General features: G+C 63.0%; 66 protein-coding genes (2 of these 66 cut by a window edge). 26 read left to right on the plus strand and 40 right to left on the minus strand.

All coding sequences use genetic code 11. The annotated features are described in order from the left end of the window. The 4 genes in view from HYPDE_RS04315 to HYPDE_RS04330 are tightly spaced (at most 3 nt apart) and all read left to right on the plus strand, a layout consistent with a single transcriptional unit that may run on beyond the window. On the plus strand, positions 1-2 hold a 2-nt sliver of the coding sequence (locus tag HYPDE_RS04315; protein ID WP_015597152.1) for a hypothetical protein. 283 nt of this gene lie to the left of the window's left edge; a 2-nt sliver of its 285-nt coding sequence is all that appears in the window; the start codon falls outside the window, past its left edge; its stop codon straddles the left edge of the window (only 2 of its three bases are visible, at positions 1-2). A 3-nt stretch (positions 3-5) separates the two neighbouring features. Further along, entirely contained in the window at positions 6-2,195 is a 2,190-nt protein-coding gene (locus tag HYPDE_RS04320; protein ID WP_015597153.1) for a protein-disulfide reductase DsbD family protein, read from the plus strand. After that, positions 2,192-2,806 carry a class I SAM-dependent methyltransferase gene (locus tag HYPDE_RS04325; RefSeq protein WP_015597154.1) on the plus strand — a complete coding sequence of 205 codons (615 nt, stop codon included), beginning with the start codon at positions 2,192-2,194 and terminating at the stop codon, positions 2,804-2,806. Before HYPDE_RS04320 ends, HYPDE_RS04325 begins: the two co-directional genes overlap by 4 nt. Further along, positions 2,803-3,501, plus strand: coding sequence for an SCO family protein (locus tag HYPDE_RS04330; protein ID WP_015597155.1), 699 nt, complete (start codon positions 2,803-2,805; stop codon positions 3,499-3,501). The genes HYPDE_RS04325 and HYPDE_RS04330 overlap by 4 nt, the downstream gene beginning before the upstream one ends. A gap of 138 nt (positions 3,502-3,639) precedes the next feature. Here HYPDE_RS04330 and HYPDE_RS04335 read toward each other — a convergent pair whose 3' ends face one another. Genes HYPDE_RS04335 through HYPDE_RS04355 form a run of 5 tightly spaced genes read right to left on the minus strand, consistent with a single transcriptional unit; the run spans position 3,640 to position 7,766 of the window. Continuing rightward, positions 3,640-4,308, minus strand: coding sequence for a DUF4396 domain-containing protein (locus tag HYPDE_RS04335; RefSeq protein ID WP_015597156.1), 669 nt, complete (start codon positions 4,306-4,308; stop codon positions 3,640-3,642). Then, positions 4,293-4,682 (minus strand): 4a-hydroxytetrahydrobiopterin dehydratase, encoded by a 390-nt coding sequence (locus tag HYPDE_RS04340; protein ID WP_015597157.1) that lies wholly within the window; start codon positions 4,680-4,682, stop codon positions 4,293-4,295. The genes HYPDE_RS04335 and HYPDE_RS04340 overlap by 16 nt, the downstream gene beginning before the upstream one ends. A gap of 10 nt (positions 4,683-4,692) precedes the next feature. Continuing rightward, on the minus strand, positions 4,693-5,103 hold the full coding sequence (cueR, locus tag HYPDE_RS04345) for a Cu(I)-responsive transcriptional regulator (RefSeq protein ID WP_041319978.1): 411 nt from the start codon (positions 5,101-5,103) through the stop codon (positions 4,693-4,695). Between the two features lie 4 nt (positions 5,104-5,107). After that, positions 5,108-7,516 (minus strand): heavy metal translocating P-type ATPase, encoded by a 2,409-nt coding sequence (locus tag HYPDE_RS04350; protein WP_015597159.1) that lies wholly within the window; start codon positions 7,514-7,516, stop codon positions 5,108-5,110. Continuing rightward, positions 7,488-7,766, minus strand: a complete 279-nt coding sequence (locus HYPDE_RS04355; protein WP_015597160.1) for a heavy-metal-associated domain-containing protein — start codon at positions 7,764-7,766, stop codon at positions 7,488-7,490. Before HYPDE_RS04355 ends, HYPDE_RS04350 begins: the two co-directional genes overlap by 29 nt. 169 nt (positions 7,767-7,935) lie before the next feature. On the opposite strand from HYPDE_RS04355, the gene HYPDE_RS04360 reads away from it, so the two are divergent. From HYPDE_RS04360 to HYPDE_RS04375, 4 genes are read left to right on the plus strand one after another with little or no spacing between them, the layout of a single operon-like run. Continuing rightward, on the plus strand, positions 7,936-8,463 hold the full coding sequence (locus HYPDE_RS04360) for a MerR family DNA-binding protein (protein ID WP_015597161.1): 528 nt from the start codon (positions 7,936-7,938) through the stop codon (positions 8,461-8,463). Next, the gene (locus HYPDE_RS04365) at positions 8,460-8,684 is read left to right on the plus strand and encodes a heavy-metal-associated domain-containing protein (RefSeq protein ID WP_015597162.1); all 225 of its coding nucleotides are present in this window, start codon (positions 8,460-8,462) and stop codon (positions 8,682-8,684) included. Before HYPDE_RS04360 ends, HYPDE_RS04365 begins: the two co-directional genes overlap by 4 nt. An 11-nt stretch (positions 8,685-8,695) precedes the next feature. Beyond that, a complete protein-coding gene (locus tag HYPDE_RS04370; RefSeq protein WP_015597163.1) occupies positions 8,696-9,445 on the plus strand; it encodes a cytochrome c biogenesis CcdA family protein in 750 nt (249 codons plus the stop codon). A gap of 14 nt (positions 9,446-9,459) precedes the next feature. Then, positions 9,460-11,910: a heavy metal translocating P-type ATPase gene (locus tag HYPDE_RS04375; protein WP_041320850.1), complete on the plus strand. Its 2,451-nt coding sequence runs from the start codon at positions 9,460-9,462 to the stop codon at positions 11,908-11,910. 61 nt (positions 11,911-11,971) lie between these two features. On the opposite strand, the gene HYPDE_RS04380 is transcribed toward HYPDE_RS04375, so the two are convergent. Beyond that, a complete protein-coding gene (locus tag HYPDE_RS04380) occupies positions 11,972-12,607 on the minus strand; it encodes a class I SAM-dependent methyltransferase (RefSeq protein ID WP_015597165.1) in 636 nt (211 codons plus the stop codon). Between the two features lie 461 nt (positions 12,608-13,068). Here HYPDE_RS04380 and HYPDE_RS04385 point away from each other — a divergent pair, with 461 nt between their 5' ends. The 4 genes from HYPDE_RS04385 (at position 13,069) to HYPDE_RS04400 (ending at position 17,103) form a co-directional block, all read left to right on the plus strand. Next, entirely contained in the window at positions 13,069-13,524 is a 456-nt protein-coding gene (locus HYPDE_RS04385) for a DUF6789 family protein (protein ID WP_244437778.1), read from the plus strand. A 63-nt stretch (positions 13,525-13,587) separates the two neighbouring features. After that, a complete protein-coding gene (locus HYPDE_RS04390; protein WP_015597167.1) occupies positions 13,588-14,937 on the plus strand; it encodes a dihydrolipoyl dehydrogenase family protein in 1,350 nt (449 codons plus the stop codon). Between the two features lie 11 nt (positions 14,938-14,948). Beyond that, entirely contained in the window at positions 14,949-16,277 is a 1,329-nt protein-coding gene (locus tag HYPDE_RS04395) for a radical SAM protein (RefSeq protein WP_244437779.1), read from the plus strand. Between the two features lie 4 nt (positions 16,278-16,281). Next, positions 16,282-17,103, plus strand: a complete 822-nt coding sequence (locus HYPDE_RS04400) for a DUF547 domain-containing protein (protein ID WP_015597169.1) — start codon at positions 16,282-16,284, stop codon at positions 17,101-17,103. Between the two features lie 29 nt (positions 17,104-17,132). Here the strand turns inward: HYPDE_RS04400 and HYPDE_RS04405 are convergent, their stop codons facing one another. The 10 genes from HYPDE_RS04405 to HYPDE_RS04450 all read right to left on the minus strand — a co-directional run bounded on the left by HYPDE_RS04405 (position 17,133) and on the right by HYPDE_RS04450 (position 23,058). After that, the gene (locus HYPDE_RS04405) at positions 17,133-17,741 is read right to left on the minus strand and encodes a carboxymuconolactone decarboxylase family protein (RefSeq protein ID WP_041319980.1); all 609 of its coding nucleotides are present in this window, start codon (positions 17,739-17,741) and stop codon (positions 17,133-17,135) included. A 36-nt stretch (positions 17,742-17,777) separates the two neighbouring features. After that, complete coding sequence (locus HYPDE_RS04410) at positions 17,778-18,233, minus strand: DoxX family membrane protein (protein ID WP_015597171.1); 456 nt, start codon at positions 18,231-18,233, stop codon at positions 17,778-17,780. Further along, on the minus strand, positions 18,230-18,511 hold the full coding sequence (gene nrtS / locus HYPDE_RS04415; protein ID WP_144061197.1) for a nitrate/nitrite transporter NrtS: 282 nt from the start codon (positions 18,509-18,511) through the stop codon (positions 18,230-18,232). Before nrtS ends, HYPDE_RS04410 begins: the two co-directional genes overlap by 4 nt. An 8-nt stretch (positions 18,512-18,519) precedes the next feature. Then, positions 18,520-19,062, minus strand: a complete 543-nt coding sequence (locus tag HYPDE_RS04420; protein ID WP_041319982.1) for a carboxymuconolactone decarboxylase family protein — start codon at positions 19,060-19,062, stop codon at positions 18,520-18,522. Positions 19,063-19,140: 78 nt separating this feature from the next. Beyond that, on the minus strand, positions 19,141-19,827 hold the full coding sequence (locus HYPDE_RS04425; RefSeq protein ID WP_015597174.1) for a haloacid dehalogenase type II: 687 nt from the start codon (positions 19,825-19,827) through the stop codon (positions 19,141-19,143). Positions 19,828-19,872: 45 nt separating this feature from the next. Next, positions 19,873-20,382 carry a peroxiredoxin-like family protein gene (locus tag HYPDE_RS04430; protein WP_015597175.1) on the minus strand — a complete coding sequence of 170 codons (510 nt, stop codon included), beginning with the start codon at positions 20,380-20,382 and terminating at the stop codon, positions 19,873-19,875. Positions 20,383-20,408: 26 nt separating this feature from the next. Continuing rightward, positions 20,409-20,936, minus strand: a complete 528-nt coding sequence (locus HYPDE_RS04435) for a DoxX family protein (RefSeq protein ID WP_015597176.1) — start codon at positions 20,934-20,936, stop codon at positions 20,409-20,411. Further along, positions 20,933-21,739: an HvfC/BufC N-terminal domain-containing protein gene (locus HYPDE_RS04440; RefSeq protein ID WP_015597177.1), complete on the minus strand. Its 807-nt coding sequence runs from the start codon at positions 21,737-21,739 to the stop codon at positions 20,933-20,935. Before HYPDE_RS04440 ends, HYPDE_RS04435 begins: the two co-directional genes overlap by 4 nt. Continuing rightward, the gene (gene bufB / locus HYPDE_RS04445) at positions 21,723-22,607 is read right to left on the minus strand and encodes an MNIO family bufferin maturase (protein ID WP_041319984.1); all 885 of its coding nucleotides are present in this window, start codon (positions 22,605-22,607) and stop codon (positions 21,723-21,725) included. Before bufB ends, HYPDE_RS04440 begins: the two co-directional genes overlap by 17 nt. Positions 22,608-22,710: 103 nt before the next feature. Next, a complete protein-coding gene (locus HYPDE_RS04450) occupies positions 22,711-23,058 on the minus strand; it encodes a BufA1 family periplasmic bufferin-type metallophore (protein WP_015597179.1) in 348 nt (115 codons plus the stop codon). A 269-nt stretch (positions 23,059-23,327) separates the two neighbouring features. Here HYPDE_RS04450 and HYPDE_RS04455 point away from each other — a divergent pair, with 269 nt between their 5' ends. The 5 genes from HYPDE_RS04455 to HYPDE_RS04475 all read left to right on the plus strand — a co-directional run bounded on the left by HYPDE_RS04455 (position 23,328) and on the right by HYPDE_RS04475 (position 26,551). Beyond that, the gene (locus tag HYPDE_RS04455) at positions 23,328-23,984 is read left to right on the plus strand and encodes a sigma-70 family RNA polymerase sigma factor (protein WP_041320854.1); all 657 of its coding nucleotides are present in this window, start codon (positions 23,328-23,330) and stop codon (positions 23,982-23,984) included. Then, the gene (locus HYPDE_RS04460) at positions 23,981-24,652 is read left to right on the plus strand and encodes an NrsF family protein (RefSeq protein ID WP_015597181.1); all 672 of its coding nucleotides are present in this window, start codon (positions 23,981-23,983) and stop codon (positions 24,650-24,652) included. The genes HYPDE_RS04455 and HYPDE_RS04460 overlap by 4 nt, the downstream gene beginning before the upstream one ends. A gap of 200 nt (positions 24,653-24,852) precedes the next feature. Further along, positions 24,853-25,320 carry a TlpA disulfide reductase family protein gene (locus tag HYPDE_RS04465; RefSeq protein WP_201764379.1) on the plus strand — a complete coding sequence of 156 codons (468 nt, stop codon included), beginning with the start codon at positions 24,853-24,855 and terminating at the stop codon, positions 25,318-25,320. Positions 25,321-25,354: 34 nt separating this feature from the next. After that, positions 25,355-26,227 carry an S-methyl-5'-thioadenosine phosphorylase gene (locus tag HYPDE_RS04470; protein ID WP_144061198.1) on the plus strand — a complete coding sequence of 291 codons (873 nt, stop codon included), beginning with the start codon at positions 25,355-25,357 and terminating at the stop codon, positions 26,225-26,227. Between the two features lie 36 nt (positions 26,228-26,263). Beyond that, a complete protein-coding gene (locus HYPDE_RS04475) occupies positions 26,264-26,551 on the plus strand; it encodes a DUF427 domain-containing protein (protein WP_015597184.1) in 288 nt (95 codons plus the stop codon). A gap of 19 nt (positions 26,552-26,570) precedes the next feature. Here HYPDE_RS04475 and HYPDE_RS04480 read toward each other — a convergent pair whose 3' ends face one another. The 8 genes from HYPDE_RS04480 to HYPDE_RS04515 are packed head-to-tail and all read right to left on the minus strand — an operon-like array spanning position 26,571 to position 33,832. Then, the gene (locus tag HYPDE_RS04480) at positions 26,571-27,149 is read right to left on the minus strand and encodes a carboxymuconolactone decarboxylase family protein (RefSeq protein WP_015597185.1); all 579 of its coding nucleotides are present in this window, start codon (positions 27,147-27,149) and stop codon (positions 26,571-26,573) included. Beyond that, complete coding sequence (locus HYPDE_RS04485) at positions 27,130-27,738, minus strand: TIGR04282 family arsenosugar biosynthesis glycosyltransferase (protein ID WP_015597186.1); 609 nt, start codon at positions 27,736-27,738, stop codon at positions 27,130-27,132. Before HYPDE_RS04485 ends, HYPDE_RS04480 begins: the two co-directional genes overlap by 20 nt. A 2-nt stretch (positions 27,739-27,740) precedes the next feature. Then, on the minus strand, positions 27,741-28,439 hold the full coding sequence (locus HYPDE_RS04490) for a TIGR04283 family arsenosugar biosynthesis glycosyltransferase (RefSeq protein ID WP_015597187.1): 699 nt from the start codon (positions 28,437-28,439) through the stop codon (positions 27,741-27,743). Between the two features lie 3 nt (positions 28,440-28,442). Beyond that, entirely contained in the window at positions 28,443-29,864 is a 1,422-nt protein-coding gene (locus tag HYPDE_RS04495) for a dihydrolipoyl dehydrogenase family protein (RefSeq protein ID WP_015597188.1), read from the minus strand. Positions 29,865-29,867: 3 nt separating this feature from the next. Beyond that, on the minus strand, positions 29,868-30,560 hold the full coding sequence (locus HYPDE_RS04500) for a TVP38/TMEM64 family protein (protein WP_041319987.1): 693 nt from the start codon (positions 30,558-30,560) through the stop codon (positions 29,868-29,870). Between the two features lie 59 nt (positions 30,561-30,619). After that, positions 30,620-31,690 (minus strand): inorganic phosphate transporter, encoded by a 1,071-nt coding sequence (locus tag HYPDE_RS04505; protein ID WP_015597190.1) that lies wholly within the window; start codon positions 31,688-31,690, stop codon positions 30,620-30,622. Positions 31,691-31,703: 13 nt separating this feature from the next. Continuing rightward, positions 31,704-32,753: a methyltransferase domain-containing protein gene (locus HYPDE_RS04510; RefSeq protein WP_015597191.1), complete on the minus strand. Its 1,050-nt coding sequence runs from the start codon at positions 32,751-32,753 to the stop codon at positions 31,704-31,706. Positions 32,754-32,797: 44 nt separating this feature from the next. Further along, complete coding sequence (locus HYPDE_RS04515) at positions 32,798-33,832, minus strand: radical SAM protein (RefSeq protein WP_144061199.1); 1,035 nt, start codon at positions 33,830-33,832, stop codon at positions 32,798-32,800. A 524-nt stretch (positions 33,833-34,356) separates the two neighbouring features. Between HYPDE_RS04515 and HYPDE_RS04525 the strand changes: the two genes are divergently transcribed. The 3 genes from HYPDE_RS04525 (at position 34,357) to HYPDE_RS04535 (ending at position 36,871) form a co-directional block, all read left to right on the plus strand. Continuing rightward, positions 34,357-35,082, plus strand: coding sequence for a helix-turn-helix transcriptional regulator (locus HYPDE_RS04525; protein ID WP_041320861.1), 726 nt, complete (start codon positions 34,357-34,359; stop codon positions 35,080-35,082). 95 nt (positions 35,083-35,177) lie between these two features. Next, positions 35,178-35,840 carry an acyl-homoserine-lactone synthase gene (locus tag HYPDE_RS04530; RefSeq protein ID WP_015597195.1) on the plus strand — a complete coding sequence of 221 codons (663 nt, stop codon included), beginning with the start codon at positions 35,178-35,180 and terminating at the stop codon, positions 35,838-35,840. 143 nt (positions 35,841-35,983) lie between these two features. Beyond that, positions 35,984-36,871 (plus strand): LysR family transcriptional regulator, encoded by an 888-nt coding sequence (locus HYPDE_RS04535; protein ID WP_041319991.1) that lies wholly within the window; start codon positions 35,984-35,986, stop codon positions 36,869-36,871. Here HYPDE_RS04535 and HYPDE_RS04540 read toward each other — a convergent pair. The 13 genes from HYPDE_RS04540 to HYPDE_RS04600 form a co-directional block, all read right to left on the minus strand. Beyond that, on the minus strand, positions 36,854-37,123 hold the full coding sequence (locus HYPDE_RS04540) for a DUF2274 domain-containing protein (protein ID WP_041320864.1): 270 nt from the start codon (positions 37,121-37,123) through the stop codon (positions 36,854-36,856). The genes HYPDE_RS04535 and HYPDE_RS04540 overlap by 18 nt on opposite strands. Before the next feature lie 10 nt (positions 37,124-37,133). Then, positions 37,134-38,303 carry a TrbI/VirB10 family protein gene (locus HYPDE_RS04545; RefSeq protein ID WP_015597198.1) on the minus strand — a complete coding sequence of 390 codons (1,170 nt, stop codon included), beginning with the start codon at positions 38,301-38,303 and terminating at the stop codon, positions 37,134-37,136. Then, entirely contained in the window at positions 38,300-39,286 is a 987-nt protein-coding gene (trbG, locus tag HYPDE_RS04550; protein WP_015597199.1) for a P-type conjugative transfer protein TrbG, read from the minus strand. Before trbG ends, HYPDE_RS04545 begins: the two co-directional genes overlap by 4 nt. Next, positions 39,286-39,966, minus strand: coding sequence for a conjugal transfer protein TrbF (trbF, locus tag HYPDE_RS04555; protein ID WP_015597200.1), 681 nt, complete (start codon positions 39,964-39,966; stop codon positions 39,286-39,288). The genes trbG and trbF overlap by 1 nt, the downstream gene beginning before the upstream one ends. Positions 39,967-39,969: 3 nt before the next feature. Next, positions 39,970-41,235 (minus strand): P-type conjugative transfer protein TrbL, encoded by a 1,266-nt coding sequence (gene trbL / locus HYPDE_RS04560; RefSeq protein WP_015597201.1) that lies wholly within the window; start codon positions 41,233-41,235, stop codon positions 39,970-39,972. 5 nt (positions 41,236-41,240) lie between these two features. After that, a complete protein-coding gene (gene trbK-alt / locus HYPDE_RS04565; RefSeq protein WP_015597202.1) occupies positions 41,241-41,558 on the minus strand; it encodes a putative entry exclusion protein TrbK-alt in 318 nt (105 codons plus the stop codon). Then, on the minus strand, positions 41,558-42,301 hold the full coding sequence (trbJ, locus tag HYPDE_RS04570; protein ID WP_015597203.1) for a P-type conjugative transfer protein TrbJ: 744 nt from the start codon (positions 42,299-42,301) through the stop codon (positions 41,558-41,560). Before trbJ ends, trbK-alt begins: the two co-directional genes overlap by 1 nt. Beyond that, complete coding sequence (trbE, locus tag HYPDE_RS04575; RefSeq protein WP_015597204.1) at positions 42,298-44,730, minus strand: conjugal transfer protein TrbE; 2,433 nt, start codon at positions 44,728-44,730, stop codon at positions 42,298-42,300. Before trbE ends, trbJ begins: the two co-directional genes overlap by 4 nt. Before the next feature lie 10 nt (positions 44,731-44,740). After that, positions 44,741-45,010 carry a VirB3 family type IV secretion system protein gene (locus HYPDE_RS04580; protein WP_015597205.1) on the minus strand — a complete coding sequence of 90 codons (270 nt, stop codon included), beginning with the start codon at positions 45,008-45,010 and terminating at the stop codon, positions 44,741-44,743. Next, positions 45,010-45,333, minus strand: coding sequence for a TrbC/VirB2 family protein (locus tag HYPDE_RS04585; RefSeq protein ID WP_015597206.1), 324 nt, complete (start codon positions 45,331-45,333; stop codon positions 45,010-45,012). The genes HYPDE_RS04580 and HYPDE_RS04585 overlap by 1 nt, the downstream gene beginning before the upstream one ends. After that, positions 45,333-46,250: a P-type conjugative transfer ATPase TrbB gene (gene trbB, locus HYPDE_RS04590; RefSeq protein WP_041319994.1), complete on the minus strand. Its 918-nt coding sequence runs from the start codon at positions 46,248-46,250 to the stop codon at positions 45,333-45,335. The genes HYPDE_RS04585 and trbB overlap by 1 nt, the downstream gene beginning before the upstream one ends. A 358-nt stretch (positions 46,251-46,608) precedes the next feature. Beyond that, the gene (locus tag HYPDE_RS04595) at positions 46,609-46,968 is read right to left on the minus strand and encodes a hypothetical protein (RefSeq protein WP_015597208.1); all 360 of its coding nucleotides are present in this window, start codon (positions 46,966-46,968) and stop codon (positions 46,609-46,611) included. Positions 46,969-46,999: 31 nt separating this feature from the next. Then, positions 47,000-47,410, minus strand: coding sequence for a hypothetical protein (locus HYPDE_RS04600; protein ID WP_015597209.1), 411 nt, complete (start codon positions 47,408-47,410; stop codon positions 47,000-47,002). A gap of 54 nt (positions 47,411-47,464) precedes the next feature. On the opposite strand from HYPDE_RS04600, the gene HYPDE_RS04605 reads away from it, so the two are divergent. Then, entirely contained in the window at positions 47,465-47,878 is a 414-nt protein-coding gene (locus tag HYPDE_RS04605; RefSeq protein WP_015597210.1) for a MerR family transcriptional regulator, read from the plus strand. After that, complete coding sequence (locus HYPDE_RS04610; RefSeq protein WP_015597211.1) at positions 47,875-48,099, plus strand: hypothetical protein; 225 nt, start codon at positions 47,875-47,877, stop codon at positions 48,097-48,099. The genes HYPDE_RS04605 and HYPDE_RS04610 overlap by 4 nt, the downstream gene beginning before the upstream one ends. Before the next feature lie 138 nt (positions 48,100-48,237). Here HYPDE_RS04610 and HYPDE_RS04615 read toward each other — a convergent pair whose 3' ends face one another. The 3 genes from HYPDE_RS04615 to HYPDE_RS04625 all read right to left on the minus strand — a co-directional run bounded on the left by HYPDE_RS04615 (position 48,238) and on the right by HYPDE_RS04625 (position 51,245). Beyond that, positions 48,238-48,672, minus strand: coding sequence for a hypothetical protein (locus tag HYPDE_RS04615; protein ID WP_041319997.1), 435 nt, complete (start codon positions 48,670-48,672; stop codon positions 48,238-48,240). Between the two features lie 5 nt (positions 48,673-48,677). Continuing rightward, positions 48,678-50,663: a conjugal transfer protein TraG gene (locus HYPDE_RS04620; protein ID WP_015597213.1), complete on the minus strand. Its 1,986-nt coding sequence runs from the start codon at positions 50,661-50,663 to the stop codon at positions 48,678-48,680. A gap of 117 nt (positions 50,664-50,780) precedes the next feature. Then, complete coding sequence (locus HYPDE_RS04625) at positions 50,781-51,245, minus strand: MerR family transcriptional regulator (RefSeq protein WP_015597214.1); 465 nt, start codon at positions 51,243-51,245, stop codon at positions 50,781-50,783. A gap of 83 nt (positions 51,246-51,328) precedes the next feature. Here HYPDE_RS04625 and HYPDE_RS04630 point away from each other — a divergent pair, with 83 nt between their 5' ends. The 4 genes from HYPDE_RS04630 to merBA form a co-directional block, all read left to right on the plus strand. Beyond that, positions 51,329-51,745 carry a mercuric transporter MerT family protein gene (locus tag HYPDE_RS04630; RefSeq protein WP_015597215.1) on the plus strand — a complete coding sequence of 139 codons (417 nt, stop codon included), beginning with the start codon at positions 51,329-51,331 and terminating at the stop codon, positions 51,743-51,745. Between the two features lie 99 nt (positions 51,746-51,844). Next, positions 51,845-52,153, plus strand: a complete 309-nt coding sequence (locus HYPDE_RS04635; RefSeq protein WP_015597216.1) for a heavy-metal-associated domain-containing protein — start codon at positions 51,845-51,847, stop codon at positions 52,151-52,153. A gap of 31 nt (positions 52,154-52,184) precedes the next feature. Continuing rightward, positions 52,185-52,442: a hypothetical protein gene (locus HYPDE_RS04640; RefSeq protein WP_144061200.1), complete on the plus strand. Its 258-nt coding sequence runs from the start codon at positions 52,185-52,187 to the stop codon at positions 52,440-52,442. Next, on the plus strand, positions 52,439-53,180 hold the 5' portion of the coding sequence (gene merBA / locus HYPDE_RS04645; RefSeq protein ID WP_015597218.1) for a bifunctional organomercurial lyase/mercury(II) reductase MerBA. 1,562 nt of this gene lie beyond the right edge of the window; 742 of the gene's 2,304 nt are visible here — the first part of the coding sequence; its start codon is at positions 52,439-52,441; its stop codon lies off the right edge, out of view. The genes HYPDE_RS04640 and merBA overlap by 4 nt, the downstream gene beginning before the upstream one ends.

A 53,180-nucleotide genomic window follows, 5' to 3' on the forward strand; every position in this document is an offset into this window, starting at 1 on the left:
GAACCATGAACGATCCGGCCGGCGAGCAAATGCGGCGAGAGCCCTTTAAGCGCTACAAGGCTATCCTCGCTCGCGTCCATGTCCTCCGTGTGGGCTGTCTCGCCATCATATCGTTTTTGTCGGGTTTAGGCTGGCCGGCGTGGGCCGCGACCAGCAACTGGGCCAGCGAGCAGCACGGCGCGGCGCGCCTGATCTCGGCGGTCGAAGCAACCGGATCGAGCACGCAGGTTGACGTCGGCCTGCAGCTCCGGCTGACGTCCGGTTGGCATACCTATTGGCGGAGTCCGGGCGACGCCGGCATTCCGCCGGCGATCGACTGGAAGGGTTCGGAAAACTTCGCCGGTGCCGAGATCGCTTGGCCGGCGCCAAAGCGCCTGCCATCCCTCGGCGGGCTGGAGACCGTCGGCTACGAAGACGGTGTCGTGTTGCCGATCGTGGTCCGCCTCGCACATCCAGGTGCGCCGCTGCGCCTTCATGCCGAAGTGGATTACGCGTCCTGCAAGGACATCTGCATTCCGTATCACGCCAGTCTCGATCTTGCGTTGCCGGCCGGCCTTGCGCGTCCGGGACCGGAAGCGCCGCTTCTCGCGGAAGCGCGCGCGCTGGTGCCAGGCGATTTGTTGGCCGCGCAATTCGAGCTGCTGGGCGCCGCGGTCGAGGCAAGATCTGGAAGCGCCATTCTTGCAGTCAGGCTGGCGAGCACCACGCCCTTTGCCTCGCCCGACGTGTTTGTCGAGGGCCTGCAGAAGGGCGCCCCCGGACGTCCGGACACAACCCTATCTGATGCCGGGAGAACGGCAACATTGCGCGTACCGATCGCCGGCGAACCTGCCGCGGCAATCGCAGGGCAGAATCTCAAAGTGACCATCGTCGACGGCGCGCGCACCGCCGAGACGGAGATCACGCCAGTGCTGGGCAGCCTGCCGCCTCTTCAGGCCGATGCGAGCCGCATCGCCATCTTCGGCCTCGCGTTGCTCGGCGGGCTGATGCTCAACCTCATGCCCTGCGTTCTGCCGGTGCTCTCGCTGAAACTGCTGGCGCTCGCCGGCTACGCCGGCGCGGAGCGGCGCGCGGCACGTATTGGCCTGCTGGCGACTGCGGCAGGCGTGATTGTCTCCTTCGCGATTCTGGCAGCGGCGCTGATCGCGTTGAAAGCCGCCGGCAGCGCGATCGGCTGGGGCATTCAGTTTCAGCAGCCTTGGTTCCTCGCCGGCATGGCGCTGGTCACGACCTTGTTTGCGGCGAGCCTCTGGGGCTGGGCACCGATCTTTCTTCCGACTGGCGTCGCCAACGCCATCGGATCGGTTCGCGGACACGGTCGCGTCTCCAATGCATTCCTGATGGGCGCATTCGCAACGCTGCTGGCGGCCTCCTGCTCAGCCCCCTTCGTCGGCACTGCGATCGGCTTCGCGCTGGCGCGTGGCCCGATCGACATCGCACTGGTGTTCGGCGCGCTCGGTTTCGGTATGGCAGCGCCCTTCCTCGCTATTGCCGCTCTCCCCGGATTGATCGCTTACCTTCCGCGCTCAGGACGCTGGATGATCTGGCTGGAGCGCGTCCTTGGCGTGGCTTTGATCGGCACAACTGCGTGGTTGCTCTCCGTGCTGGCGCTCGAAGCGGGGACGGAACTGGCGCTCGTCACAGGCGCCTTGCTGGCACTCTTGTTGGCCGCGCTTGCCTGGCGGCAGCAACGTTTGACTGCCGGGCTTGCAAAGCGCTCGCTCGGCGTGGCCGCGGTGGGTCTGGCCGCGCTTGCCGTGCTCGTTCCTTCTCTGCGCGGCGAGGCCGCTTTGACGAAGGTAACGTCTTCAAAAGGCGAAGCCGGACAATGGCAGCCCTTCGATGAAGCAGCGGTCCATGAAAGCGTTGCCGCGGGAAACACTGTTCTTGTCGATATCACGGCGGCGTGGTGCCTGACCTGCAAGGCGAACGAGCTCGCAGTGTTCGACCGGTCGCCGGTTGCCGAAAAGCTCCGCGATCCGCGCGTCGTTGCGATGCGGGCGGATTGGACGCGCGCGGATCCGGCGATAACTGCGTATCTCCAAAGCTTCGGCCGCTATGGCGTGCCGCTCGATGTGGTCTATGGGCCGGAAGCTCCGCACGGCATTCCGCTCCCTGAGCTGCTGACTTCCGGCGCGGTCATGGAGGCGCTAGCGCGCGCGAGCGCTGGCGGCAAAGAGGAAGCACACGAATGAGCTTCTATCAGCGCTACATCATCCCGCGCCTCACGCATCTGGCGATGCGTCAGAAGCAGCTCTTGCCGTTCCGGCAGCGCGTGATCGGCGCAGCCGAAGGACGGGTACTGGAAATCGGCATCGGCTCGGGACTGAACTTTCCTTTGTATGGCGGAACGGTTACCTCCTTGATCGGGCTGGAGCCGTCATGCGAGTTGTTGAACATGGCGCGCCCCCGTGCCGAGGCCGCCGCGGCGCCGATCACATTGCTCGATGGATCGGCCGAAACGATCCCACTGGACAGCGGCAGCATCGATACGGTCGTCACGACATGGACATTATGCACGATTCCGAATGCGGCTCAGGCGCTCGGCGAAATGCGTCGCGTGTTGCGACCGGGCGGCGCGCTCCTCTTCGTTGAGCACGGTCGCGCACCAGAGCCTAGCGTTGCGGGCTGGCAGGACCGGTTCGATCCGCTGTGGTCGCGCCTCGCGGGCGGCTGTCATCTGAACCGCAAAATGGACGATCTGATCGGTGCTAACGGGTTTCGGATTGAAGCAATGGAGAACGCTCGCATCCCCGGTCCGCGAACACACACGTATCTCTATCAAGGGCGCGCGAGACCCGCATGAGAGCGCTGCGGCTCATACGTTGGATCGCCTTTGTTGGCATAGCGCTGTTGCTGGTGGCGATCGCCGTGTTCGAAATTGCGCCTGGTGTGCGCGAGGCCGTCTTGCCGCCTTCGGGCGGAACTGCTTCCGCGTCCAACGAGGATACCGTGAGTGTACCTGCGGGCGTCCCGATCGGCGGTCCGTTCCAACTCACCGACGACAAAGGGCACCCCATCACCGATGCCGACTATCGCGGACGCTGGATGCTCGTCTTCTTTGGTTACACGAACTGCCCCGATGAGTGCCCGCTGACGCTTCAGAAGATGGCGATAACGCTGCAAGATCTGGGACCGTTAGCGGATCGCATTGCGCCGCTCTTCATCACGATTGATCCCGGGCGCGACACGCCCGAACGGCTCGCGGGCTACCTCGAGAATTTTAACGCGCGCATCACCGGGCTGACCGGAAGCAATGAGCAAATCGCCACGGTCGCCAAGACGTATCGGGTCTACTACGAACCGGGCCGAAACGAGGAATCAGGTGTGGATCTCGTCAGCCATTCGACCTTTCTCTACCTCATGGATCCGACGGGAAAGCTAAATGCGCTTTTTTCCCAGGACGTCACGCCCGAGAGGCTGACCGCTGCCTTGCGCACGCGGCTGTCATCGCCGCAGCAAGCGATGCGGGCCAATTCGGAAGGGAAAGTCGCGCGATGATGCACGACATGGGAAGCATGATGTGGGGCATGGGCTTCGTTTGGCTGATCGTCATCATCGTGCTCGTGCTGGCTGCTGCGGCGCTGGTGAAGTATCTCTTCTTCCGATAAGGCACCACAGATGCGAGGCTCGCGCCGCCTACATCCCGCTCTTCACGCCCCAGCGGACGAGCAGCCAGTTCGCCGGATAGGTCGTCAGGAACCCAAGCACCATACCGATCTGCATCATGAACCAGAACACGATGCTCGATGCGTCAGGCCTATGCGATGGCATTAGGAGGAACCAGATAACCGCCATCCAGGCGAACATGCCGACCTCGAAAGCAGTCAGCGATAAGGTGTCCGCCTTAACCGCGTCGATGATCGCTTCGCCCGGCGCGACCTGGCGCATCGCCCGGATCGGGAAGTATTGAAAGGCGATACCGAATAAGTATGCGAAGCCGAACTCGACAACGTATTCTGAATAAAGCCGTTGGCCCAAAAGAACCCAGCCCGTGGCGAGCACGATCGGCGCGCCGATGATGTCACCGATCACGCAACCGCTGCCGCAATGTGTGGCCGACAGAAAGATGCTTTTCCAGTGGGGCTGGCGGCCCTCCATCTTCGGTGCACCGACCGCCATCGGACGACCCATAGCGGTGTATAACCACCAGGCGACGACTGGAAAGTACAGCCCCGTCACCGGCCAAACGATATTCATGATGGCCATGCGCTGGGGATAACGCATTATGTCGATTGCGATCACAGCCGCAGTGACGAGACCGAGGGTGATCGAGAGCCAAGACAGAATTGTCAACCACTGCGGCATGCTGCGCCTTCAATCGTTCGATGCAATAACCGATTTCCGATGCTTGTGATCCGGTCGATCTTCGCTGCCATGATGAAGTCGTTCTCGTGGAGGCCTTTGATCTTCTTGGTGCGCAGCGACACGGTCGCGTAACCCCACCCGAAGCTGACGTCCGGGTGGTGGCCCTCGTTCTCGGCGAGCCCGCCGACCTGCTGCACGAATGTGAGGGCCTCCCGGAAGTTGCCGAAACGGAAAGTCCGCTCGATCCGATGTGCATCGTCCAGCAACGCCCATTCCGGCGCCTGAGCGAGCAGTTCCTCGGCCTCCTGCTGCGTCAAAGGCGGCATCCCGCCGCGGCAGGGCATGCAGCTCTTTGTTAGGAGAGTTTCCGCCATGTTGGCTCCGTCAGTGTATAGGGGTTTCGAGTTCCTCGAGGATCGGACATTCGGGTCGCTGGTTGCCCTGACAACGTTCGGCGAGATCGGCAATCGTGTTCCGGATCGCCTTAAGTTCGGCAATCTTGTGGTCGAGTTCGGCGACATGCGCGAGCGCGAGCCGTTTCACGTCTTTGCTGGCGCGGCGGCGATCGCGGTAGAGCGCGAGCAGTTTCGCGACCTCCTTAAGTGAGAAGCCCAAGCTCCGCGCGCGCTGGATGAAGCGGAGCGTCTGGATGTCCTTTTCGTCATAGGCGCGATACCGGTTCTCCATCCGCTCCGCTGGGGCGATGAGGCCGATCTCTTCGTAATAGCGGATGGTTTTTGGCGGCACGCCCGACTGGGATGCCGCCTCACCGATCGACATGATGCCGTTGCTCATTGCTTCAAACCCTTCCGGGTGCTGCCGCAGGCCGCCAGCGCCGCAGCAGCAGCGCGTTCGTCACGACGCTGACCGAGGACAGCGCCATCGCTGCGCCGGCGATCACCGGGCTCAACACGCCCAACGCAGCCGCCGGCATGCCGATCACGTTGTAGATGAACGCCCAAAACAGACCCTGACGGATCTTGTTGTAGGTCGCCCGGCTCACCGCGATCGCATCGCCGATTAACAGCGGATCGCCGCGCATAAGGGTGATCCCCGCCGTCTGCATTGCGACATCAGCGCCGGTGCCCATCGCGATGCCGATATCGGCCGCGGCCAGCGCCGGCGCATCGTTGACGCCATCTCCTACCATCCCGACATGACGGCCCGCGGCCTGGAGCCGCTGCACCTCCGCCGCCTTCTCCGCGGGCAAGACGCCGGCCAGCACCCGTTTGATGCCGAGTTGCGCGGCGACCGCGGCAGCGGTGCGCTCGTTGTCGCCGGTCAGCAGCACGATCTCAATGCCGATCTCATGCAGATGCCGTACTGCGGCTGCGGCAGTGGGCTTCAGCGGATCGGCAACTGCGATGAGGCCGAGGAGGGACGCGGCCGTGTCGAGCGCTGCGACCCACATGACCGTGCGCCCCTGCTCTTCAAGACGCGCAGCCTGAGCTTCCATCTCGTCAGTGCGAACGCCGTTCTCCTGCATGAGGCGTCGGTTGCCGATCGCGATCTGGCGGCCGTCAACCAGCGCCGTCAGACCCTTGCCGGCATGGCTCTGAAACTCTGCGAGCACTGGAAGCGCAATGCCTTCGGCTTTTGCCAAGACAGCGCGCGCGAGTGGATGTTCGCTGCCTTTCTGAGCCGCGGCGGCAATCGTCAACAGCTCCGCTTCACTGACGTTTTTCGGGAAGATATCGGTAACCGCCGGCTTGCCTTCCGTCACGGTTCCAGTCTTGTCGAGGATCACCGTGTCGAGCCGATGAGCCCGTTCGAGCGCCTCGGCATCGCGGATCAGGATGCCCGCCTTGGCGGCGGCGCCGGTGCCAACCATCAGCGCCGTTGGGGTCGCCAGCCCAAGCGAGCACGGACAAGCGATCACCATCACAGCGACCGCTGCGATGACGCCTGCCGTAAAGTTGCCAGCGAGCAGCCACCAGGCGAGGAAAGCCACCAGCGCAATGCCCACGACCACGGGCACAAAGATCGCAGCGACGCGGTCAACCAAGCGCTGCACTGGCGGCTTCTTCGCCTGGGCGTTTTCGACCAGTGCGATGATGCGCGACAACATCGATTGCGCGCCGACTGCCGTCGTCTCGATGCGCAAGAGGCCACTGCCATTGATCGAACCGCCGGTGGCCGGATCGCCGGGGTTCTTCCCGACAGGCAGGCTCTCGCCCGTCAGCAGGCTTTCGTCTACTTCGCTGCGGCCGTCGATGACGATGCCGTCCACCGGTAGTTTTTCTCCGGGGCGGACAACGACAACGTCGCCAACCGCAACCGCGGCGACCGGCACCTCGATCTCGGCTCCGTTGCGCTCGACGCGAGCTCTGTCCGGGCGCAGCGACATGAGTGCCTGGATCGCCGCAGTGGTCGAGCGCTTGGCGCGTGCTTCGAGCCATTTGCCGACCATGATCAGCGCGATCACCACCGCAGCAGCCTCGAAGTAGAGATGCGTGCCGTGCGGCCCGGCGAACATGAGATAGACGCTGTAGAAATATGCCGCGGACGTACCGAGCGAGACCAACAGGTCCATGTTGCCCGTGAAGGTACGCAACGCTTTCCAGGCGGCGATATAGAAGCGCGCGCCAATGATGAACTGCACCGGCGTCGCCAAAGCAAGCTGCAGCCAGGCCGGCTGCATGATCCCAAACATCGGCAGGAGCAGCGGTGCGCTCAGCGCGATAGCAGCCCCGATGCGCCAAGTCTCACGCCTAAAGCGGCGCTCTTCGGTCGTGATGATTTGCTTGTCGCGTTCGACATCGCCGGTGAGCAACTCCGCGCCGTAGCCGGCCCGCTCGACGGCGGCGATCAGATCGGCCGCCTTCAGAATGCCGGCGATGCCCTCGACGGACGCCTTCTCGCTCGCGAGGTTGACCTCGGCACGGGTGACGCCAGGAACGGACAAGAGCGCGTTCTCGACGCGGCCGCTACACGTCGCACACGTCATGCCGGAGACGGCGATCTCCCGCGTCTCGCGCGGCACGTCGTAGCCGGCGCGCGCTATCGCCTCCCCGAGCTTCGAGGGATCAAGACGCGCCGGATCAAAGTTCACGTCGGCTTGTTCGGCCGTCAGGTTGACCGTTGCTTCCACGCCGGGAAGGGAGCGGAGTGCCTTTTCAACTCGTCCAGCGCACGTCGCACAGGTCATGCCTTCAATCGGCAAGACCACCCGCGTGCGCTCAGCAGCAGCCGCTGCGAGCGCGCTCATTTCGCCCTCCGGTCGATTCATCCTTCGCGATCTGCGCCCCGTAGCCGGCGGCTTTGACGGCCTCGATCAGGTCCTCCGGCCGCGCTGTGCCTCTCACCACGGCGCGGCCGCCGGGAAAATCGACGCTGGCGTGCTCGACACCGGGAACCCGTGAGAGAACCCGCGTCAGCGTGTTGGCGCACCCGCTGCAGGTCATTCCCGAAATCGACAACGTGCTGTCTCCGGGACTCTTTGTTTCCAATCCAGCCATGAATTCATACTCCTTCCAGTAAACTGGAACCTATGTAGGGTTTCCAGCCGCTGGAAGGTCAAGACCCGGAGAACGATCATGGGCCACAAGGGAAGAAGTGAGCAGATTAAGCCGATTTCCCGTTGACTCCGTACTATAGTACGGACCCTACATTCAAACAGAGGTGCGAATGATGAAGCCGTTGACCATCGGGGAGATTGCGCGGCAAGCGGCCGTCGGGATCGAGACGGTCCGCTTCTATGAGCGCCGCGGCCTGATCGAGCAGCCGCCGAAGCCGAACGGTGCCGGTTTCCGTACTTACCCGCAGGAGACCGTAAAGCGTCTTCGCTTCATTCAGCAGGCGCAGGATATCGGATTCTCGCTGCGCGAAATCCATGAGCTTTTGGCGCTCAAAACCGATCCGGAAAGCGACTGTGGCGACGTAAAGGGTCGCGCGGTTGCGAAGCTCAAGGAGGTTCATGACAAGATTGGCAAGCTTCGCCGCATCGGCGAGGCGCTCGAAGCGCTGATCGCCGTCTGCCCGGGCTGCGGACCGGTGAACGCCTGCTCGATCCTGGAAGCGCTCGACGACTCTCCATCGCAAGCGCCGGCACCACCCGAGCCGAGTCTCCGCAAGCGGGAACTTGCCGAACGATCGGCGCGATCGCGGCAGGGACGCGCCCGGAATAAAAACGCAACTCAGAGGCCGATCAGATGAACCAGGTGACATTCAACATTGAAGGTATGCACTGCGAAGCGTGCGCGCGCACCATCCGTGCCCTCTTGGAAACAGAGCCCGGCGTCAAGAGCGTCGACGTGTCATTCGATCCCGGGACGGCGCGGATCCTCTTCGATCCCAACGCGGCGAACGAAGCGCGTTTGAAGTCCAGGATTGAAAAGCCCGGCTATCGCGTCGTCGACCGCGCCGAGCGGCCGTAACGGTGTGACCGATGTCCTACATCCAAGCCTGGCTGGAGCAAGTCTCGTTGGCGTCGCCGCTCGGCTTCGCCGTCATGGCGCTCGCCGGGCTGGTCATGGGCATCGCGCCCAGTTCCTATCCCCTTGCCACCGTCGTGGCGGGCTGTGTCGGCGGCCAAACGCGCGGCGAGCAGAAGGCGTGGTTGTCCAGCCGCGGACTGGTGCTTTCCGCGGGTTTCGTGCTGGGCATCGCCACGGTGGATGCCGTGATTGGCGTACTGGTCGGCTTCCTGGGCTTCGCCATCATCCGGGCGCTCGCTGGCTCCCTCGCCGTCACGAATTTGGCTCTCGGCCTCCTTCTCATCGTGCTGGGGCTGGCCCTGCTTCGGAAGATCCGTTTCTTCACTCCGGTCCTATCGCCGCGGCCGCATCGCGTTCAAAGCTTCGCGGCGGCCTATGCGTTAGGCGTGCCGTTCGGCCTGTCGGTGTGCCCGGCCTGTACACCGATGGTGTTGCCGGTCCTGGGTGCCGCCGCGCTTAGCGGCACTCCGTGGCTAGGCGGGGCGCTGCTGCTGGTCTTCGGCATCGCGCGCGGCGCGCCGTTGCTCCTCGTCGGCGCCGCCGCGGAACGGCTGAAAGACCTGCCGCGCGTCATGATGCTGGCGCCGGCGGTTGAGCGCGTGAGCGGCGTGCTGCTTTTGCTGGCCGCTCTCTACTTCCTTTACCAGAGCGCCGTCTATGCGGGCTTCCTGCCGCCGCTGGGCGTGCTCGGGACACCATGAACGGAGGCACCGCCATGACAATGGCAACGATGCAGAGCTATGCGGACCACCTGTGGTCCGAAGAACCATCGAGCCGTCCTGATCGCAAGAAGATCCGGGCCCGTATCGGCGGTCTTCATTGCTCGCTCTGCACGGGCACGATCGAGAAGGCAGTCGGCCGGATGGCCGGCGTGGACAAGGTCGCCGTAAGCCTCACACACGAACAGGCGCTGGTCGAGTACGATCCCAAGGTCGTGCGCCCAGTCGCTGTCCTGCAAACACTCCGAGATATCGGGTACACCATCCACGATCCGCGCAAGCTGCGCGGATTTGAGGAAGAAGAACGCGAGCTCGTGCGGGAGGCGCGGCGGTTCGTGACCGCGGTGGCCTTGAGCGTCGGATCGATCCCCATCATTGCTGACCCTTCGGTGGGTTGGGCAGGATTTCTCCCGGCGCTCGTCTGTTTGAGCCTTGCAGGCCTTGTTTTCCTCGCGCTGCGATCGAGCGGGTTATGGACGGCGGTCGCGGTGACTGCGGGCCTGATCGCCATGGTCCTGATCCTCCTCTACCTCAACCTGGAAGGATACCTGACCGGAGCGGCGCCTTGGGTCACCGGCGCATTGGCGCTTTTGCTTGTCTTTGGCGTTGCCCGGCACATTCTCTACATGGCCTGGCAGGCGCTTCGCCGCGGCATTCTCAATCAGCATGTCCTGTTGGAGATGGGCGCGTTCGCCGGCATCGCGGGCGGCGTCATCGGGCTTGTCCTCCATCCGCCCGGCTATCCGACCGCACCGTTCTTCGCCGTCTCGGTCATGGTCGCGACGTACCATATTTTTTCGGAATGGCTGTCGCTCATCGTCAAGACCCGCAGTTCGCAAGCGGTGAAGCGGCTTCTCGACCTCCAACCCGACATGGCCCGTGTGGTGCGCGACAACCGGGAAGAGGCAGTCCGTGTTTCGGACGTCGTTGTGGGCGATCTCGTTCGCGTCCGGCCGGGCGAGCGAATACCGGTCGACGGAACGGTCGTCACAGGCCGCTCGGCGATCGACCAGTCGTTCGTCACCGGCGAACCGGTTCCCGTCGAGAAGACGGACGGCGATACTGTTGTGGGGGGCTCGGTCAACGGGACTGGCAGCCTTCTCATAAGGGTCACCGCCGTCGGGGAAGAAAGCTTCCTGCAGCGGGTCGTGCGCCAGGTCGAGGATGCCCGCGCTCTCAAGCCGGGCATCCTGCATCTCGTCGACCGCGTGCTGCGGATCTACACGCCGACCGTTCTTCTGATTGCCGCAGCAGCTTTCCTTGGGTGGATCGCGGGGCCGCTTCTGGCCGGGTACCATCCCGACATAAGCCGGGCAGTGTTCGCAGGCCTGAGCGTACTCGTGATGGGCTACCCATGCGCCGTGGGAATCTCGGCCCCTCTCTCGATCGTTCGCGGCGCCGGTGAGGCCGCGAACCAAGGTATTCTCATGCGTACCGGTGAAGCCTTCCAAACCTATCGGCTGGTCCGGAGCATCGTTCTCGACAAGACGGGAACGCTCACAGAGGGACGACCAACGGTGGGCGAGATCGAGGCGTGCGATACAAGCGAGGACGAGTTGCTGGCGATCGCCGCAGCAGCCGAATCCTCGTCCGAGCACCCTCTGGCCGAAGCAATCGTGAAGTCAGCATTTGCGCGAAAGGTCGTGCCGCCGGCTGTGGAAGCGTTCGAAGCGATCCCCGGCAAGGGTGTCGTAGCCAAAATCGAGGGTCAGGAGGTCCTCGTCGGTAGCCTTAGCTTTCTAAGAGGGCGCGGCGTTGACTTCAGGTCCATCGCGGACCGGATCGATGCCCTGGAACAAAAAGGACGCACCGTCATCGCCGCTGCGCGGGCCAGTCGCTTGCTCGGCATCATCGCTCTCGGCGATGCCCTCAAGCCGGATGCCGTCGAGACGGTAGCCGCGTTGCGCAAGGCTGGTCTGAAGACGGTCCTGATCACCGGCGACAACGAGCGGGCGGCGCGGCGCGTCGCGCGGGATCTCGGCATCGACGAGGTCCACGCCGGCATCCTGCCTGGCGCCAAGGCCGACATCGTCCGCGAACTCCAAAAGTACGGGAAGGTGGCAATGGTCGGAGACGGCATCAACGATGCGCCGGCGCTGATGCAGGCGGATGTTGGCGTCGCGCTCGGCACCGGTACCGACATCGCGATCGAATCTGCGGACATCATCATCCTCGGGAAGGAACTGGGCCTCATCATGCGGGCGCGCGAAATCAGCCGCTACAGCTACCATAAGATGGTCCAGAATGTGCTGCTCGCCTTTGGCTTCAACGGCATCGGCATTCCCATTGCGGCGACGGGCCTGCTCTATCCCGTCTGGGCGCTCGTGGCGATGGCCTTGAGCGTAACGGCTATTTTCATCAATTCGCTCTGGGGCCGCCCCTCGCTCTTCATCAGTGCGATCCTGAGCGTTGGCCGACGCGACCAGTTCGAGCGGAAGCCAGCGTAGCAGCTCGATGCGCTTGCCCGAGAATTATTCCGCGGTCGCAGCCGGAACGCCAGCTTTGGCATCAGCATTCGATCTCGATTAGCTTGATGAGATCGGTGACGACGAAGCGGTCCATTGAAACCTTTAGACCGGCGTTTCGAATATGCATTTCGGTCTGCCGATCGAAGCTTGCGCCGTAGGCCCACGCGATCCAGGGATCCCAGAGTCTGGTAATCAGGCGGCGAATTCGGCCTTGCGGTCGGAGATATTCCATGAGGCGAATCACGCCGCCAGGGCGGACGACCCGGTGAAGCTCCTGCAATGCGGGGATTTGCAACTCGCCGGGCAGGACACAGAACAGAAAACTGGTAACGGCGGCATCAAACGCGCGGTCCGGAAGGGTTATGTGCGCGACATCCATCTGGCGCAACTCGATCGACGCAGCCGGTGACTGACTTCGCCTGCGATTGGCGCGCCTGAGCATCGCCGGGCTGATGTCGATGCCTATGACTGCCGCGTTGCGGGGATAGAACGGAAAGTTGCGGCCAGTTCCGACGCCCGCATCGAGGATGTGGCCTTGGAGACCATCGAAGAGCTGTCGCCGGAGCGCTCGGTAGCGACTGTATTCAAATGGCAAATCCAGCAGATCGTAGATCGTGGCGATGCGCTGGTAGCGGTGGAAGTTAATTGAAGAGCCTGAGCTACTCGGCTGCGGCATGGGACCCTACGAGTTCGTATCGGACCGTATCATCATCAGCTCTGGTGGCATGCGTCGCCTTCGATAGCTTAATGCACGATGCGAGCGCCTTCCCGATGTTCCTGAAGCATAAACTCCACCCGCAGCTAGCCTAGGCGGTTTCTGACCTTTTCCGTCAGACGCCAACGAACGTCGGGTGTCCAGTAAGCCCGGTGTCGCTAACCTCTCGGCACCCTGGAGCGAACCATCTCAAAGAGAGCCGGACGTGCGGGACGATTCTGGAACTGGCGTATCAGATCGTTCGCCAGATCTGCTGGCTGAAATTCTACAGGAAGCAGCCCAAGCTGGTTGGTTTGGGGAATGATGGCGTGTTGCAAATTATGTAGTTATACCAATGGGTTATTTCAGGCGAATCGGAACCCATCCGGCCTTCGGCCCTTTATCCGTTATCGGTATTCGCGTCTGACAAGGAGATAATAGCCGTGAACAATGGAATGAATATCGCAAAGGGGATTGGCAGCGGCTTCGTCGCAACGATCGTCCTCTCCGCCATCATGCTCATGAAGCAGTCGATGGGGGTCATGCCGCAGCTCAATCCCATTCAAATGATCACAGAGATGAGCGGCATGGGGACACTGCTTGTCGGATGGCTCACGCACTTCTTCATCGGGACGATCTTGTGGGGTGTCCTTTACGCCTGGATCGATCGGTCGCTGCCGGGACCTCCTTGGTTCCGTGGCGCAACCTTTGCGACAGGTGCTTGGCTCCTCATGATGATTTTGATGATGCCGATGGCCGGCGCAGGGTTCTTCGGCTTGCAGATGGGGATGATGGCGCCGGTGGCTACGCTCGTTATGCATTGGCTCTATGGCGCAGTTCTCGGGGCCGTTTACGGGGCCTGGGCACGTCCGGAACGCGAGCAACCTGTCCACGCGTGATGACGCGCGGACTCATGCGAGTTCGTACGTTGGCAGTCTAACTAGTAGTACGTGAGCCGCCTGATGCCAAACCAATATGATCTTGTTGTCCTGGGCACCGGAGTAGCCGCGACAACGGCCGCGTTCCGATGCCGTGCCGCCGGCTGGAGCGTTGCAATCATCGATCATCTGCCGTTCGGAGGAACCTGCGCTTTGCGCGGCTGCGATCCGAAGAAGGTACTGGTTGGGATTGCAGAAGCACTGGACCAGAGTCGGCGGTTGCGAGACAGAGGCATCGATGGCGGCGAATTGTCGATCGATTGGCACCAGCTCATGGCCTTCAAGCGGAGCTTTACAGACCCCGTCCCGCAACAGCGGGAAGTGGAATTTGCGAAGAATGGAATTGAGGCCTTCCATGGCCTGGCTCGGTTCGTCGGACCGCAGACGATCGAGGTTGACGGTCAGAGGTTCGACGCGCGTTTCATACTGATCGCAACCGGTGCCGCGCCGATGCACCTCGGCATCGCAGGCGAGAAGCACCTCGCGAGCAGCACCGACTTCCTGGGACTTGAAGAGCTGCCGAAGCGGCTGGTGTTCGTCGGTGGCGGATTCATCGCACAGGAGTTCTCGCATGTCGCGGCGCGTGCCGGCGCTTCGGTGGTCGTTCTCGAGCAGTCTGATCGCATTCTGGGGCAATTTGACCAGGACCTCGTAAGTTGGCTGCAGGCGAAGTCCGCCACATTGGGAATTGATATTCGCGTGAATGCGCGTGTGCAGAGCGTCGTGAAAAGCGCAGGCGGCTTCAAAGTCACGGTCGCGTCCGATGGTGACACCACGAGTCTTGATGCCGATCTCGTCGTCCACGCGGCCGGCCGTATTCCGGACCTTGAATCGCTCGATCTCGCTGCCGGAAACGTCACGCAGGAGAAAGGGCGCCTCGTGCTCAACGAGTTCCTGCAGAGCACCTCCAATTCGGCGGTTTACGCAGCGGGCGATGCGGCATCGAGCGGACCGCCTTTGACCCCGGTTGCAAGCCGCGATGGAGCGGTCGTGGCCGCCAACATGACGAAAGGAAATCATCGGCAGCCCGACTATGCGGGAGTTGCAAGCGTGGTGTTCACGATCCCTCCGCTTGCGCGAGTCGGATTGCTGGAAGACGAGGCACGCCGGCGCAACCTGCGCTATCGCGTCCGACACGAGAAGACCTTCGACTGGTACACGGCGCGGCGTGTCAACGAGGATTGTTCTGGGTTTAAGCTTCTGATTGAGGAAGAGACGGAACGCATTCTCGGCGCTCACCTTATCGGACCGCATGCCGAGGAGATCATCAATATCTTTGCGCTTGCCATTCGCGCCGGCCTGCCTGCGTCGCGATTGAAAGAGACCATCTTCGCCTATCCGACCGCCGGCTCCGACATCGGTTACATGCTGTGAGCGGGCGTATCGTGGCAAGCGTCGCAAGAACGGCGCTGGATCAAGCGCGGCAGAAGATGATCGAAACTGGGCAATGGGATGCGGCGCAGTCTATGGGACGGCGTTGGCCTATCGGCTGCGTCGCCCTTGAGATCACCCAGCGCTGCAATCTCGATTGCGGCGCATGCTACCTCTCCGAGCATTCGGAAGCGGTCAGGGATCTGCCGCTCGATGAGGTTTATCGCCGGATCGATATGATCCGCGACACCTACGGTTCGGACGTCGATGTCCAGGTTACCGGCGGGGATCCGACCTTGCGCAAGCAGGATGAACTGGTCGCCATCGTTCGCCGTCTCCGGGAAGTCGGCATGCGGCCTGCATTGTTCACGAACGGCATCAGGGCCACCCGCGATCTCCTCGTAAGCCTTGTCGAGGCTGGCCTTGTCGATGTGGCTTTCCATGTCGATTTGACGCAAGGCCGCCGCGGCTACCAAACCGAGCACGACCTTAATGAGCTCCGCCGCACTTACATCGAGCGGGCCCGGGGGCTGCCGCTGTCAGTCTTCTTCAACACGACGGTCTTCGACGGGAATTTCGACCAGGTTCCCCACGTGGTCGCCTTCTTCGTTCAGTATAGCGATGTGGTTCGATTGGCTTCATTCCAGCCGCTGGCTCAGACTGGGCGTGGCACCTTGAGACCACGCTCCCCAGCCATCAACACCGCCTCGGTCACCAGGCAAATCGAGAAGGGCGCGGGAACGACGCTGTCCTTCGATACGGCGCACGCCGGACATGCCCAATGCAATCGCTACGCAATGTCGTTAATTGTCAACGGACATGCCTACGATGTTCTCGACAATAAGGGGTTCTACAATCTGCTGGTGGCCCGCACCGCGGGATACCGGTTCGATCGCCAAAGCCGCAAGCGTGCTGTCGCGACGTTCTTACGCTGCCTTGCTGCAAACCCCGAAGTGATAGCCAAAGGTGCAGGCTGGTTCGCGAGCAAGCTCTGGCGGATGAAGGGCGACCTCGTGGCGTCGCGCGGGCGGATCAGTAAGCTGTCGTTCTTCGTCCACAATTTCATGGACGCCTGCAACCTCGATCCGGAACGGATCAAAGCCTGCACGTTCATGGCGGCCACACAGGACGGTCCAGTTTCGATGTGCTTGCACAATGCACAACGCGACCGTTACATCCTCCGGCCGTTGAAGCAGATCGGGTCCGATGGCGAGGAGTGGTGGGATCCCGTCACGGGCCGATCGGCTCGGAATGTTGAAGACTTCTCGTCGCATGGGTCTCTTTCGCCGGCCGGCTTGCGGCGAAAGAAGAAGGCGCTCGAAGTCGACAATACTGCGGATTGACGCCATGCGGCATCGCCGAACCGTCGCCGGGCTGATTGGGTTGCACGCCAGCCGGATTGCCGTCGCACTGGGACTGACGTCCATGCTCCTTGGTCCCTCTGTGGCCTCGCCTCAGGCGAACCGAAGCCCTGAAGCATGGCAATCCGAGTGGACGCAGGTGCTCCAGCGGCACGTGGACGCGAAAGGAAGAGTCGATTTTGCCGGTCTTGCAAGCGACCGGACCGGTCTCGACGATGTCATGAAGTTCGTCGCGACAGCCGATCCGGTCTCTCAGCAGGCACTGTTTCCGACGCCATCGGCCCGGATGGCCTATTACATTGATGCCTACAACGCGCTCGCCATGTACGGCGTGCTCGATGCGGGTGTGCCCGAACGGTTTGGCTGGCTCGGTCGGTTCAGGTTCTTCTATCTTCGGAAGTTCATATTGGGCGGGCGATCGATCTCGCTCTACAGCCTCGAGAACGATGTCATCAGGCCGATGGGGGACCCGCGCGTGCATTTCGCGCTTAACTGCATGAGCGTGAGCTGCCCGAGGCTTCCTCGAACGGCCTTCACCACCGATGGGCTCGACCGGGAGCTCGATACTGCAGCACGCGAGTTCATGAACGAGGACCGCAATGTCCATGTCGATCTCGAAACGCATGTGGTCAGGCTCTCGGCGATCTTCGACTTCTATACAAAGGATTTCCTCGCCAAGGCGCCGAGTCTGATCGCCTACGTCAATCGTTACCGCACCGTTCCGGTGCCGGTGGACTTCAAGGTTTCGTTTGCCGATTACGATTGGACAATTAACGCCCAATCACGCCGCGAGGAAGGTGCGCGTTAGCGCCTCGCCGGATCCAGCGGGGCGGCGGCCTATCGAGACGCCGGATTGGGCGCGTGCTTGCCGAGGGCCCAGCCGTGTTGCGAAAGGTGACGCTTGGCGGCCTCGATTGGCGAGGCTTCCAGCTCCGTCGCCATCGTATCGTTGAAGCGGTTGAGGAAGCCGAACAACGCAATCGCCGCGACGATGTCGACGATCTGTGTGTCGGTGTAGTGTCCTTTCAATGCAGCGAAATCATCATCTGTCACCGCGTTCGGGACCTGCGCCGCGCACTGCGCCACGCGCAACGCGACGCGCTCGGCTTCTGTGAACAGAGGACTTGTCTCATATTCCCACAGCGCATCCTCCTTCTCGGACGGGATGCCGCTTCGCTCAGCGCCATGCGCACCATGGGCCATGCAATATCCGCAGCCGGCCGCACGGCTCGCCATCTGTGCGACCATGTTCCGAAGCTGCGGCGTTATCGTGGAGGTCGGCCCGTGGATAACAGCACCAAGCTGCTGAAAGGCCCGAAGGATTTCCGGCCGGCGTGCAAGGATGAGTTGCGAGTTCGGCAGAAACCCCATGCGGTTCTCAGTTGCTTCCAGTAATGGCTTCAGGACTTTCACGTCATTCAGTGACAGTGGTTCTAATCTCGGCATGGGCCCTCCAGGAGTGAGGTTTGCGATATTGACGAACTAACCGTGTCGGATGCGGAGCCATTCATCGAGCGAATAGGTATCGAGACCGCGCAGCAGATAGAGCGCGATGAACGCTCCGAGCACCGGAACACCGGCGAGGAACAAGTCGTCACCGGGCCTCGCGATGCCAAACGGATCGAGAATTTGTCGCCAACTGGCGAGCGTCGACGTGGCATGCAGGACAATGGCAAGAGCGTAGACTGGGCGTCGCGCGAATCCAGCCAACAACGCTAGGCTGAGCGCTAGCTCAGCCGATCCCATGAACGCCGGCGCCGCTTCGGGCAGCGCGATTTCGTAGAAGTGCGATGCAATTCGAACCGTCGAGCTTGGCACCACAAGTTTTCCTACGCTCCACAGCAGTAAAAAAATGCCGAGCGTCAGGCGCATGATCAGCACAGCGATGGCCGCACGCCGCTGCGCAGCGACATCGTGGGATGGAGCGGTCAGTGTCATTCCGCCCTCCGCGAAGCGGTCAGGCGGTAGGAGACGGCACCATACGTGGCAACGCAGTACGGTACAGCGAAGGTCAGAATTACTTTGGCCCAGTTGATCCGGCCATCGCCGAAGAGCGCATCTCCCTGATTAATCAGATTGAGGATTGTTCCGACAATCAGCGCGACAAGGAACGACCGCCGCGGCACTCCGTCGGAGATACAGCATCGGCAAACCTCAAGAAGGCGCGGCGTCTGGCGCTGATCGGTCATAGATGCAGTATAGGGAGCCGGATCCATTGCGACGATTACCGGAGCATGGCGATCAACGGGAGATAGCCTCGATCGGCGAGGCGCTCCGATGCGGGCTTTACGTAGCCCTTATCGAGTTCGATCCCGAGCCCTTCCACCAGCCGATTCATGAAGTTAAACAGTGCTGTCACCGCGACCGTGTGATAAAGCGCTGTCTCGTTCCAGCCCGCCGCGAGAATGGCGTCGGCATCGTCCTTGGTCACGCTGTCGGGTCGATTGGTCAGCTTCTGCGCATACCGTAAGACCGGCCGCATTTTGTCAGGTATGAGGTTGGTCTCGCCGCCCTCCACGAGCTGTCGGGCCGCTCCTTCAGAGATGCCCAACCGCTCAGCAGTTGCCGTATGCACGGCGTGACAGTAGCGGCAATGATTGAGGCCAGATACATAAGCCGCGATCAGCACGCGCTCCGCTTCAGTGAACGGCGATGAACCGCGCAGCAGAACCTCGTGGAATTCGATCAGTGGCTTGCTGGTCTCGGGGAAAGCCTTGAACACATCGAGAAGACTCGAGCCAGAGCGTAAGGACGGCAAAAATGGCATGGTGCTCTCCAGCGATTTGGTTGGGTCGGCCATTTGGTGAGCCAAGACCTGTCACGCCCTTCTTCTTCCGCACGGGATCTATACGCCGATAATTGTGGGCAGCTCCGCGAGGGTTGTAACGACACGGTCGGGCTTGCCTGGCAGGCGCTCCGGGCGCTGAGCATTGCGATTGCACCAGACGACACGCATCCCGAATGCGGAAGCCGCATAAGCATCCCAGGCGTTCGATGACTGGAAGACGATCGCGCTGGGCTCGACCGCAAGCCGATCGACCGCTAGCTGATAGACCTTTGGATGGGGCTTGTAGACGCCGACCTCTTCGACCGACAGAACAGCATCGACAAGATGGCTGATGCTCGCGTGCTGGACCGCCGCATCGAGCATGGCGGGCGAGCCGTTCGACAGGATCGCAGTTTTGAGGCCCGCTTGCTTGAGGCGCTCAAGAGTTGCCGCCACCTCCGGAAAGGCGTCGAGCGTCCGATAGATATCCATCAGCCGCCGCCGTAGATCAGGATTACCGATGGCAAGCGCATCCAACGCGAAATCGAGCGCGTCGCCAGTGACCTGCCAGAAATCCGCGTGCCGACCCTGAATTGCTCTGAGCCACGTATATTGAAGCTGTTTGTCGCGCCACAGCGTGTTCAGCCGCTCGAGTTTGTCGCCAAGCAGGTCGCGGCAGCGTGCCGCCGCGGAGGTGAAATCGAACAAGGTGCCGTACGCATCGAAAACGCATGCCCGAATTCCCTCCAGGCGAGCCTCAGTCATGATGGCCTCCTTGGAAGTCCATGCTCCGTTTTTGGGAGCGTGCGCTTACGCCTCCCCACGCGCCGGGTAATTCTTTTCGGTGATGAAGGCGACGGCCTGCAGGACCTCCGCAAACGCCGGCCGTGCGAAAGGCATTGTCTGGATAGAGGCGCAATAGAGAGTGCGATCAGGCTGCACCAAAAAGAGGCCCGGTTCGGCGAATAGGGCTGGCTCTTCCGGTTTGATCGAACTCGAAATGTAGAGACCCCACTGACGGGCCTGCTCGATGCTCAAAGCGTAGGCGATCGTGAGGTGCTCGATGCCCCATTCACTCCGCGAGCGCTCAGCGCGTTCTTGAGTATCGGTGCTGACGGCTACGGCTTCGACACCGCGCTTTGCAAAGTCTTCGAGCCTACGATCGAGGTCGCGCAAATAGCCCTTGCAGATCGGACAGTGCAGCCCGCGGTAAAATACCAACATCGAGAACGAGTGCGGCGCTCTGGCAGAAAGATCGAAACGGCCGCCACCCAGAATCGGCAGATCGAGAGCGGGAACTTTGGTGCGTGGTTTGAGCAATATGGTCAACTCCGTTTGTGGCGCGCTCAGTCCGTCTTGGCCTGCGCCGTCTGTCGTCCGTGACGTTGCCGGAACCAGCTCAGCACAATCAGATGGTCAAGCGACAGCTTTCCCGGTCCAAGCGCGATGATAGCGACAGCGAGCGACGCCCACGGGAGGTGAAAATTCGCCCATCCTTCCGGTACGACGAGTTGGATGACGCCGGTCATGACGAGCAGGCCCAGCGCGCTGAACCGTGTCGCGAGGCCGACCACGAGGAGCACGGGCAGGACGATTTCAGCCACGCTGTCGAGCAACGCGAGCGTGCCCGGCATGGGGAAGCTGTAAGCTTGTCCGAAGATGTGGAGCTTGAATTGCTCTTCGAACAGAAACTGCGCGGTTGGCGCCAGCGACAGGAAGCCGTCCCATTTGGTCAGGCCGGATTTGAAGAACGGCACCGCGAGGGCGATTCGGAGCAGCGGAGGCGCAACTACCTGCGCGGCGCAAGCAAGCCAACCAATGATCGCTTCGAGCGCGGCCATGAGACCTGGAAGGGAGAACCTCGAGCCAATCATCGTGCGTGGGCCTCGATAGGGTAGTTTGTGCTCGTCTCGGAATGACAACCGACAAAGACGCCGGCACCGAGAAGCGCCGTCAGGTTTGCTGCAAGGTCGAATTGTGCCGACTTGTGTAAGCCCGCCTTCGCAGCCTCGACGAGGCGATGACCTTGACCCAAAGCCTTGATGAACTCCGCACCTCCCGCGGGGACAGAACGGACTTCGACTTCCGCATCCGGCCGCGTCACAAGAGCATCTTCGCCCCCAGAATCGAGGTCGACGGGCGCCGGGACGCCATCAGCGACGTTCATGCGCCAGATCGTCAGTGCCGGAAATTGCGAGCGAACGATCCGAACGGAGGGGTGAAGCGTGAAGCAGAGCGCTGCAGCTTCGTCGCCTTGGACGCGCGACAGGATTGCCGGATCGAGCAGGCTGGCTTCCGGTGCGTGATATGCTTCGGTCCAAGCCCGCTCGATCCGGGCGACATGCGAGAGGTAGGGTAAGGACTCGGCCGGTGCGAACCGGGCGATGAAATCCGGGAAGCTCGCACCGTAATCCAGAAGGATCGGCGAGGCCGGCGGCTCGAGGAGCGCAAAGGCATGGGCCATGGCGCGGAAGAACTCCTCCCCGACTATGCGGCACGTCGCCGGAAAATTGGCCTCTAAGGCGTCGATCAGTGCGACGCTAATGTTGTTGCGGTAGACGGCGAAGCGCCTCGGGCTTTCAACGCCGTCGGGGCCGACCAAGCCGGATGGCGCCGGACGCGCCGGATCGAGCAGCGCCGCGGCAAAGTCCGCCTGACGCTCAGCCAGCGAGGACACGGCGGTACTCCTTTTGGCAGACCGCAAGCATGACTGCTTCGGCGCGATCGGCTTCGGCCTTTAGTTCGGGCCAAGCGGGTATGTTGGCGTCCCATTCGATCAGGGTCGGCACCGGTCCGATCAGCTCGATCGCGTGCTCGAAGAGGTTCCAGACGATGTCTGCGACGCTCCGATCGTGGCTATCGATCAGGAGCGGCCGCCCGTTCTCGTCTTGCTCGCGCGTATAGCCGGCGAGATGGATCTGTTGGACATGGGCGAGAGGAAAGTCGTCGATGTAGCGCAGCGGGTCCCACTGCTGGTTCGTCGCGGCGACATAGACATTGTTGACGTCGAGGAGCAAGCGGCAGTCGGTCCTCCTGACGATCTCGGCGATAAAGTCGATCTCCGAATAGGTGCTTTCGGCAAAGGCGAGATAGGTCGCAGGATTCTCCAATAGCATCCGGCGCCCGAGCGCTTCCTGCGTTTCATCTACATGCGCGCAGACACGCGAGAGAGACTCCGCCGTGTAGGGTACCGGCAACAGGTCGTCGAGAAATGCCGTCCCGTGCGTTGACCACGCGAGGTGCTCGGAAAACAGCCCGGGCTCGTAGCGTTCGATCAGGTGCCTCAGGCGTTGCAAGTGCGCACGATCGAGCGGACGATCTGCGCCGATGGAAAGGCCGACGCCATGGAGCGAGAGCGGATACCGGTCGCGGATCGCGCCGAGATAGCGGTGCGGCGGCCCGCCCGCTCCCATGTAATTCTCGGCGTGAACCTCGAAGAAGCCAATGTCGGGGCGCGTCTCCAGGATCGTTCGGTAATGGTCTGCCTTGAGACCCACGCCCGCCCGCGGCGGGATTCCGCGTTCACGAATAACTTGCGATGCCATAACCGCGTCTCGCTCCGCCGCTCGTTGCTGCCTGGCCGACCGGCGGTAGGCGGGTGCTCCGCCTACCTCGGTCATCGCCAAGCGAACTGGCTTCCGCCTTCCTTCAAGTCGACTTCGGCGTCAGGCTTCCGGGGCCCTTCGGCGTATTGATGGTTGTGCAGGTCCCCTTCGCGACCAGCTTGAAGGCGTTGCCCTGGTAGTCGGCGGTGCTCGTGCCGGCGCAGGTTGTGCCCGCTCCGGCGTAGCAATCGTTCTTACCTTTCAGCGCCACGCCGTAACACTGGTCGAATTTGCCGGTCTTCATCTGCGCCATCGTCTTGGCCTGATTCTCCTTCATCATCTTTTCCATGTCGGCCTTGCTCATCTGCGCGTTGGCCGGCACCGCGGCGAATGAGCCGACGGCCGTGGCCAAAGCGCCTGCGACCAGCAGCGATAGAGTTCGATTGGACATGCGGGATCCTCCGTTGTTGGCGGCCTCGGATTGAGGCTAACAATCTGAGGTTCGCCCGGACCCGTTCGAGGGTTACGGGCCAAGGGATATTCGGCTCGCCGGGTTCAGCCAGGGCTCTTCTCGGCGGTAAGAGATTCGTCCTTTCAGACCGGGGGGTTACGCTGACCGCAAAAAATATAAAGGTCGGATCTGCCCGAAACGTCCTGTATGCCTAAGTGGGCGGCGCTGGGCCGAACTGCCCGCCCGCTTCGACTGAAGGACGTTTCAAGATGACTTCGGGCCCGCGGAAACGCGTGCCGCCCCTAACTCTTATCAAAGGCACTCAAGGGGCCGGCAATGCGTCGCGCGACACTGGTGATGATGTTTCGGGCGGCCGGGAGCTCAACTGGTCGATCCTGATGGCGCACGCACAGGCCGGCGATGCCGGGGCGTACCGCCGCTTGCTTGCGGAGATATCGCCCTACCTGCGCAGCCTGGCAGCGCGACGGCACCGAGATCCGGCCGATGTCGAAGACACGGTCCAGGACATCCTGCTGACGATCCACGCAATCCGCTACACCTATGACCCGACGCGGCCGTTCGGGCCCTGGCTCGTCACGATCGCCCAGCGCCGCATCATCGACCGGCTCCGCCGACGCGGTCGGTTGCACTCTCGCGAGGAGTCGTTGACCGCCGAACACGAAACCTTGCCGGCCGAGCAAACGAACATTGTTGATGAGATGTCGGATCGGCGCGAGCTGCATGAGGCCGTTGAGAACCTACCGGCCAGCCAACGAGAAGCCATCCGACTGCTGAAACTGAAGGAGATGACCTTGAAGGAGGCGGCGGAAGCGACCGGCATGTCGATCACGGCATTGAAGGTCGCGACTCACCGGGCGCTCAACAGCCTCCGAAAGATGCTCTCGCGAGGGAGCGAAGACCAATGACCACGACACCCGACCTCATCGAGCTGCTCGTTGCCAACCTCACGCCGGTCAAGCGTCTGCGCCCGCCGATCGTGCGCGCGGCGACGTGGCTGGCGTTGGCTGCACTGATCGTCGCGCTGCTGGCCACTGCTCAAGGCCTGCGGCCCGATATCGCGGTGCAGTTGCAGCAGTCCAGCTTCGTGATGAGCCTTGGCGGCGCGCTGCTAACGGGCGTGATGGCCACCATCGCCGCCTTCATGCTGAGCCTGCCGGATCGCTCGCGCGTCTGGGTTCTCCTTCCGGCGCCGTCGCTCGTGTTCTGGCTTTCCACAGTTGGATACCAGTGCCTGACCGAGTGGATCAGCGTTCAGCCTGGCGGCATCACGCTTGGAGAGACCGCGAGATGCTTTGCGACGCTGGTGCTTACCAGCCTCCCATTGTCGCTGGCACTGCTCCTGATGCTCCGCTACGCCGCGCCGCTACGGCCGACCGCCGTGATCCTCACAGGGAGCCTTGCCGTTGCGGCGGTTACAGCGGTCGCCCTGTCGCTGTTTCACGGCGGTGATGCGACCGTCATGATCCTTATGTGGAATCTCGGCACGGCCGGCTTGTTCGTCTGCCTGGGCAGCATTTTCGGCAAGACCATGTTCTCGTGGGTCGCGCCTCGCCCCGACCTCCATACGGCGTGAAGGTCGCGTATGAGCGAATCCGACTCATGATTCCGGCGCTGGTTCGCTTGCAGCGGCCGCAAGGCGCAAGATCGTCCTTTGCTCCAGGCTACGGGCTCTCAGCCATCCTCGTAGCATTACTGGTTCTCGCAACTATTGCCAATGCGAGGGGCGGCGACCTAGAGCCGCCTGTTTTTCGGAGCAGGAGCAGCCAGTTCATCTTGTTGCGCCCTATCGATCCGGCACCGTCGACGAAAGTCCAGGGAATCGGCGGCGCGCCGGTTGATCTCACCCAGTTGCGCGGCCGAGTGGTTCTCCTCAATTTCTGGGCAAGCTGGTGCCTACCGTGCGTTTACGAAATGCCTTCGCTCGACCGGCTCGCAGCGACGGCCGACGCATCTCGTATCCGCATCGTGGCCATTGCGATCGACCGAGATGGGGCAGCAACGGTTATGCCGTTCCTGCGCGAGCACGGCCTCACGCATCTTTCCATCGGACTCGACCCCAGCCAACGCTTGGGGTCCCTCAGTACCGATCACGTGACCGTTGGCGCACTGCCGCTCTGGGGCCTGCCGATCACCTACATCATCGACAAGCACGGCGATGTCGTCGGCTACATCACGGGTGCTGCCGAATGGGACTCGCAGAAAGCACGGGCATTTCTCGACTACTTCATCAATGAGAGCTGACGACTCCGTCGCCGATCCTGCGAGTGAGGACAGCATGACGATTTTGGGCGTTTTGGGTGGCAGCGGCGTCTATGACATAGCCGGTCTCAAGAATGCTGCGTGGCGGCGGGTTTCCTCGCCCTTCGGAGAAACCTCCGACGAATTCCTGTTCGGTGAGCTGGACGGCTTAGAGGTCGTCTTCGTCCCCCGGCACGGTCGCGGCCATCGACACACGCCGAGTTCGATCAACTACCGCGCCAACATCGATGCTTTGAAACGCGTGGGCGTGACAGACCTTCTTTCGGTTTCGGCCTGCGGGTCTCTCCGCGAGGATCTGCCGCCGGGCCGGTTCGTGGTCGTCGACCAGTTCGTCGATCGCACGATTACGCGGGAAAAAAGCTTCTTCGGAGAAGGGCTGGTCGGTCATGTGTCGATGGCGCATTCAACATGCGGCAGGCTCGCGCAGGCCGCCTACGAATGCGCCCGTACGGCCGAAATCCCCGTGACGCTAGGTGGCACATATCTCGCGATGGAGGGGCCGCAATTCTCCAGCTTCGCGGAGTCACGCATCTATCGGAGCTTGGGTTGCGAAGTGATCGGTATGACGAACATGCCCGAAGCCAAGCTCGCGCGCGAAGCGGAGATCTGCTTTTTGACGGTCGCTATGGTGACAGACTTCGATTGTTGGCATCCGGACCATGCTCACGTTCAAGTCTCCGATGTTGTCCGGATCCTTGAGGAGAATGCGGAAAAGGCGAAGCTGCTTGTGCGTATGCTGGCGCCTCGGCTGAGGGATACAAGACCGATCCCTTGTCCGGCGGGTTGCGATCGCGCGCTGGATCACGCTCTCATCACAGCTCCCGGTGCACGCTCCCCCGATATGCTCGCCAAGCTCGACGCCATCGCGGGGCGGGTGCTGAAGCAGTGATTGTGCTCACGCATTCACGGCTTAGGAGAGATTTTCATGATCAAAGCCAGTTGGAACGGAAAAGTGATCGCGGAATCGGACCGGACGGAGATTGTCGAGGGCAACCATTACTTCCCGGCTGAAGCGCTCCACAAAGAATTCTTCCGGTCCAGCGAGACGCATAGCGTGTGTCCGTGGAAGGGTCTCGCGAGCTACTACTCGATCGAGGTTGACGGCCAGAAGAATCCCGATGCGGCCTGGTATTACCCGGACCCAAAACCGGCAGCCCATAACATCGCAGGCCGAGTGGCGTTTTGGAAAGGCGTTCGCGTCGAGACAACCTGATTGCGCTGCAACTCCTGTATTAACAGTCGTCGATGCTGGCGCGTGTTTCCGAAGGCGGCCGAGGTACGCGGCAGAATCCCTGGGCGGGCACGTCCAATGCAGCATTGAACTTCGAAGATAAGTTCTGAAAGGCGATCAGCCCCGTCAGTTCGACGAGTGCGTCGTCGCTCCAATGCGCCTTCAGTCTCGCGCGTAAATCGTCGTCGACGCGGTTGAGCGTCATTGCTTCCGCATATTCGAGCGCGAGACGCTCCTCGCTGTCGAACAGAACGCTGCCTTGCCACTGCGGCAGCGCGTCAATCTTCTCCATGGAAACGCCGCGCTTCGCCAGCGTCGCCGAATTGATGTCGACGCAGAAGGCACAATGGTTGATCTGCGAGACGCGAACAGTGACGAGCGAGCGCAGTGCCGGCGCGATGGGCGAGGACCGGCGATCGAAGGCGCCGTAGAGCAGAGCGACGCTGGCGAAGACCCATGGCGAGCGGCCCCAGAGCAGACCCGGATCGAGCACGCGCCCATACGTGCGCCGCTGCTTCCAGAAGAACAGGCGAATGAACCAGGGATACTGGCCGATCGGCTTAGACGTGACTGCAGGCATATGAGGCTTCCCGCCGTCCGTTGACGCGCCAGGCTTCGCCGTCGTCGATGTCGGAGAGCGTTCTCAGCATTGCAACCTCCTTACCGGCGAGATTAGCGAGCGTATCGGCAAGCGCGTGCTCGCTGGACCATCGCACGTTCGCGAAAGGATCGATGAAGCGCGGGCGCCGACGTAAGCCCACCAGCCAATAGCCGCCGTCCCTGGCCGGGCCGAAGACTGCGCTCTTCGATCCCAAGGCGCGGAATGCCGCGGCGATGTCGGATGCGGCAATGTCCGGGATGTCACTCCCGATGATCACGACCGGCCCGGGCGGCATGTGCCGCGCGACCCGAGCCATGCGCTGGCCGAGATCGCCGCCGCCCTGCGGGAGCGTCGCGATGCCACGCGGCCAAGGGCCGGATCGATCGGGTGTAATGCCGAGCCAGGTCGTCCACCTGGGATCGCCGCCCAGGCGGCGCAGCAGCCTCACCAGCATCACGCGCTGGAACCGAAGAGCTTCGATGGCGCCAATGTCCCGCGCCAATCGACGCTTGCCGGACCCTAGACGCGGCCGCCGCGCGAAGATGATAAGATGTCGTGCGCAGCGCATGATCAGCCGTAGAGTCTTGCGATCAGGCTGGGCGGCATGCCCAGCAGATAAAGCGTCAGGCACGTTAGATTCCGTAAGCTCCGACGCCGCCAGCCGTCGCGGTGCCAGCGCTCGGCTGAGGTGCGGGCAACAGAATCGAGGATCGTCAGGCGGCGCCGTCCGATACGGCGCACGAGATCGACATCCTCCATCAGTGGCCAGGCGCGGAACCCGCCAAGGGAGCGGTAGAAGTCGCGGTGTATCAATAATCCCTGATCGCCATAGGGCAGGCCCAAGCACCGCGTGCGCCACGCTACCCGACGCTCGAGCCGCTGCGCTTCCGCGCTCGGATCGTCCAGCCCGAAACGGAAGATCGCGGCTCGCGATAGGTTCGCCGAGTCTGCGATGAACCTCTCCACCTCCTTTTGCCAATTTCCGGTGAGAACCGTATCCGCGTGCAGAAACAGCAACCATTCGCCTTCGCTTCGCATTGCGCCCGCGTGCATCTGAATACCGCGGCCCGCATCGGTGTGGACGAGCCGCGCGCCCATTGCGCGCGCGACATCGGCCGTGCCATCGCGCGAGCCGCCATCGACGACAAGGATCTCCTGAACTCCGCTGCAAGCGGCGATAGCACCGCCCAAGTCGAATGCCGCATTGAGGGTCGGTATAATCACCGACACTTTGGCCAAGTCCGCGTGGGGCGTATCGTTGCCGATCATGAGTCAGCTCAGCCACAGCAGCAGGCGAACCAGCCGCTTCGGCCAGAGGCTGAAGAGCTTCGGCGCATAAAAGGCACTCGCCACGGTCTTCGAGATTTCGGCGCGGGTGGGATAGGGCATGATCAGACTCGTTAGCGCGTTCAGTTTCAGCTTCCGCGTAATGGCGAGCGCCCAAAGCTGGATGAGCTCGCCGGCGTGGCTTCCCAAAACCGTTGCGCCGAGTATGGCTCCTTTGTTGTCGGTAATGATCTTGATCCCACCGGCGATTTCCCGCTCGGCCTGAGCGCGGTCGTTGTCCGCAAAATCGGCTCGCGTCACGCGCACGCGATCGCCCAGCAGCTCGCGCGCCTGAGCTTCGGAGAGCCCAACATGCGCCAGCTCAGGATCCGTGTAGGTAACCCACGGGAGTGCGCGATAGTCAGCCTTGGCGGGCAGACGGAATAGGGCGTTACGGATGACGATTCCGGCCTGATAGCTCGCCGCGTGTGTGAACAGGGGCCCACCGATTACGTCGCCCAGCGCATAGACGCGTCTGTTCGATGTCCGCAACCTTGCGTCCACGGCAACGCCTTTTTCGGTGCGCCGGACTCCGCCTTTTTGAAGGTCGAGTTCCTCCAGACGCGGTCGCCGGCCGGCGGCCAGTAATAGGTGCGAGCCGGTAATTGGCTGCGGCTGCCCGTGCAGTGCAACGGAGATTTCGTCTCCGCTAGAGACGACGTTCGCGATCTCGACTCCCTCCTGGAGTGCGATCCCCTCAGCCGCGAGCTCCGCGCGCAAGAGGTCGACAAATTCAGGCTCATCTTTCGGCAGCAATCGACTTCGCTGGAAGATCGTGACCGAGCTGCCGAGGCGGCGGAACGCTTGCGCCATCTCGACGCCGATCGGGCCGCCGCCGATGATCAGGAGATGGTCGGGACGGGCGCTGAGAGAAAAGATCGATTCATTGGTAAGAAACGGAACCAGATCAATGCCCCGGATTTGCGGGACCACGGCGGCAGACCCTGTTGCGATGATGATCCGCTTCGCGCGGACGCGGACGCCCCCGCCTTCGACTTCCTTCGGGCCCGCGAAACGCGCGGCAGCCTTGATGACGCGCACGCCCAGACCTTCGAAACGTTCGACAGAGTCATGCGGCGCGATCCGCGCGATCACGTCGCGCACATGCGCCATGACCGCCGGGAAATCGATCCGGACATCGGGAGCGCCAAGGCCGAAGCGGGCGGCTGCCCGGACGTTACGGGCCGCATGGGACGCCGCGAGCAGCGCTTTGGAGGGGACGCATCCGTAATTGAGACAATCGCCGCCCATCTCGCCGCGTTCGAACAGAACTGTGTGGGCGCCGAGCATCGCGGCACCGGCCGCGACGGAGAGCCCTGCCGAGCCGGCACCGACGACGCAAACGTCGCATCTCAGCAGCTTGGACATGCGTCAACTCGGCTTGCCGCGCCGAAACCAGCGATACCCGACTGGGACCAGCGAAAGCGCGGCGAGAGCCAGAATCGGTATCAGAATGTTTGGCGTGAACAGGATGTCGAGATCGGGCTTCCGCCCCTGATTCAGGATCTGCCCGAGGCCACTCCCCACGCTGGCGTAGACAGCAGCACCCGGAATGATCCCCAAGAACGTGCCGGCGACGAAGGTGCGAGGGGGCACGTCAAGAAAGGCCGCCGCAAGATTGATCAGCCAAAAAGGAAAAAGCGGGACGAGCCGCAAAAAGAGAAGATAATTGAAGGCGCTTTTCTGAAAGCCATCCTTGAGGCTTTGCAGAGCACCAAGCGCGCGGCCTCGCAGAAACTCGCCGAAGCTCGTGCGGGCGATAAAGAAAAGGAGCGTCGCGCCGACCGTCGCGGAGACGACAGCTATGGCTGTGCCGACGTACAATCCGAAAAGGAAGCCCGCGCTCATCGTCAGGATCGAGGAGCCGGGAAGGGAAAGGGTCGCCGCCGCGATGTAGACCGCCGCGAAGGCCAAGGCTATGAGCGCGGGATTCAGCTCCACCTGCAATAGGAGCCATGATCGATTGGCCGCAAGCGCCTCAAACGTGAGATAGCGGTCGAGATGCAATCCGAGGAACGCGGCGAGACCGAGAATGATCAGCGCGGGGAGCAGAGCGACGCGCACCCAGTTTCGTTGCGTGGGGGCACGACGCCCAGCAAATATTTCATGGCTGGAACGCGGCATCACGCCCCCAGCACAACGAGGATGGCTGAAAAGGCGGCCGCCGCTGGGAGCGTCACCAGCCAAGCCAGCAGGATCGTCCGCAGAGCATCCCGAGCGCGCGGGGGCGCTTTGTCAGCAACCCTGACGCCAATAATCGACCCGGCCGCAACATGTGTGGTCGAAACCGGTAATCCCAACGGCGTTGCGCCCAAGACCAGGAAAGCGGTGCCTAGATTGGCGAACAGACCCGTCGTCGGCGTCATCGTCGACACCTCCTGGGCCAGAACAGGCAGTAGGCGGCGTCCGGCCATCAAGGCGCCGCCCGTCATGGCAAACGACGTCAATGCAATCGCCAAGGCCGGTCCACTGGCCGTCGTTTCGGCGGCCGGCCATGCCGCGAGGGCGGGAATCATCAAAGCTGCCATCTTCGGCACGTCGTTGAGGCCGCGGGCGAAGCTCACTGCTCCACCGCTCAGCCAGTGCAGGGCCAGCCAGACCCGGCGCGCTGCGGGCGAAGGACGCCGGTCGGGAGCCGCGCAGATAAACGGATCTTTCCTATGATCCTCGGGCGCGCAGCAGCCCGGCGTCCATTGCGGCAAACGACTCTCGACGAGGCGGTTCAACAGCAGCAGCGTCCAGCAGAGGCCGATGGCGAGGGCGGGGCTTGCGAGCAGAGGGATCAGGAATTTCGCTGCTACGACTCGGTAGGCGACATCGCGGATTCCAAACTGCGCGGCGGCGGCGCCGATTATCCCACCGATCAGCGCGTGCGTTGTGGAAACCGGCCAGCGCTGCCAGGTCGAAAGGGCAACGAAGCCGGCCGCTCCGGCCAAGGCCGCAAGTGCGGCGCCGAGCGGCAATCCCTCCGCGCTCTTCAGGACGCCGCCGCCGAACAAGGCGCCGAGCGCGCCGCCCCACGAGATCGCGCCGAGTCCGCCGGCGAGAGTTGCCAAGACGCCGAGAAGCCAGGCCGCACGCGGCGTGGCGATGCCGCTGCCGGCCAAAGCCGCGACCCCCTTCGACACGTCGTTGGAGCCGTTGGCCCAGGCAAGCGTCAGGCTGACAACCAAAAGCAGCGCAGCGGAGAGCACGATGTCCGTCCTCTCAGCAGCATTTGATCGGAGTAGCCGCGTTTCCCGCCACTTGGGCAGCGGGCGGGCCGCATTCGAACAATCCGAAATGAACGGATTTATCGCCGATGGTCTCGAAATGAGGTGCGTAGCGGCTGAGCGACAGCATATCGGCCGTGTTACCGCAGACGGGAACAGCCTTGTGCGCAACGAAGCGATGATGATCGTCGAGCTCGAATGCGTTTGGGGCTTCCGGGATCGTTCCCTTATAGATCGCCGCCTGGCCGTAATCCTCGCACCGGTCCTCAAGGTCGAGTTTGAACGCTCGGACGGTCACCGAGTAAAATTCGATGAGGGCTGTCCTGGCCTCAATGTCGGAGTTGTTGATGGCGACTCGCCGCCGCTCGATCACGCGAACGTCGCGGCACCCAGCGGCTGCCATCAGGCGCCGGAAGTCCTCCCAATAGAGCGCACCGCCCAGACATTCTCCGCGCAAAACCGGATCGGCGGCCAAATTTGGAGGAACGCGACGGTCTGCGAATACGTCCGAGACATAGAGCTCGCCGCCTTGGCGGAGCACGCGAAGGATTTCCCGGAAGGCGCTCTGTTTGTCCGGCGAAAGATTGAGGACGCAGTTGGAAACGACGACGTCGACGCTGTCGTCCGCAATCCGCGCGGTGCGCAGATCTTCGATATATCCTTCCCGAAACTCGATATTGGCGAAGCCAAATTTTCGGGCGTGATGGTCGCGATGCTTTCGGGCGACAGCAAGCTGTTCTTTTGTCATGTCGACCCCAATGACGCTGCCGTTCGGGCCGACAAGCTGGGACAAGACATAGCAGTCGCGCCCCGCGCCACATCCGAGATCGAGGACATGCGCACCGTTCAACGCCGGCGGGATCGGCGAACCACAGCCATAAAAACGCGCCTTAACCTCGTCTTGCACCTTGGCGAGGGCCTCGGCAATGTAGGGGGCCGGCGAGGTGCCTATGCAGCACGCGGAGGTTTGAAGATCGTCCGACGATTTGAGGATTTCTCCGTAATACCGCTGAATCGATTCAAGAGAACTTTGATGTTGGGTCATGAACGTCAGGCTTCCTTAGTGACTGTACCGTCTGTGTGCCGATCTCATCCGCTGCACGATGCGCCACCGAGCACGCAGAAACGCGCGCAGTAGCGATGATTGAGCTTCACCGGCCGCGCCGCCTCAGCCAGGCTCGCGCCCAGCTCAAAGGCATTGTCGTAGGGAAGCAGCGTGCAGGAGAGGACCGCCGGCTTATCCGCGCCTTTTCGCTTCACGACCATCCGTGAACTGGCGCACATCACCGAATCCGGGTTCTTGCCCAGGATGCCCCAACAGCGCTCGGTAATCTCCGGGACGTCGTCGTCGGCTCTCATTTCAGGAAATAGCACGAGGCGTCCCGGATCGGCCGCGTCGATGCCCACGCCCAGTCTGTCGAATAGGGCTGCGTAGCCGGCACGTATCTGGGCGTCTGTTTCCTGCCAGACGGTTCGGCCGGCGACGGATACAGTGAAGCCGCTCCGCGCCAGCCAAAGCAGTCCGTCGATCGTGCGCGGCCAGCTCTGCGGCCCCCGCAGCCGCTCATGTCCCGACGGCTCGTAATGGTCTAACGAAACACGCAGCGCGAGCTTGCTCGGAAATCGCCGATTGAGGTCGAGCAGTGGTGCCTTCAGCCGCTGCATGGGCTTCATCGCGTTGGTCAGCACCAAGACGGCGAAGCCCGCGGCGAGGCTGTCCTCCAGCATGCCCAGGATGCCCGGGTTCATGAACGGCTCGCCACCGGTAAAGCCGATCTCATTAGGCGGCGGGTCGAGCTTGGCTGCCTCCGCTAAAAAGCAGTCCACCTCTGAGCGCGAGAGGTAGACGAGGCGGTCGTTCCTCGGACTCGACTCGATGTAGCAGTTCTCGCAGGTCAGATTGCAAAGCGTCCCGGTGTTGAACCAGAGCGTCTCAAGGGCCTTTAAGGAGACGCTCGCACGACGTTCGCCCGTCGCCGTTACCTCCGGATGGCTGAATTTCGCAAAGGAGATAGCCGGGTGCATATGTTCCGGAGCCGTCGCCGAGGGTCCCTCGGCCGAATTCGGGGCGCGGGTTACCGGGGGCGATCGCCAGCTTTGTGGGGCAGAGAAGGCTTGATCCATCCTCGGGAGCTCAATTGTCGTGTACTCATTTGAAATTCGCCGATCGGTGCCGAGAGGTTTCATCAAGCCGCCCCAAAATGAGGCTTTCGGCGTTGTCCGGCTCCCTCCCGACACGTGCGGCGGGGCCAGACGCTCGACGGTGCAGTTTCACCCCAATGGTCAACTGGCGCAGCGAAACCTTCCGGTTGCTTGCGGCGAATCTCCTCTTGAAACAACGCCTCGGGGTCATTTGCCGAGCGCCCTGGCGCGGGTGCCGCTTCGCCGTTGCGTGTGTCATCAAAGGAGGACCACACGATAGGGGTCTGTAGAGAGTATCGGATGTTTCAGTCCGAGGGCCCTAAACTGCATATTTTTTGTGCAACCCAACGTGGTGCTCGGCCAATGGCAGTTCCGAAGGGGACGCTTTGGATGGACTGAATCTCGGTCAGTGGCGCCGAGATCCCATCTCGTTGGTCGGATCAAATTTCGCCGGGGGGATCGGTCCAGCGGACTTCAACAAACTGGGGGTGACGCGGAGATTCCGCATGCAGCGTGTTTTCCAGTCCTTTGTCGATGGTCTGGTAGCCAGCGATAATGCTGAGAGCCTCCGCGCGGTCCTCGCCGACGCGGGCGCGGCTCTCGATTTGAGCTGCTTTGCCTATCTCTCCATGCCCTTGAGCGTGGGGGATGCGCCGACGCTGATCTCGACTTATCCAGTTAAGTGGACCGATCGCTACCTTCGAGAGCGTTACGAGCGGATAGATCCGGTTATCGTGGACGCGCTAGCCACACCGGAGCCATTCGAGTGGGGACAGGAGTTTCCTGCGAAGCGCTTGTCGAAATTGCAGTGTTCGCTGCTCGACGAGGCGGCTCAGTTTGGGATCCGCTGCGGATTTACCGTGCCCATTCATGATGCGCGCGGCACCATTGCGGCGGTTACTTTTGCGGCCGACCAACGCCGCCCGAAGTTCCGACATTGCATCGAACAGCACCGACATGTGCTCCAGCTCATGGCAATGTATTTTCATGCGCACGCGCGGCGGCGGTTGTCTGGCAATCGCGTCATCGATGGTATCGTGCTGTCGCCGCGCGAACTCGAATGTCTCGAATGGGCGGCGCGGGGGAAGTCTGCTTGGGAGATCGGCCGCCTGCTGAATATCTCGCGTCGCACGGCGGCATTTCATCTGGACAACGCGAAAGCGAAGTTCGGCGTCCGCACTATCTGTCAGGCCGTCGCGAAATTGGCAGCTGCTAAATCGACAACCGAATAGGGTTCCCCCTTCCGACCCTGTGCAACTACACAGGATGAGAAACCCCGCATCATCGCCTTCTAATCGCGCAGGAACAATCCTGCCTGGAGGCGACCATGCTCCAACTCATCAATCCCGCGCGCTACGGCGAGTTCATCGACGCCCTCGCGGAAATGCATCGGCTTCGTTACCGGATCTTCAAGGAACGGCTCGGCTGGGACGTTCAGGTCAGCGGCGACTTGGAAATGGACGAATTCGACGCCTGCCAGCCTGCATATCTCGTGCAAAAGGATGACGACGGCCGGATTCAAGGGTGCGTCCGGCTCTTGCCGACAATCGGCCCAACCATGCTCCGGGATACGTTTCCAGTGCTCCTGGACGGCGAATCGGCGCCGGCGTCAGATGCCATCTGGGAAAGCAGCCGGTTCGGAGTCGATCTCAGCTCGCGGGACGAGAAGACCGGCCGCAGCATCGCGCGAGCGACCTTTGAGCTATTCGCCGGAATGATCGAATTCGGTCTGATGCGCGGGCTCTCAGACATCGTCACTGTAACTGACGCACGGATGGAGCGCATCCTGTGCCGCGCGAACTGGCCATTGCGACGGCTCGGTTCGCCCCGGGCGATCGGCAAGACGTTGGCTGTCGCGGGCTATCTTGAAGTATCGCGCGAGCGGCTCGCACGTGTTCGCGATGCCGGCGGTCTTTCCGGCACGGTGATCCGTATGCCAGACGACGATGTCCATCACACCGGTCCGAGCGCGACCACCGTGGCGGCGTGAGGTTGCGGTCGGCAGTCGAAATAAGGGGGCGGCGGTCACCGCTAATGCCTTGCGGTCTCCGGTGGAGAGACCACCGGCTCGTCGGTTCGGCTGCCGATCTTGTCAGGGCGAGCGCTCAATAACGTTTGCATGGCGTGCCGAACATGGAGATCCGCGATCTTATGTATCTCGATGCGTCGGCGACCGCCGGCAACTTTACACGGGCCGCCAAGTCACTCGGAATCAACACCTCGACGATCAGCCGTCGGGTCGGACGGTTCGAGGACGAGCTTGGCCTCGCCGTATTCGAACGCCAGCACGCGGGTGTTCGCCTTACGACCGGCGGCAAGGCGGTGTTGCCGCATATCCGGCGCGCATTGGCGGAACTCGATGCGATCAGGCGTGCTGGCGAGCAGAACGGCAATGGTGTTGTCGGCGAAGTGCGCCTGGCAGTGCGCATGCCGCCCATCGGCGAGCCCTTGCGCGATCTGCTGGCTCGGTGGCGAGACCGGCACCCAGATGTCGTGCTCACGATCTTGGAATTGAGCGAATGGGAGATCCAGAGCGCGATTCGGGAGCGGCGGATCGATGTGGCGTTAATGACGCGCCATACGCTTTGGCCTGATGCCGCATCGGCCCCCCTCTACCGCGAACGCGTGCTCGCCGCGCTGCCGTGCCGACACCCGCTGATCGAGCGAGAAGCGCTCGATTGGGTCTGCCTCCGCAAGGAGATGTTGCTCGTGCAAGGTTGGGAGAACAGTCAATCGGCCCGCGAGTTCTATGCATCCCTCATGGGATGCGGCGCAAACTTCCACACCCACGCTGCCAGTAAGCAATGCATCTTTGCGCTGGTTGCCGCCGGATTCGGGATCACGCTCGCGACTAGGAGCCAGTCGGAGGTTGCGTTCCCCGGAGTGGCATACCGGCCAATCAGCGAGGACAATGCTTGGGTCCAGGTCGAACTCGTTTGGAGCCCCGAAGCCGAAGACCCTGCCGTCGGCCGGTTCGTGGCTTTCATGCGCGACGAAGCGCGGTCACGTCGTCTTTTCTGAGCCCGGACTTGCTGGCTGCGGCCGCGGTGCCGCCGACCCCACGCGCCGCAGTTTCGCGAAGGCGCGATCCGTCGCCATGAAGCGCGCCAGCATGGGGCCGATCAGCTTCGCGGGCTCGACGGCGCCCTGGCCGGTTTCGCGGCCAAGCGCATTTCCGTAAGCGACCAGATCACGGTGAATGGCAGCGGGCAGTTCGACGGTCAGCTTCACTGGCTTGTCGTCCGGAATCGTGCCGAGCTTCAGCTTTGCCATGATCATTGCCTCATGCACGGTAGGGTTCGAGAACGAGGTCGTGCGTGACCATCACGCGCACCGGGAAACCCGGCCGGATAGTGATGGTCGGCTGAACGTTGAGCGACCGGCTGACCACCTGCTGGCCGGTCTGATTGACGCTTTGCGACACGCCTTGCTGAATGGCCTCGGCGAGCGAGCCGTTGTTGTTGCCGCTCATGCCGGCCTCCGATCCGACGCTGAGCAGCGTGGAGAGAATCGCGGCCTTGAACAGCGTGCCCCAATGGTTGTCGACCTCGTCCTCGAGGCCGGCATAGCCTTGCGTGTCGGCGCCCGGCTGACGCTCCAGAACGATCGAGCGGCCGTTCGGCATGATTAGGCGATTCCAGACGAGGAGCGCACGTGTTTGCCCAAAGGCGATCTGCGCATCGTACTGGCCGACGAGGCGCGCGCCCTGGGGGATCAGGAGGATCTTTCCCGTCGGACTGTCATAGACGTCTTCCGTCACTTGTGCGGTCACCTGACCGGGCAAGTCGGAGCGCAAGCCGGTGATCAATGCGGCGGGGATCACCGCACCCGCCTGCAGAATGTATTTGCTCGCCGGCGCCTGAACGCGGTCTGGGCTTGTGGTGCGTCGGTCCACCGCGCCATTGAGAAAGGCGAGCTTGTGATCCTGCGAAGTGAGATCGGCCGATCCGCCGTTTCGCCCGGCGGGCGACTGAGCGGCGGCTGGTGTCGGCGCGGCTGCTGTGGTTTTGACATTGGTCGGCGCGAAGAGATGGCTGACCCGTGCTGCCTCCTGCTCCTGCGCAATGCGCTGCTGCTCGGGATCGGTTCCTGTCGGCATTCCCGGCGCCGCAACCCCCGCATTGGCCATCGGCCGGCCGAGATCGCCTGGCAGCGGCGGCCCGAGCTGGGGCACCGGCTTGGGGAGCCCGGTATAGTCTCGGGGAAGGTTCGCGAGGCCGTCGGGCGTGTTGCGATTGTTGGTGTTGTAGAGTTCGGAGCCTCCGGTCTGATGCTGCGGCTTCAGGGCGAAAAACAGAGCGCCGCCAATACCGATCGCTGCCGCCGCGCCCAAGCCCAGTAGCACTTTGCGCGATAGGCGTGTGACGGGCGGACGGCTCGATCGCAGCCGCATCTCCTCGGGCGGGCGACTGTCTTCATTCGATCCACCGTCTTCGCGGGGAGCATCCGTCACCGCGGCCTCCCGTCGGTGCGGACGATGCGCACGACTTGCTGGTGCTCGCCACCGAGCTTGAGCTCGGCCGCGGCGAACAGCCGATCGACGATCATATGGTTGCCTTTGACGCGGTAGTTGACGAGCTGGCCGTCGCCTTCGGCGCCGATGACCCAAAGCGGCGGCAACTCGCCCTGGCTGATGCCGCTCGGGAATTCGATGAACACCTGCCGGCCATCGTCGAAGGCGCGCAGCGGCCGCCAAGCGGGATTGTCGCCCTCGATGCGATAGCGGAAGTTCAGGGCGTTGATATCGACGCCAGTGGCGATCGGAGACGCAGCGTCGGCCGCGGCATTCTGCTGGCGCAGCGCGATGAGCTGGTCCTGGGCGTAGGCCCAGGAGACCGACGCCATGTAGGTCTTCGCGTCGGAATGCAGTTCGAGGTGATAGGTGCGCCGATCTGTGTTGATGACGAGATTGGTGACGAGATCAGGACGCGTGGGCTTCACCAGAATGTGGACGCGTTTCGCCGGCCCGACGCCGCTCTCGGTGTCGCCGATGATCCACCGCACGGTATCGCCTGCCGCGACCGGGCCAGAGCCGACGAGCTGCTCGCCCGGCTCGAGCGCGATATCCGTGATTTCGCCAGGCGCGGCATAGACTTGATAGAGCGCCCCATCCGAAAAGGGATAGACCTGGATGGCGTTGAGATAGCCGGCTCGCGCTGGCTGAACGCGCGCGGCGCCATTCGCGCGGTCAACGCGCACGTGCGGATCGGCGGCTTCCGGCGGGGCCGACCGTCCAGACGGAAGGGGCTTCAGCTGGCCCGGCAAGGGAAGCGGCTTTGGCAGCTCTACGATCTGTACGGGTTTTGGCGGGTCGGGCTGAAGCACGGCCGGCTTCGGCGTGTCGTCGTAGCTGATCTCGGGCGGTTTGTAGGCGGTAGCGCAGGCCCCAAGCGAAACAGAGGCGAGCAACAAGGTTGCAAGCGAGGCAATGCGCATCAGCCGAGCTCCTTTGACCAGTTGAGGGCATGGACGTAGACGCCGAGCGGATTTTTCTTGAGCCGATCGGCGTCGGTCGGCGTCTGCACCACGATGGTGAGGATGGCGCTCCAGCGTTCGGTGGCGGCGAGCGCGTCGTCGACATAGCGGCGCTCCACCCACTCGACGCGGAAGCTGTTGTCGGAGGCGCGGATCACGCTCGCCACCTCGACCGACACTTGCATCTTCCCGATCTTCGAGAAGGGATCGTTGGTGCGTGCGTAATCGTTCAGTGCGAGCGCGCCCTTGTCGGTGACGTAATTGTACGCATCGAGCCAGTCCTGCCGCAGCACCACGGGGTCGGCTGGAATGCTGCGCACCTCTTCGATGAAGCGGGCGAGATGCCAGGCGATCTGCGGGTCGGTCGGCTGATAGTCGGCGACCGCCGGCGCGACCGCTTGTGCCTGGCCGAGCTTGTCGACCTGAACGACCCAGGGCGTGATCGTCCCACGCGCGGACTGCCAGACGAGACCGCCCGCCAGGCCGCCGCTCAGCGCGAGCGCGCCGAAGAATGCCAGACGCCAGTTCCTGGCCTGGACGCGCGCGGACCCGATGCGCTCATCCCAGACCTGGCCGGCTCTTTGGTACGGCGTTTCCGGCTCAGGCGTCTTCCCGTAACGGACGGTCGATCGTCGGAACATGGATCATTCCCCTTCGGAGAGATCGACCTGGCTGCCGCCACTCGGCCGGTCGCCGGCGCGGATGGCGTGGTCGGCGGCGGTCACGCCGCGGTTGATGGTCTGGCTGCGTTTCATGCGCTGGGCCCAAGCCGGCGGGCTGTCCGAAGAGGCGGAGGATCCCGCGCCGCCTGCGCTCGCCGGCGCGCTTCCGCGCAGCACTGCGCGTTCGCCGGATGCGAAGCTCTCTTTCAGGCTGGCTGCCGCACGGCGGAGCGGGCTGATGGCCGCAGATCCGGCTGCCTGCGCGACCCCGGTGGCGCCGCCCGCGCGAAAGGCGGCCGTCGCCCCGCCCGCGACGGACGCGCCCGCACGCGCTGTGCCGGCGATTGCCCCGCCCGCGGCGGCAAGGCCACCGGCTGTGGCAGCAATGCCAGCCGCGCCGATCCCGGCGGCCGCGAGACCGGTTCCGACGGCGGCGCCAGCGCCGAGCTGCGGTCCACCGGCGATCAAACCGTTGGCGATGCCGGGGCCGAAGATTGTGAGACCGAGCAACGAAAGCGCCGCGAGGATGAGAGTCAGCGCATCGGAAATCGTCGGCGGGTTGTTGAAGCCGCTGGTGAACTGATTGAAGATCGTCGAACCGATCCCGATGATGACTGCGAGCACCAGGATCTTGATGCCGGAAGAGACGACGTTGCCGAGAACGCGCTCGGCGAGAAAGGCCGTGCGGCCGAAGAGTCCGAACGGGACCAGGACAAATCCGGCAAGCGTCGTCAGCTTGAACTCGATCAAGCTGACGAAGAGCTGGATCGCCATGACGAAGAAGCTGATGACGACGATCAGCCAGGCGGCGAGCAAGATGATGATCTGCACGAGGTTCGCGAAGACGCTCGTGAAGCCCATCATGCCGGAGATGGCGGTGAGGATCGGCTTGCCGGCGTCGATGCCGACCTCGGCGATCTTGCCCGGCTGAAGAAGCTGCGCGGCGCTCAGCGTGCCGCCGCCGGCCTCGATGCCGAGGCCGGCGAAGCTGTTGTAGATGATCTGCGCGAGGTTGTTGTAGTTGCCGATGATGAAGGCGAAGACGCCGATATAGAGCGTCTTCTTGATCAGTCGCGCGAGCACGTCCTCGTCGGGCGCCATGGCCCAGAACAGACCAGCAAGCGTGATGTCGATGGCGATGAGCACACCGGCGAGCCAGCGCACATCGCCCTGAACCAAGCCGAAGCCGGAATCGATGTATCGGGTGAACGTCCCCAGGAAATTGTCGATGACGCCCGTGCCGCCCATGACGCTTACCTGACCGAGGATTTTGGCGGCGCATCGGGTGCGGCCACGGCATTGGGCGCCGGTTGATAGGTAAAGAAGCGCCGACGGTTTTCGGCCCAAGCTGCCTCGCAGGCCGCATCATCCTTCGCCTGCGCTGCGAGGACCTGGCAGCGCTTTAGTTCTTCCGAGAGCGGATCCGACGGCGCTGCAGGATCTGCGCTCCGTTGCTCCATACGAGGCGGTGTCTCGCGAAAATGCAGCGTGGCGGCGATGATCGCGGCGGCGACAAGGGCGAAGCCGATGGCGCGCGCGATGGCAGCCAGATTGAGGAGCCGGCCGCGCATCAGTGAAACATCTGTGCGTTGCCTGGCTGGTAGCCGGCGCCGTAATTAAGAAAGTTCTGCATCTGCGCTTGCGCCTGAGCCTGGGTTTCGAGCGTGCGCGCCGCGTCGAGGCTTTGAGCGCGTGCGATCGAGGCCATGACCGCCGTGAGGTCTGCGAGCTGTTTGGTTTGAATGGCGACGAGCTGATTGCCGGACTGCGCTGCTTGGAGCGCGCCGGTGGCGCCCTGGCTCGTCGTCACCAGCGCATCGATCTGGGTGCGCGTCGAATCGAGGTTCTGCACGACGCCGGCCTGCACACGCATCGTGTCCTGGAATCCGGCGCGGGCATTCTCCCAACGCGATTGCGCGTCGGCGAGAAGCTGCTGCGAGGATGTTCCGCCCGAATAGGCTAGCGGATATTGCTGCGTGAACGCCTGGTCGATCGTGCTGACGCTGTAGGCGATGCGCTGCGCCTGCGCGAGAAGCTGTTGCGTTTGGGTAATCGACTGCTCGAGTTGCGCTAGAGAGGAATACGGCAGGCTCGCCAGGTTGCGCGCTTGATTGATCAGCGATGTCGCCTGGTTCTCCAGCATCTGGATTTCATTGTTGACCTGCTGGAGCTCGCGTGCGGCGGTCAGCACGTTTTGCCCGAAGTTGGTCGGATCGAACACGATCCATTGCGCCTGTGCGGGGACAGTCGCAGTGTCGATGCAGAGAGCTGCGGCGCCTGCCAGAAGCAGGGCTCGCAGGCCGCGGGCAATCATGACGAAACCTCCTCGTTCCGGGTGAGCATGTCGGCCGCCCATTCGAGGTCCTTGAGGCGCAGCCAGGCGGCGGCGAAGCCGGCACGGCCATTAGCGGCGAAAACCTCTTCGATCGTTGTCTGATCGGTCTTCGATGATGCGGCGGTGAAGGCGAGCGCGACTTCAGACAGGCCAAGCTCGAACAGGCGATTGCCGCGCCGCGACTGGCAGTAATATTCGCGCTTCGGTGTCGCCCGGCTCAGGATCTCGATCTGCCGATCGTTGAGGCCAAAGCGACGATAGATCGCCGCGATCTGCGGCTCGAGCGCGCGCTCATTCGGCAGAAGGATCCGCGTCGGGCAGCTCTCGATAATCGCCGGTGCGATGGCGCTGTTGTCGATGTCGGCGAGCGATTGCGTGGCGAAGATGACAGACGCGTTCCTCTTCCGCAGCGTCTTCAGCCACTCGCGAAGCTGAGCCGCGAAGCCGGGATCGTCGAGCGCGAGCCAGCCTTCGTCCACGATGAGCAGCGTCGGCCGCCCGTCGAAGCGATCCTCGACGCGATGAAACAGATAGGACAGCACCGCGGGCGCCGCGCCGGCGCCGATCAAGCCCTCCGTCTCGAAGGCTTGGACGTCCGCTTCGCCGAGGCGTTCGGTCTCCGCATCGAGCAATCGCCCCCACGGCCCCGAGAGTGTGTAGGGCTGGAGCGCCTGCTTGAGCGCATTGGACTGCAATAGGACCGACAGCCCGGTCATGGTCCGCTCCGCGACCGGAGCAGAGGCGAGCGAGGTGAGCGCTGACCACAGATGCTCCTTGAGCTCGGGCGTCACGGTGACGGCCTCCCGGGCGAGCGAGGTCGCGACCCATTCCGCCGCCCAGGCGCGCTCGCCGGCGTCGTCGACGCGCGCCAGCGGTTGAAGGGCGACGGGCTCGTTCACGTCGTTCGCGAGCGCGCCGCCGAGGTCGTGCCAATCGCCGCCCATCGCGAGCGCTGCGGCGCGGATCGATCCCCCGAAGTCGAAAGCGAAGACCTGCGCGCCGGCATAGCGCCGGAACTGGAGCGCCATCAGCGCCAGTAGCACGCTCTTGCCGGCGCCGGTCGGTCCGACGATCAGCGTGTGACCGACATCGCCGACATGGAGAGAGAAGCGAAACGGCGTGGACCCCTCGGTCCGCGCGAAGAAGAGCGGCGGCGCCTGGAAATGCTCATCCCGTTCCGGCCCGGCCCAGACCGCCGAGAATGGCATCATGTGCGCGAGATTGAGCGTCGAGACGGGAGGCTGGCGGACGTTGGCGTAGACGTGACCCGGCAGCGAACCCAGCCACGCCTCGATGGCGTTAACGCCCTCGCGCATGCAGGTGAAATCGCGGCCCTGAATGGTCTTCTCGACCAGGCGTAGGCGCTCGTCGGCGAGACGCGAATCCTCGCTCCAGACCGTGACGGTCGCGGTGATGTAGGCTTCGCCGACGAGATCGGTGCCGAGCTCCTGCAGCGCGGCATCGGCGTCGAGCGCCTTGTTGGCAGCGTCGGAATCCATCAGCACCGACTGCTCGTTGGTCATCACCTCCTTGAGGATCGCCATGATGCTCTTGCGCTTGGCGAACCATTGGCGGCGGATCTTCGCGAGCAGCCTCGTCGCGTCGGTCTTGTCGAGGCAGACGGCGCGCGTCGCCCAGCGGTACGGAAAGGCAAGCCGGTTCAAATCGTCGAGCAGCCCCGGCCAGGTCTGCGACGGGAAGCCCATGATCGTGAGCGTTCGAAGATGGGCTCGCCCCAGGCGTGGCTCGAGGCCGCCGGTGAGGTCCTCGTCGACCAGGATGGCGTCGAGATACATAGGCGTCTCGGGGACGCGCACGCGCTGGCGACGCGTCGAGATGCACGAATGGAGGTAAGTCAGTGTCTCGCCGTCATCGAGCCACTCGGCTTCGGGCATGAAGTCTTCGATCAGCGCGAGTACGCGGTCGGTGCGATCGACGAAGCCTTCGAGCGCGGCGCGCCAATCGGCGGCACCTTGCGCGCGGTTTTCGTAGAGCCAGGCCTCGGCACGCGCGGCATCGTCCGCTGGCGGCAGCCACAACAACGTCAGGAAATAGCGGCTCTCGAAATGCGCGCCTTCCTCCTCGAACTGCGCGCGCCGCTCGGCGTCAACCAATGCTGAGACCGGATCAGGGAATTCGCCGACGGGATAGCGGTGGGCGGGAACGCGCTGCGCCTCGATGAAGACGGCCCAACCGGAGCCCAAGCGCCGAAGCGCGTTGTTGAGCCGCGACGTGATGGCGACGAGTTCGGCAGGCGTCGCGGAATCGAGATCGGGGCCGCGAAACCGCGCAGTACGCTGGAAAGAGCCGTCCTTGTTGAGGATGACGCCCCGTTCGACGAGCGCCGCCCATGGCAGGAAATCGGCGAGGTTTTGCGAGCGGCGGCGATACTCGGCGAGGTTCATCATCGGGCGAACCTCATGCGACCAGATGCTGGGGATAACGGAGGTGCCGCCGCACAACCTCGACGAAGGCGGGATCGCGCTTGGCGGCCCAGACGGCGGCGAGATGGCCGAGCAGCCAAATCGCGCCGCCGACCATCCAGAGGCGGAGGCCAAGACCGATCGCGGCGGCGAGCGTGCCGTTGACGATGGCGACCGCGCGCGGCGCACCGCCGAGCAAGATCGGTTCCGTGAGTGCGCGGTGGACTGGCGCGTAGAAGCCGGCGATGGGCGCATCCTGCTCCATCAGACCAGCGCTCCGCCGCCGAACTGGAAGAAAGTCAGGAAGAAACTCGACGCGGCGAAAGCGATCGAGAGACCGAAAACGATCTGGATCAGACGGCGGAAGCCGCCGGAGGTTTCGCCGAACGCCAGGGTCAGACCGGTGACAATGATGATAATCACCGAGATGACCTTGGCGACCGGACCCTGGATCGAATCCAGGATCTGTGTGAGTGGTTGCTCCCACGGCATGTTGGAGCCCGCGGCGTAGGCCGGCGCCGTAACGAGCGCCACGAAGGCGAAGGTCGAAGCCGTGGCGAACGCACGGCGAGCACGGTTGAGCAGCATCACGGTTCTCCAGCGGGGGTGAGGACATAGTCGCCGGTGGGCGAAAGGCCCTTCACCGCCGCGAGCTCGGCGAGCCGTCTGGCAGAGCCGCGGCCGGCGAGGACCGCGATGAGGTCGATGGTCTCGGCGATCAGCGCGCGCGGGACCGTGATCACGGCTTCCTGAATGAGCTGCTCGAGGCGGCGCAGCGCGCCGATCGCGGAGCCGGCATGAAGCGTCCCGACACCGCCGGGATGGCCCGTTCCCCATGCCTTCAACAGGTCGAGCGCTTCCGCGCCGCGCACCTCGCCAATGGGAATGCGATCGGGGCGAAGCCGCAGCGACGAACGAACGAGATCGGAGAGCGAGGCGGCGCCGTCCTTTGTGCGAAGCGCGACCAGGTTTGGCGCCGCGCATTGCAGCTCGCGCGTATCCTCGATCAGCACCACGCGGTCGCCGGTCTTGGCGACCTCGGCGAGGAGAGCGTTGACCAGCGTGGTCTTGCCGGTGGAGGTGCCGCCGGCGACGAGCACGTTCTTGCGCTCGCGCACCGCGTTGCGCAGCAGCTCGGCCTGAGCCGCGGACATGATTCCGGAATCGACATAGTCGTCGAGCGTGAAGACGGCGACGGCAGGACGGCGGATGGCGAAACACGGCGCGGCCACCACCGGCGGCACCAGGCCCTCGAACCGCTCCCCGCTTTCCGGCAGCTCTGCCGAGACGCGTGGACTGTTCGCATGGACCTCGACGCCGACGTGATGTGCGACGAGGCGCACGATGCGCTCGGCGTCGGCGGGCGTGACGCGGCAGCCGGTATCTTCGAGACCGCCCGACAACCGGTCGATCCACAGGCGACCGTCGGGATTTAGCATCACTTCGACGATGCTGGGATCTTCAAGATAGCCGGAGATCGCAGGGCCGAGCGCGGTGCGCAGCATGCGCGCACCGCGGGCAAAAGATTCGGACCGGAGGGAGATTGTCGTCACATGAGCCCCGCAAGACGCCTCAACTCAGAGGCGGATGTCAGCGGGGTTGATTAGAAAGAGCCGGAAATGGGTCTTCGCAACAACGATGATGCGGCAGGAGGGCTCTGGGATAGAGATACAGGCGGGCGGTAGGATCGTTACTCAGGCCGATGAGGTCCCCGACGATCGGTTCATTGCGAATTCGACTTCGGGAGGAAGCGGCATCTGGCAGATGCCTTTGAGTGGCTCGAACGGGTCCCTCTGCAGACCTCAGCTCGGATTGCTGACGGCTTGGTCTGGGCCATTGCGGGACGGTGTGCCTGCACCCTCTTTATCGCAAGAGCATGTGGATGAGAGTTGGTTCGACCCGCGGCCACATCACCGCAATGGCGGCAAGCGCGGTTGCGCTTCCCATTACGCAGAGCGTCCGTTGAGCGGGTCGACTTCTTGATCGTAGGCTCTGCCATCCGATCCATGCCCAGGCGCCCGCGACGGCGACGACCGCTAAAGCAGTGACCCAGACTAGCGCGCCCGCGAGCAAGGCAAGCAGGCTGCCAACACCGGCCAGCACCACGGCTGGAAGCGCAAAAGGCAGAACGCAACATGCCGCGCACACGGCAGCTCCCGTTGCGGCGGTGATGGCAAAGGCACCGGCACTGGCCAGGTTCGTCGGCTGTTGTTGTTCCGGCACGAGATTTCTCCTCTGCAGATGTTCAAGGGCGTTAGCAACAACCGCAGCCCGCGCGAGCTTCTGCGGACGGTAAGAACTGGTCGAAGAGCATGTCGGCGGCGTCGCGAGCGCTCTCTGGTGCCTCGATTGTGAGCCGGATTTCATCCGGGCTCTCGTCTAGGTGGAAGGTCAGGAAAGCACAGCAGTCCTGCTCCTTTCGCACCATCTCGCGAACACGTTGCCCAGCATCGGCCGAATAAATCAGCTGCAATTGTAGATCGCGGCGCGTTTGGCTTCGCAAAGCATCGCGGCTGAGATCGGCAATCCATGCAAGACGCGACTTGTAGTCGCCCGGGTTCAGTGTGCAGGCTATCGGTGCCCTTCCGGCATTCGTCATGGCATTCACCTCTCCCTTCACGGTTGCGCCCGCGCAGGATTTGACCGGCGGGTTCCATTTGCCCACGGGTAGACCCTCAAGTAACTTGAGGTTCAAGAGGTAAGTTCAGGAGACCGCACGATGCCCCATCTGAGGATCGGAGCCCTGGCGGCACGCACGGGCACAAATGCCCCAACCATCCGCTACTACGAAGAGATCGGACTGTTACGGCCGGCGGATCGGGACGCGGGTGGGCAACGAGCCTACGGCGAGGAAGATGTGAAGCGGCTGACGTTCATTCGTCGCTGCCGCGAGTTTGGCTTTTCGATCGAACAGGTCAGATCGCTCGTGGCGCTTGTTCAGGACCGCGAGCGATCGTGCATGGATGCACGAAACGTCGCGCAGGAGCATTTGCTGGCTGTGCGTGCCAAGTTGAATGAACTGAAAGGGCTGGAGCGAAGTATCGCCGGTTTCATCGCGACCTGCGATGCGTCGTGTGCGGGCGGGCCCGGTCCCGACTGCGCGATCCTCGAAGACTTGGCCAGGCCCTCGTGAACCCGCTCACGCTCTTTGGCCTATTTGCCGTCACGATGATGCTCATCTGCTATGCACTTGAGGATCGAAGTCACTGGTTCATTCTGGCATTCGCCGTCGCCTGCGCTCTTGGCTCGACGTATGGCTTCCTGCAAGGCGCGTGGCCGTTCGGACTTGTCGAAGCGGTGTGGACGGTGATCGCGTTTCGGCGTTGGCGCGGTAAGGCGTTGGCTCGGGCGTAGTGTGCGCTGACTTGCACTCATGACACGATCTGAATGATTCAGTCGCTTGGATCAACAGTCCGTCCCCACTCGTACAGCCATTCTTCGGTACGGGCGCCAAGGAAGCTCCAGCCCGGGACCGAAAATTCGAGGCGGCCACTATCGAGGCTCCGTATCGGTGTCAGTCGCCATCTGAGTGACATCACGACTGATCTCGTCGGCAAGCTTACGGCCGCGCGCCAATCTTCGGCCAAGTGCTTCGACGAATCCGTCGTAGCGCTCGCGCCCCTTGCTCTGGGCGGCAGCAAGCGCAGTGTCCGGCAATGCGGGTGTGCTCGTCAGCCAGAAGCGCACGAACACGGCCAACGCCTCGTTCGAAATGGTGACGTGGCGCTCGATCAGTTCCATCTGCCGTGTCATGCGATCGAGTCGACGGGCCAGTGCAGCTTCCAGACGATCGGCGCCGTCGGGCGACAGATGCGATGCGAGAGCCGCCTCGACGATCAAGGCCTGCGGCACGCGCTTGCGGGCGGCGTAGTCCGCAAGCTTCACTGCGAGGTCAGGCGGAAGGCGAAAGGTGTGCTTACTCCGCATGGGCGTCACATCTGCATGTCATCGCCCGGGTCGAGTGAGACCTGGCGCGCGACGGTGCCGAACGTGCGCTGCATGATGCGCTGGCGCTGGATCTCGTCGTCTGGCTCGTCATCCAGGGGATCGAACTCGTGAGCCGGCTTCTTCGGTTCCGGCACGATTTCCTCGTGGTCGGGCAATTCCGGCTCGCGTCGAATGCCAGCATTGGCGGGGTCTTCCGTCGCTGACTCGGACGGCACGATGACAACCTGGCCGGCCCATTCACCTTCATGCGCGATCGGATGATCCTTCTCGACCGGCGGGGATGTGGGCCTGGTCAACGCCGGTGGTCGAAGGATACGCGCCTGCATTTCCGGGTCCTCGAAATACCGCGCCTTCTTCGCCCGGATGGGAGCGCAGCCGGACACCAGAACTAGCTGGTCGTCAGGTGGAAGCTGCATCACTTCGCCCGGGGTCAAGAGCGGCCGCGCCGTCTCCTGTCGTGAAATCATCAAGTGACCGAGCCACGGGCTCAACCGGCTGCCGGCGTAGTTCTTCATCGCGCGCAGCTCGGTCGCCGTACCGAGTGCATCGGACACGCGCTTGGCAGTGCGTTCGTCATTGGTCGCGAAGCTCACCCGCACATGGCAATTGTCGAGAATGGAGTTGTTCTGCCCGTAGGCCTTCTCGATCTGGTTCAAACTCTGGGCAATGAGGAAGCTCTTCAGCCCGTAGCCGGCCATGAACGCCAAAGCCGACTCGAAGAAGTCGAGGCGGCCGAGTGCCGGGAACTCGTCGAGCATGAGCAGCAGCCGATGCCGGCGGCGTTTCGAGTCCAGCTCTTCTGTCAGGCGCCGCCCGATTTGGTTGAGGATCAGACGCACCAGAGGTTTGGTCCGGCTGATATCGGAAGGTGGAACGACAAGATAGAGCGTCGTGGGACGATCGGCCTCGACAAGATCGCGGATCCGCCAGTCGCAGCGTCGCGTGACCGCCGCAACGACCGGATCGCGATAGAGACCGAGAAACGACATGGCCGTCGACAGGACGCCCGAGCGTTCGTTCTCGCTCTTGTTCAACAGCTCGCGTGCGGCGCTGGCGACGACGGGATGCACGCCCTTCTGTCCCAGATGCGGCGTCGTCATCATAGCGCGCAGCGTCGTCTCGATCGGACGCTTCGGGTCGGAGAGGAAGTTGGCCACGCCAGCAAGAGTCTTGTCGGTCTCGGCGTATAGGACGTGCAGGATCGTGCCGACGAGCAATGAGTGGCTGGTCTTCTCCCAGTGGTTTCGCTTTTCCAGCGCGCCTTCGGGATCGACGAGCACGTCGGCTATATTCTGGACGTCACGAACTTCCCATTCGCCACGACGTACCTCGAGCAGCGGATTGTAGGCGGCGCTCTGACTGTTGGTCGGGTCGAACAGGAGTGCGCGGCCGAACCGTGCGCGCCAGCCGGCGGTCAAACCCCAATTCTCGCCTTTGATGTCGTGGACGATCGCGGAGCCGGGCCAGGTGAGCAGCGTCGGCACCACCAGACCAACACCTTTGCCTGAGCGCGTCGGCGCGAAGCACAGCACATGCTCCGGACCATGATGGCGGAGGTAGGCGCGGCCCCATCGGCCCAACAGCACACCGTCGGGATGGAGAAGCCCCGCCTTGCGGATCTCGCGCGCCTCCGCCCAGCGTGCGGAGCCATAGGTCGTGATCTTCTTCACCTCCCTCGCGCGCCACACCGACATGGCAACCGCCACGACGAAGGCCGCGACGCCGCCAGCGCCCGCGATGAAGCCGCTGGTGACGAAGATGTCGTGGGCATAGGCGTCATAGGCGAACCACCACCAGAAGAAGGCTGGCGGCTGGTAGATCGGCCAGCCGATTAACGTGAACCAGGGCTGGCCGAGCCGTGGCTGGAAGGCGAGCTGCCAAGCCGTCCACTCCGTCGCTGCCCAGAGGAAGAGGACGACGACAGCGCAGACGAGAAGAATTTGGCCCCAGAGAATCTTGGTCGCGTTCATAGCGACAGAAGAACTGGCCGTTCTGCACCGCGGCCAGCAAGTTCCAAGTTGCGCTGATCGTAGCGTCGGATAGCGCAGAGCGTGGATCGGACAGGCGCTCAAGCGGCGCCACAGCGGCTAACTTTTACCGCCAGCGGGCTTCCGCGGTTTGGCTTGCGGACTTGGTATTTCGCGAAACAACGTTTCGATCAGCGGACAATCCGGGCGCGTCCCATCGCCGCATTGCGCGACGACCTCCTTCAGCACGCCTTCCATCCGTCTCAGATCGGCGATCTTCGCTCGCACGTCCGCCAGGTGAGTTGCCGCGAGCTGACTCGCCTCCGCACAAGGCTGGTCCCGCTCGTCCACCAGGCGCAACAAGGCACGTACCTCTTCGAGCGAGAATCCGAGTTCCCGCGCCCTGAGTACGAAGCTGAGGCGGCGTTCATGCGCCGTGTCATAGCTCCGATAGCCGCTGGCGGTTCGCGGTGGTGGCGGGAGCAGGCCGACCTTCTCGTAGTAGCGCACGGTTTCGAGATTGGCGCCTGTCCGCCGGGCCAACTCGGCGCGCTGAAGGCGCTTCGCCGAATTCTGATCGCGCATCGCAAAAGCCTCTTGACCCTGTAGCCGCTACAGACCTTAGCCTAGGCCAAAATCAAGGTTTTGGGCAATCAGAGAGCTTTGAGATGAGCGATACACCAACCGCAATCGGCGCTGGGCCAGCCCAGGCAACGGCCGTGGCGCCCGCGCGCCAAGACGGGGATCGAACCCCGCGCCTGCTCGCTGCCGGAGGCATCCTCGGCGCTCTCGGGGCGGCTTCTTGCTGCGTCATTCCCTTCGCGTTGTTCTTGGCTGGCGTCAGCGGCGCCTGGATCGGCAACCTGACCGCGCTCGAGCCCTATCAGCCGATCTTCGCGGGCGTCTCGCTCGCCTTTATCGGTTTCGGCGCCTGGCGCCTCCGGCGCAAGCGGCAGGTCGCATGCGCGGACGGCTACTGTGCCACGCCTCAATCGGACCGGATCGCGAAGATCGGCCTCTGGAGTGCCGCGACGCTGGTCGTGCTCGCTGTCGGGTTCCCCTATGTCGCGCGCTACTTCCTCTGAAGCGCCGGCGTCCGATGAGCGCGGAAGTGACACTCGCCGGCTCGGGAGAGCCGCTCCGCCATCGCCATCCAGTGTTCAATCCCAAGAAAGGCTAGAGACATGAAAACCACGATCGGAATATTCGCCGCGTTTGGAATGCTGCTCGCGCCGTTCGCTGCTCATGCGGGGGAAGCCACGACGGTCCTCAACGTTCATCACGCCTACTGCGCGCTGTGTCCGTCGATCGTCAAGAGCACGCTGGAGCACGTCAAAGGCGTGACAAACGTGACTGTCGGGCAGGCCGACGCCAACGGTGACATGCGGGCCACGATCAGATTTGACGACGCCCAGGCTTCGCCCGCGGCAATGATCAAGGCCACTACCGGCCAGGGATATCCGGCGGAAATCTCGAAGCCATCGAAAAGCTGATGGAGGGCCGCGTCGGGACCGGATGTCCGAGATGAACGCCGAAAAATCCATCGCCGCGATCGTTGTTGCCGGTCTGGCTGTCCTCTGTTGCGCCGGACCTTTTCTGTTGGCGACGATTGGGGCGGTCGCGATCTCGGCGTCCGCGCTCACTGGTTCTGTCGCGATCGTGGCTGTCATCGCTTTGATAGGGCTGGCCGGGGTCTGGGCCTATCGCCGCAGCCGCTCAATCGACCCGGACGCTGTCGATTGCTGCGCGCTCGAAAGCGCAAAACGAAAGTCAAACACATGAACGATTGCTGCGCATCATCGGCGTCCCAAGACAAGTTTGTCGTGTCCGCATCGGCGGCACGGCCAAACTACACCGTGCGGCCCGGCGTGACGTTTCCGGACTGGTCGGCGGTGATCTCGCCCGTGGTTAAACACACCCTGCTGGCGATGATCGGGTCGGATCATGTGCTCAATCGCTGGAGCGGTTACGACCCCGCCACCGATCGTGTCCGTGTCGCGCTGCTTCAGCTCTATGCTGAAGGTGGACGAGCTCCGACCACGGGCGCGATTGCGAAGCGCGCAGGGATGAGTGAGACCGCCGTTCGGCCGCTGCTCGAAGACCTCCGCCGTCGCGACCTGGTCGTTCTCGACGAGGAGCGGATCGTCGGCGCGTATCCGTTCGCCGACCAGCGCACGGGCCATCGGGTCACCCTTGATGGGCGCGTTCTCAATGCCATGTGTGCGGTTGACGCGCTCGGCGTCGGCGCCATGACCGGCCGCGATATCGCGATCACATCGAGCTGCCGTCATTGCGGTGCGGCGATCCGGATCACCACGCGGGACAAGGGTCAGGCGCTAGCCCAGGTCGAGCCGCGGAGCGCGGTCATGTGGCAAAGCGTGCGCTATGAAGGCGCGTGCGCCGCGAACTCACTATGTGCGACGACAGCCTTCTTCTGTTCGGACGATCATCTCTCCGCATGGTATCGTGAACAGAATGCGGACGAGGCCGGATTTCGGCTGTCGATTGAGGAAGGGCTGG

Source organism: Hyphomicrobium denitrificans 1NES1, from assembly GCF_000230975.2.
GTDB classification, from domain to species: domain Bacteria; phylum Pseudomonadota; class Alphaproteobacteria; order Rhizobiales; family Hyphomicrobiaceae; genus Hyphomicrobium_B; species Hyphomicrobium_B denitrificans_A.

Excerpts from the sequence above, each read along its gene's own strand:
- HYPDE_RS04320 (WP_015597153.1), top strand. The coding sequence starts at position 6 with ATGAACGATCCGGCCGGCGAGCAAATGCGGCGAGAGCCCTTTAAGCGC.
- HYPDE_RS04325 (WP_015597154.1), top strand. The coding sequence starts at position 2,192 with ATGAGCTTCTATCAGCGCTACATCATCCCGCGCCTCACGCATCTGGCG.
- HYPDE_RS04330 (WP_015597155.1), top strand. The coding sequence starts at position 2,803 with ATGAGAGCGCTGCGGCTCATACGTTGGATCGCCTTTGTTGGCATAGCG.
- HYPDE_RS04335 (WP_015597156.1), bottom strand. The coding sequence starts at position 4,308 with ATGCCGCAGTGGTTGACAATTCTGTCTTGGCTCTCGATCACCCTCGGT.
- HYPDE_RS04340 (WP_015597157.1), bottom strand. The coding sequence starts at position 4,682 with ATGGCGGAAACTCTCCTAACAAAGAGCTGCATGCCCTGCCGCGGCGGG.
- cueR (WP_041319978.1), bottom strand. The coding sequence starts at position 5,103 with ATGAGCAACGGCATCATGTCGATCGGTGAGGCGGCATCCCAGTCGGGC.
- HYPDE_RS04350 (WP_015597159.1), bottom strand. The coding sequence starts at position 7,516 with ATGAGCGCGCTCGCAGCGGCTGCTGCTGAGCGCACGCGGGTGGTCTTG.
- HYPDE_RS04355 (WP_015597160.1), bottom strand. The coding sequence starts at position 7,766 with ATGGCTGGATTGGAAACAAAGAGTCCCGGAGACAGCACGTTGTCGATT.
- HYPDE_RS04360 (WP_015597161.1), top strand. The coding sequence starts at position 7,936 with ATGATGAAGCCGTTGACCATCGGGGAGATTGCGCGGCAAGCGGCCGTC.
- HYPDE_RS04365 (WP_015597162.1), top strand. The coding sequence starts at position 8,460 with ATGAACCAGGTGACATTCAACATTGAAGGTATGCACTGCGAAGCGTGC.
- HYPDE_RS04370 (WP_015597163.1), top strand. The coding sequence starts at position 8,696 with ATGTCCTACATCCAAGCCTGGCTGGAGCAAGTCTCGTTGGCGTCGCCG.
- HYPDE_RS04375 (WP_041320850.1), top strand. The coding sequence starts at position 9,460 with ATGACAATGGCAACGATGCAGAGCTATGCGGACCACCTGTGGTCCGAA.
- HYPDE_RS04380 (WP_015597165.1), bottom strand. The coding sequence starts at position 12,607 with ATGCCGCAGCCGAGTAGCTCAGGCTCTTCAATTAACTTCCACCGCTAC.
- HYPDE_RS04390 (WP_015597167.1), top strand. The coding sequence starts at position 13,588 with ATGCCAAACCAATATGATCTTGTTGTCCTGGGCACCGGAGTAGCCGCG.
- HYPDE_RS04400 (WP_015597169.1), top strand. The coding sequence starts at position 16,282 with ATGCGGCATCGCCGAACCGTCGCCGGGCTGATTGGGTTGCACGCCAGC.
- HYPDE_RS04405 (WP_041319980.1), bottom strand. The coding sequence starts at position 17,741 with ATGCCGAGATTAGAACCACTGTCACTGAATGACGTGAAAGTCCTGAAG.
- HYPDE_RS04410 (WP_015597171.1), bottom strand. The coding sequence starts at position 18,233 with ATGACACTGACCGCTCCATCCCACGATGTCGCTGCGCAGCGGCGTGCG.
- nrtS (WP_144061197.1), bottom strand. The coding sequence starts at position 18,511 with ATGGATCCGGCTCCCTATACTGCATCTATGACCGATCAGCGCCAGACG.
- HYPDE_RS04420 (WP_041319982.1), bottom strand. The coding sequence starts at position 19,062 with ATGCCATTTTTGCCGTCCTTACGCTCTGGCTCGAGTCTTCTCGATGTG.
- HYPDE_RS04425 (WP_015597174.1), bottom strand. The coding sequence starts at position 19,827 with ATGACTGAGGCTCGCCTGGAGGGAATTCGGGCATGCGTTTTCGATGCG.
- HYPDE_RS04435 (WP_015597176.1), bottom strand. The coding sequence starts at position 20,936 with ATGATTGGCTCGAGGTTCTCCCTTCCAGGTCTCATGGCCGCGCTCGAA.
- bufB (WP_041319984.1), bottom strand. The coding sequence starts at position 22,607 with ATGGCATCGCAAGTTATTCGTGAACGCGGAATCCCGCCGCGGGCGGGC.
- HYPDE_RS04450 (WP_015597179.1), bottom strand. The coding sequence starts at position 23,058 with ATGTCCAATCGAACTCTATCGCTGCTGGTCGCAGGCGCTTTGGCCACG.
- HYPDE_RS04455 (WP_041320854.1), top strand. The coding sequence starts at position 23,328 with ATGACTTCGGGCCCGCGGAAACGCGTGCCGCCCCTAACTCTTATCAAA.
- HYPDE_RS04460 (WP_015597181.1), top strand. The coding sequence starts at position 23,981 with ATGACCACGACACCCGACCTCATCGAGCTGCTCGTTGCCAACCTCACG.
- HYPDE_RS04470 (WP_144061198.1), top strand. The coding sequence starts at position 25,355 with ATGACGATTTTGGGCGTTTTGGGTGGCAGCGGCGTCTATGACATAGCC.
- HYPDE_RS04475 (WP_015597184.1), top strand. The coding sequence starts at position 26,264 with ATGATCAAAGCCAGTTGGAACGGAAAAGTGATCGCGGAATCGGACCGG.
- HYPDE_RS04480 (WP_015597185.1), bottom strand. The coding sequence starts at position 27,149 with ATGCCTGCAGTCACGTCTAAGCCGATCGGCCAGTATCCCTGGTTCATT.
- HYPDE_RS04485 (WP_015597186.1), bottom strand. The coding sequence starts at position 27,738 with ATGCGCTGCGCACGACATCTTATCATCTTCGCGCGGCGGCCGCGTCTA.
- HYPDE_RS04490 (WP_015597187.1), bottom strand. The coding sequence starts at position 28,439 with ATGATCGGCAACGATACGCCCCACGCGGACTTGGCCAAAGTGTCGGTG.
- HYPDE_RS04495 (WP_015597188.1), bottom strand. The coding sequence starts at position 29,864 with ATGTCCAAGCTGCTGAGATGCGACGTTTGCGTCGTCGGTGCCGGCTCG.
- HYPDE_RS04510 (WP_015597191.1), bottom strand. The coding sequence starts at position 32,753 with ATGACCCAACATCAAAGTTCTCTTGAATCGATTCAGCGGTATTACGGA.
- HYPDE_RS04515 (WP_144061199.1), bottom strand. The coding sequence starts at position 33,832 with ATGGATCAAGCCTTCTCTGCCCCACAAAGCTGGCGATCGCCCCCGGTA.
- HYPDE_RS04525 (WP_041320861.1), top strand. The coding sequence starts at position 34,357 with ATGCAGCGTGTTTTCCAGTCCTTTGTCGATGGTCTGGTAGCCAGCGAT.
- HYPDE_RS04530 (WP_015597195.1), top strand. The coding sequence starts at position 35,178 with ATGCTCCAACTCATCAATCCCGCGCGCTACGGCGAGTTCATCGACGCC.
- HYPDE_RS04535 (WP_041319991.1), top strand. The coding sequence starts at position 35,984 with ATGGAGATCCGCGATCTTATGTATCTCGATGCGTCGGCGACCGCCGGC.
- HYPDE_RS04540 (WP_041320864.1), bottom strand. The coding sequence starts at position 37,123 with ATGGCAAAGCTGAAGCTCGGCACGATTCCGGACGACAAGCCAGTGAAG.
- trbG (WP_015597199.1), bottom strand. The coding sequence starts at position 39,286 with ATGCGCATTGCCTCGCTTGCAACCTTGTTGCTCGCCTCTGTTTCGCTT.
- trbF (WP_015597200.1), bottom strand. The coding sequence starts at position 39,966 with ATGTTCCGACGATCGACCGTCCGTTACGGGAAGACGCCTGAGCCGGAA.
- trbL (WP_015597201.1), bottom strand. The coding sequence starts at position 41,235 with ATGGGCGGCACGGGCGTCATCGACAATTTCCTGGGGACGTTCACCCGA.
- trbK-alt (WP_015597202.1), bottom strand. The coding sequence starts at position 41,558 with ATGCGCGGCCGGCTCCTCAATCTGGCTGCCATCGCGCGCGCCATCGGC.
- trbJ (WP_015597203.1), bottom strand. The coding sequence starts at position 42,301 with ATGATTGCCCGCGGCCTGCGAGCCCTGCTTCTGGCAGGCGCCGCAGCT.
- trbE (WP_015597204.1), bottom strand. The coding sequence starts at position 44,730 with ATGATGAACCTCGCCGAGTATCGCCGCCGCTCGCAAAACCTCGCCGAT.
- HYPDE_RS04580 (WP_015597205.1), bottom strand. The coding sequence starts at position 45,010 with ATGGAGCAGGATGCGCCCATCGCCGGCTTCTACGCGCCAGTCCACCGC.
- HYPDE_RS04585 (WP_015597206.1), bottom strand. The coding sequence starts at position 45,333 with ATGCTGCTCAACCGTGCTCGCCGTGCGTTCGCCACGGCTTCGACCTTC.
- trbB (WP_041319994.1), bottom strand. The coding sequence starts at position 46,250 with ATGCTGCGCACCGCGCTCGGCCCTGCGATCTCCGGCTATCTTGAAGAT.
- HYPDE_RS04605 (WP_015597210.1), top strand. The coding sequence starts at position 47,465 with ATGCCCCATCTGAGGATCGGAGCCCTGGCGGCACGCACGGGCACAAAT.
- HYPDE_RS04615 (WP_041319997.1), bottom strand. The coding sequence starts at position 48,672 with ATGCGGAGTAAGCACACCTTTCGCCTTCCGCCTGACCTCGCAGTGAAG.
- HYPDE_RS04620 (WP_015597213.1), bottom strand. The coding sequence starts at position 50,663 with ATGAACGCGACCAAGATTCTCTGGGGCCAAATTCTTCTCGTCTGCGCT.
- HYPDE_RS04625 (WP_015597214.1), bottom strand. The coding sequence starts at position 51,245 with ATGCGCGATCAGAATTCGGCGAAGCGCCTTCAGCGCGCCGAGTTGGCC.
- HYPDE_RS04630 (WP_015597215.1), top strand. The coding sequence starts at position 51,329 with ATGAGCGATACACCAACCGCAATCGGCGCTGGGCCAGCCCAGGCAACG.
- HYPDE_RS04635 (WP_015597216.1), top strand. The coding sequence starts at position 51,845 with ATGAAAACCACGATCGGAATATTCGCCGCGTTTGGAATGCTGCTCGCG.
- HYPDE_RS04640 (WP_144061200.1), top strand. The coding sequence starts at position 52,185 with ATGAACGCCGAAAAATCCATCGCCGCGATCGTTGTTGCCGGTCTGGCT.